The organism is Streptomyces sp. NPDC002868 (assembly GCF_055563295.1).
In genome coordinates this window covers 36,224-93,894 of sequence record NZ_JBVHDR010000016.1, presented here as the reverse complement: position 1 = coordinate 93,894, position 57,671 = coordinate 36,224, and the positions used below count along the sequence as shown (strand labels likewise).

Here is a 57,671-nt window from a genome sequence, read left to right as displayed (position 1 = left end):
CAGCTCTTCCCAGGACATGTCGAAGGCGAAGGAGACGGTGTGCGCGATGCGCAGCCGTCGTCCGCCCGCCGACGCGATCGCCGGGTCGAAAATCTCCCTCTGGTGGTTGAGCTGCATGTTCGTCAGTCCCCGGTAGGGGGTGACGACGCCCTTGGGCCTGCCGGTCGAGCCGGAGGTGTAGATGACGTAGGCGGGGTACTCCAGCCGGTCCGCCACGCTGTGCGCGAAGGCGGGACGCTCGGCGTCCGTGATCTCACCGCCCGGAAGGTCGGCGAGCTCGGCCGCCACGGCCGGGTCGTCCAGCGGGATTTCGGGAGCGAGGGGCCCCGCGCCCCCGCGCAGCGTCGGGGCGACCGGGGTCGTGGACAGCAGGCACAGGGGCCCGGTGTCCTCGACCATCAGGCGCAGCCGGTCGGCCGGGTGGTCGAGGTCGAGCGGCAGGTACGCGGCGCCAGTACGCAGTACGGCGAACAGGGCGACGACCATCTCGATGGAGCGCGGCAGCGCGAGGGCGACGACCTTCTCCGGTCCCGCGCCCCGGGCGAGCAGCAGCCGGGCGAGCCGGTTGATGTGCGCGTCCAGCTCGGCGTACGTCAGGGCGCGCTCGCCGAACACCAGCGCCACCGCGTCCGGGGTACGGGCGACCTGCGCCGCGAGCATGTCGGCGACGGTCTCGTTGGGCACGGTGTCACGGCTGCCCGCCCAGTCGGCGGCGAGGGTCTCGCGCTCGCCGGGCAGCAGCAGGTCCAGGGTGCCGACGCGGGCCGCCAGATCGCCGATCAGGCGTTCCACGAGGGTGCCGAAGCGCTCCAGGGTGGCCGCGGCCTGCTCGTCGTCTATCAGATCCGGGCGGTACTCCAGCTTCACCTGGACGGTCTCGGCCGGGTTGACGATCAGCGTCATCGGATAGTGGGTGGCGTCCACGCTGCCCACCCCGGCGATGCCGTGCCGCTCGGTCAGCTGCCGGAACGCGCCCTCGTCTGCGAAGTTCTGGAGCACGTACAGGGTGTCGAAGAGGGTGGTGTGGCCGCTGGCCCGCTGGAGCTCGGCGAGGCCCAGGTATTCGTGGTCCATCAGGGCGACCCGCTCGGACTGGATCCGGCGCAGCAGCTCCCCGACCGGTTCGGCCGGGTCGAGCGTGATCCGCTGGGGCACGGTGTTGAGGAACATGCCGATCGTCGAGTCGACCCCGGGCACGTCCGCCGGGCGTCCGGCGACCGTGGCACCGAACACCACGTCGTGTCGGCCGACGGTCGCGGACAGGACGAGCGCCCACGCGGCGGACAGCACAGCGTTGATCGTCAGACCGCCCTCGCGGGCGGATGCCCGCAGCCGGTCGCTCACCCCGCGGCCGAGGCTGAGGGCGCGGCGGCGGGGGATCGTCGGCTCGTCGCCCCGGTTGCGTGCCACGAGCGTCGGTTCGTCGAGTCCGGCCAGGGCCTTGCGCCAGGTCTCGCGGGCCGCGTCGAGGTCCTGTCCGTCGAGCCAGCCCAGATAGTCGCGGTAGCTGCCGGGTACGGGCAGTGCGGAGTCGTCGCCCGACGTCGCGTACAGCCCGAGGAGTTCGTCGAGGAACAGGGACTGCGACCAGCCGTCCCAGGCCACCAGGTGGTGACTGAGCATCAGGCGGTCGGTGTTCTCGGTGAGCCGGATCAGTTTGAGCCGGAAGAGCGGGGGCGCGGCCAGGTCGAACCGCTGCCGCCGGTCGGTCTCGGCGATCTCGGCGAGCCGTGCCTGCCGCTGCTGCTCGCTCAGGCCGGTCAGGTCCACTTCGGTCAGCGGCACAGGCAGCTCGGCCGTGTGGCAGACGAATTGCACCGGTTCCGGCAGGCCGTCGCTGGTGATGCCCGCGCACAGGCTCGGGTGCCTGCGCAGCAGCGTCGCACAGGCGGCACGGAGCCGGTCGGCGTCAAGCCGGTGGTCGAAGTCGAACGTGTCCTGTGCGGTGTAGACGTCCAGCGCGGAGGTGTCGTAGCTGGCGTGGAAGTGGATGCCTTCCTGGAGCGGCGACAGCGGCCAGATGTCGGCGACGGGCGCCGGGCTGACGTGCTGGACCAGGTCGACCTCGGTCTGGGTGAGCATGACCAGCGGCACGTCCGACGGGGTGAGCGCGGGCACGGTCCCGGGCCGGTCCGTACGTGTGACGAGGTCGTGCAGCGCGTCGGCCCAGGCGCGGCCGAGTACGTGCACGTCCTCCTCGGTCAGCGCGTCGCCCTCCGGCCAGGTCCAGGTGGCACGCAGCTCGGGTCCGCCCGGGGTGTCCGCGCACACCGCGTTGATCTGAAGCGGGTACGGCATGGCGAGGCCGGCGTCGGGCTCGACGGACAGCGCGTCGGCTTCGACGGCGGGGGCCCAGTCGCGGGTCTGCTCGGCGGGGAGGCGGCCGAAGTAGTTGAACAGGATCTGGGCAGTGGACAGTTGGGCGAAGACGGGTGCGAGCTGCGGGTTGAGGTAGCGCAGCAAGCCGTATCCGGCGCCGGAGTCCGGTGCCGACCGTACGGATTCCTTGACCAGCTTGAGTGCGTCGAGTGCGTCGTCGGCGGCGGGGAGGCGTACGGGGTGGAGGCTGGTGAACCAGCCCACGGTGCGCGCCAGGTCCAGCGCGGTGCCGTCGCGGCCGTGGCGTTCGAGGTCGACCAGCAGGTCGCCGTCCACCGGCAGGTCGCCGTTCCGTTCGGCGCGCCAGCGGGAGACGGCCAGGCGCAGGGCGGCGAGCAGGACCTCGGTGACATCGGCGCCGACCGCGGCGGGCACGGCCGTGAGCAGCGCCCGGGTCTCCTCAGTGGGCAAGGTGACGACGTGTTCCCGGGCCGAACCGGCCGTTCCGGTACGGGTGGCGCCGGCGACGAGCTCCGCTCCGGGTGCCAGGGTCTTGGCCCAGTACGGCAGTTCGGCCTGCCGCTGCGGTGAGGTCGCCTGCTCGGTGACGTCCCGGGCGAACCGCCGCAGGGATGTGGGCACCGGCTCCAGGACGGGCCGCTCGCCGCGCGATACGGCGTCCCAGGCGGTGGCGAGGTCCCCGAGGAGCACGCGCCAGGACACGCCGTCGATGACCAGGTGGTGAACGACGAGGAGCAGCCGGCCGGGCCGGCCGGCGCCCGCGTCGAACCAGACGGCCTGCACCATGACGCCGTTGTCGGGGTCGAGCCGGGAGGCGGCGGCGTCGGACTCCTCGGCGATCGCCGTACGGAGTCCGGCGTCGTCGAGGCTGCGTACGGCGACCCGCCGCAGCAGCGCGCCCGCGTCCACCGTGCCGACGGCCGTCGTCTGCGCTGACCAGAGCGAGGGGATCGCCGGGCCGAGGTCCATGCGGGAGAGCGTGAGCCGCAGAGCGTCGTGATGGTCCACGATCGCTTGCAGGACCCGCGTCAGCGCGTCGGCGTCCGCACCGGCCGGCGCCTGGAGCAGCATCGACAGGTTGAAGCGGTCGATCGGACCGCCGTCCTCCCGGAGCTGGTGGACGATGGGCAGCAGCGGGACGTCGCCCACACCGTCGGAGTCGGCGACCGCCGCAGTGGCTGTGTCCTCCGTACCGGTGATGGTGGCCGCCAGCGCGGCCGGCGTGCGGTGTTCGAAGACGTCCCGGGGGCTGACCGCCAGGCCGGCCCTGCGGGCGCGGCTGGAGACCGACATGGACAGGATGCTGTCCCCGCCGAGGACGAAGAAGTCCTCGTCCGCGTCGACTTCGTCAATCCCGAGCACGTCGGCGAAGATCGCGCAGAGCTGCCGCTCGTAGCCCTCGCGCGCGGTGCGGCCCTGCCGCCTACGGACCTCAGGGGCGGGAAGAGCCTTGTGGTCGGTCTTCCCGCCTGGGGTCAGCGGCAGCGCGTCGAGCTCCACGAAGTGACTCGGCACCATGGGTGCGGGAAGCGAGCCGTTCAGCGCATCGCGCACGGCCGTGACCTCAAGGCGTGCGCCGGCTGCGGGGACCAGGTAGGCCACCAACTGCTTGACGCCCCGGTCGTCGTCGCGTGCCACGACCACCACATCGCCGACGGCCGGCTCCTCGCGCAGCCTTGCTTCGATTTCACCGAGCTCCACCCGGTTTCCCCTGATCTTGACCTGGTGGTCGGTGCGCCCGAGGTAGGTGAGCACACCGTCTCCACTGAACTGAACCATGTCTCCGGTGCGGTACATCCGCTCCCCCGGACCGCCGAACGGATCGGCGACGAAGCGCTCCGCGGTCAGCGCGGTACGTCCGTGATAGCCGCGGGCCAGCTGTGCGCCCGCGATGTAGAGCTCGCCCGGCTCGCCCTCCGCGACGGGGCGGAGGTACCGGTCGAGTACGTAGAGCCGGGTGTTCCACACCGGGCGGCCGATGGGCACGGTGCCCTCTTCGCCCGGCTCGGCACCGGCCTCCCAGCTGGTGACCTGGATGACGGCCTCGGTCGGCCCGTAGACGTTGAACAGGGGCACTCCGGTGCGCTCTTGCCACCACCGGGCGAGCGGCACCGGCAGCGCCTCGCCGCCGCTGAACGCCCTGCGCAGGCTCGCCCACCACTGCTCCCGACCCGTGTCCTCCTCGGCCAGCAGCGCGCCGTACAGCGAGGGCACCAGGTCGACGTTGGTGACCCGCTCACGGCGGATCAGCTCGACGACATACGCCGGGTCGCGGTGGCCGTCCGGCCGGGCGATCACCACGGTGGCGCCGGTCAGCAGCGGCGCGAAGATCTCCTGCACCGACGGATCGAAGCTGGTCGAGTACTGATGGAGCACCCGCTCGCCCGGGCCGAACCCGAACCGTTCGGCGGTCCAGGACAGCTGGCCGACGACCGCGCGGTGCGGCACCACGACCCCCTTCGGGCGGCCGGTCGAGCCCGAGGTGTACATCAGGTAGGCAGGGCTGTCGGGGTGAACGGTGACGCGTACGGGCGCGGGCGCGGCGGACTCGTCCTCGCCCCGGCCGACCACGACCCGCGTCATGCCCTCCAGTTCGGGCAGGCGAGTCAAGGACTCCTCGGTCGCCACGACCGTCCGCGCCCCGGAGTCGGCGAGCATGTAGCGGACCCGGTCGGCCGGGTAGTCGACGTCGACCGGCAGGTAGGCCGCACCCGCCTTCATCACGCCGAGCAGGGCGACCAGTGTCTCGGCCGACCGGGGTACGGCGACGGCGACGACGGATTCAGAGGCCACGCCCTGGGCCAGCAGGCGGTGCGCGAGCGCCTCGGCCCGCGCGTCGAGCTGGGCGTAGGTCGTGTGCCCGCCGTCGTGGATCAGCGCGGTGGCGTCGGGGGTCCGGCGGGCCTGCTCGGCGAAGGCTCCGTGCACCGTGCCGTCGGGCAGCGCGTGGTGTGCTCCGCTCAGAAGGCCGAGGGTGGTGCGCAGCTCGTCGGCCTGGAGCGTGGCCAGCTGGGCCACCGGGAGCCGGGGGTCGGTGATCACCTGGTCGAGCAGTGCCCGGAGCCGGGTGGCGAACCGCTGGGCGGCCGTGGCGTCCAACCGAGTTGGGTCGTGGTCGAGGCGCAGCTGGAGCCGTTCACCCGGCAGCACGGTGAACGCCAGCGGGTAGTGCACGGCGTCCCGGATGTGCGAGCCGACGATGCGGACCTGGCCCGCCGGGTCGGCGGGCTCCCCCGCGTCGGGCAGGTTCTCGACCACGACCAGTGCGTCGAACAGGTCGCCCCGGCCCACGGCACGCTGGATGTCGGCGAGCCCCAGGTGCTGGTGGTCCAGCAGGTCGGCCTGCTCGTCCTGGAAGCCTGCCAGCACCTCGGCGAGCGGCTGCTCCGGGCGCCACCGCAACCGCGCGGGCACGGTGTTGATCAGCAGGCCGACCAGCGCCTCGACACCCTCGACGGCAGCCTGTCGGCCGGAGACCGTGGTCCCGAAGACCAGGTCGTGGGAACCGACCACATCGCCGAGCACCAGACCGAACCCGCCCTGTACGACGCTGCTCAGGGTCAGCCCGAGCTGACGGGCCCGCGCCGTGAGCGCGGCCGTGTCCTCGACGGACAGCTCAAGGGTGACCTTGCCGGCTTCCCCAGGGCCCCCGGGGCGGACAGGCAGCCTGGCCGGGGCGTCGAGGCCCGCCATCGCGTCGCGCCACGCACGTCGCGCCAGCTCCCGGTCGCGGCCGACGAGCCAGCCTGCGTACGCCCGGTAGATATCGACCGGTACGGGCCGTTCGGCCTGGGCTCCGAGCCGGTAGCCGCCCAGCAGCTCGCGCATGACGAGCGAGACCGACCAGCCGTCCACGACGATGTGGTGCATGGTCAGGACCAGGAGGGACCGCTGCGCGCCGAGCTGGATCAGTGCGGCCCGCATCAGCGGCGGGACCCCGAGGTCGAATCCCTCGGCCCGCTCCTCCGCCGTGATCTCGTCGACGGCGATGGACTGCTGTGCCGCGTCGAGTTCCGCCAGGTCGGCGAAGCGCCACGGCAGTTCGACACGCTCTCCGACGAGCTGCACGATCCGGCCGTCCGGAAGCTGCCGGAAGGCGGCGCGCAGCAGGGGGTGCCGGTCGAGCAGACGCTGCGTCGCCGCCCGCAGGGCCTCGGCGTCCACGTCACCGGCGAGTTCGAGGGTGTCCTGTACGGCGTAGCCGTCGGCCCCGCCCTCGTCGACGGAGGCGTGGAAGAAGAACCCCTCCTGAAGCGGGGTCGCCGGTACGACGTCGAGGAGGCCGGGCACAGCGGAGGCGCACTCGGCACGCTCGGCATCGGTCAGAGCGACGAGGGAGAACGGGGCAGGCAGGGCATCGCTCTCGCGCTGCGGCGCATCCGCGGCGTCGGCGACGCGGGCGAGCGCCGCCACCGTACGGCTGCGGAAAACATCGCGCGGCGTGATCGCCAGCCCCGCCCCGCGGGCGCGGTTGACCAGCTGGATCGCGACGATGCTGTCTCCGCCCAGTTCGAAGAAGCTGTCGTGGACCCCCACCGAGGGAAGGCCCAGGACATCGGCGAACAGCGCGGCGAGAGCGGTCTCTGCAGGTGTCGTCGGTGCGTCCTCGCCGCCCATGGCGGTCCACTGCGGCGCGGGCAGGGCCCGGCTGTTGAGCTTCCCGTTGGGCGTCAGAGGAAGCGGGCCGTCCATGAGGACGACGGCCGACGGCACCATGTAGTCCGGCAGCGATTCCGCGACCTGTCCCCGCGCCGCCGCCACGGAGGCGTCGGCGTCCGCACCGCTGCCCCCGACGAGGTAGGCGACGAGGCGCTTGGCGCCCCGGTGGTCCTCCCGCACCAGGACGGCGGCCTGGGCGATGCCGGGGCAGGCCATGAACGCGCTCTCGATCTCGCCCGGTTCGATCCGGTGTCCGCGGATCTTGAGCTGACCGTCCGCGCGGCCGAGGAACTCCAGGTTGCCGTCGGTGCTCCAGCGGACGCGGTCGCCGGTGCGGTACATCCGCGTGCCAGCAGGGCCGAACGGGTCGGCGACGAACCGCTCCGAGGTCAGCCCATGCCTGCCCAGGTAGCCGCGGGCCAGGCCGCGCCCGGCGACATACAGCTCGCCCTCGACGCCCACGGGGACCGGGCGCAGCGCCGAATCCAGCACATAGGCACGGGTATTGGGGTCGGGTCGGCCGATCGGCGCGGGCCCCTGCCAGTCAGGCTGGGCGAGCCACAGCGTCGAGTTGACCGTCGCCTCGGTCAAGCCGTAGGCGACAACGACCTGGAGCCGCTCGGACCAGCGGGCGATCAGCTCGCTCGGCACCGCCTCGGTACCGACGACGAGCACCGCGCCCTCGGGCAGCTCACAGTCCTGCGGCAGCGCCGAGACGAGGGACGGCGGCAGGATCATGTGGGTGGCCAGGTGCTCCTCGATGTAGTCCGTCAGTGCAGGCCCGGACACCCGCCGCTCGGCGGGGACAATGATGATCCTGCCGCCGACGCACAGCGACATGATCAGGTCCCAGACCGTCACATCAAAGCCGGCCGAGGCGAACTGCACGACGCGGCTGTCCGCGTCGATACCGATCCGATCGGTGGCGGTGGCGATCAAGCTGCCGACCCCGTCGTGCGAGACCACGACGCCCTTGGGGCGGCCGGTGGAGCCCGAGGTGTAGATGACGTACGCGGCGTGGTCCAGGGCGATCGGCAGGCCGGGGTCCGAGGCGTCCAGTGCGGCGGACTCCGCGACCGCGGCCGGGTCGTCGAGCAGGACGTGTACGACCCCGGCTGCCTGCGGCAGTTCGCCGGCCAACTCGCGGGTGGTGACGACGGTCTGCGCACCGGCGTCGGACAGCATGTAGGCGATCCGGTCCTGGGGGTGGTCGGCGTCCAGCGGCAGGTAGGCCGCCCCCGCCTTCATCACCGCCAGCAGGGAGACCACCAGCTCGGGCGAGCGCGGGACCGCCACGGCGACGACATCTTCGCCCCGAACATCGCGCGCGATCAGGAGGCGGGCCAGCCGGTTCGCGGCGGCGTTGAGCTCCGCGTACGACAGCTCCCGGTCCTCGCACACGAGCGCGACGGCGTCCGGCGTGCGGCGTACCTGCTCCTCGAACGCCGCGGGCCACGACAGCTCGGGAACATCACGCGGTGCGACCCCCAACGCGTCGAGCAGCTGGGCCCGCTCGGCACCGGAGGTCAGCTCGATGTGACCGAGGGGGCGGTCCAGGCTCTCGGCCAGGGTGTCGAGCAGCATGAGGAAACGGCGCTCGTGGTCGTCCAGCGTCCGCTGGTCACACACCTCCGCGTCCGCGTCGAGGTCGATACGAATGCCCCGGCCCGCCCGGGACTCGGTGACGGTGACCGCCAGGTCGCTGACCGGGCCGAGCCACAGGGGCCGGAGGTCGGCCTCATGGTCACCGAATCGTATTCCTTCGCCGCCGGGCAGGACGTTGACCGTGGGGCCGACCAGCTCGGGTACGCCGTCGACGAGCCCCAGGTCCCTCGCCAGGTCCTCGGCACGGTAGCGCCCGTGTTCGACCGTCTCGGCGATCGCGCGCCGCACCGCGTGCACGAGCTCGGAGCCGGTCATGTCGGCGCGGACGGCGACGTGCAGCGGAAGCACGTTGGACACCATGCCGGGAACGTCCCTCGACTCGGCGTCCGACCGGGCGGTGACCGGCAGGCCGAGGACGAGGTCCTGCTCGCCGGTCACTCGGTGGACGTAGGCGGCCACGGCCGCCACCAGCAGACGGGACAGACGAACGCCCGCGCCCGCCGCGGCGACGCGCAGCCGTGCGGTGTTCTCCGGCGACAGCTCCGCCGTACGCCGGACCCGCCGCGTCATCTGCGTCGGCGCGCGCTCGACGAGGCGCACGGGCTCCGGACGGTCGGCCATCCGGTTCAGCCAGTACGCGCGGTCCGCCTGGTACTGCTCGGACTCGCGGTAGGCCCGGTCGGAGTCCACCAGCCGGGACAGCTCCCAGTCGGCGTCACCGACCGGCTCACTGGCGGTGTAGATCTCACCGGCCCGGTGGGTGATCAGTGCGATGCCCGTGCCGTCGACGACGAAGTGGTGGTAGCGCTGGTACCACAGGACGTGGTCGTCCGCGAGCCTGAGCAGCGCGTGGGCGAAGAGCGAGGCACGAGCGAGGTCGGCGGGCCGGTCGCGGTCGGCTTCCATCCAGTCGGCGGCGGCGCTGTCGGGATCGGGCTCGTCCCGCAGGTCGATCGTGGGAACGTCGACGGGGAACCGCATGGGTGTCTGCCGCGGCTTCCCGTCCTCGGGGCTGACGCGCACATGTAGGCTCTCGGCTTCCTCGACGGCCCGCCGTACGGCGGCGGTCAGCCGGTCGAGGTCGATGTCACCGCGCAGATCCAGGACGAACGAGACGTTGTAGGCCGAGCTGTCCGGCTCGATCTGCTGGGCAAGCCAGATGCCGGATTGCCCACCGGTGACGGGGATCCCGGCAGCGGATGTCCGGTCCGACTCGGCGTCAAACATCGTTCGGTTGGCCTTTCCCTGGTGGTGTGTCAGTGATGGGTGGTTCGTTGCCCCGGAGACGGCGGCCGACAGCGGTCTTCCACGGGGAGTGCGCAGTGCGCCCACGCCTGCCCGGCGGGGACGGCCGCCGGGCAGGCGCGCTGCGGGACGTGGCTGAGGAGGGAGCCGACGCCTCGGTTACTTGATGGCCTCCAGCATCGGCACGACCTCGTCGATGGCGTACGGGATGCTCAGCACGGTGTTGAAGGACAGCGCGGCGCCGATGTCCGGGCTGTCGTACGGCAGGAACAGATCCCGCTTCTCCTGGTGGACCTTGGTCTTCTTGTAGAGCGGGTCGGCCTTCATGGCCTTCTCCGTCTCAGGAGTGCCCAGCCACACCGTACGGTCGGCCTCCATGACATCAAGACGCTCCGAGCTGAGGTCGGCGATGTTCTCCTTGCCCAGCGCCTTGCGGTACGTCTCGGAGGTGGCGAAGCCCATCTCGGTCAGGAAGATGACCTTCGGGTCCTTGGGCGAGAACGCGGAGAACTTGCCCGGCTCGTACGGCTCGCCGACGGTGACCGTCTTGCCCTTCCACTCGGGGTGCTTGTCGCGGACGGCCTTGAAGCGCGCGTCGATGCCGGCGATCAGCTTCTCGGTCTCGGCGTCCTTGCCCAGAGCCTTCCCGATCTGCTTCGTCATGACCTGCCACGGTGCCTGGTAGTCCTCGTGGCCCTTGGGCTGGGCGACCACCTTGGCGATCTTGGAGAGCGTGTCGTACTGCTCCTTCTTCATGCCCGAGTACTGAGCGATGATCAGATCCGGCTTGAGCGCCGCGATCTTCTCCATGTTGTACTCGTCACGCTCACCCACGATCTGCGGCGGCGTGGACCCCCACAACTCCTTGGCCCACGGCCACTTGCCGTACGGCTGCTCCTTGAACCAGTCCACCGAACCGACCGGCTTGACACCGAGCGCCAGCACCGCGTCTTGGTCCGACAGACCGAGGGTGACGACCTTCTTCGGCTCGGCCTCGATCTTCGTGCTGCCGTACTTGTGATCGACGGTGACCGGGAAAGCCGCGGACTTCGCGCTCGCCTCCCCGGACGGCTTGGACTCGGCCTTCTCAGTGCCGCCCCCACAGGCGGTCAGGGCGAATGCGGCTACGGCGGCGACGGCCACGCGGGGGATGTTTCTGACGATCCTCGTCAGCGCGGGGCGTGTACCAGCGGACACAGGGTGTTTCCTTTCACGGGGGTTTCACGGGTGCATGCCTCGCCTGCCCGGTACAACGGCGCTACCAGGCAGGGCAGGGCGGTGTGGGGGGGTGGACCAGAGGTTGCCCCTAGGCGGGCGTGCCGATCCCGTCGGCGACCTGCCGGGCTTCGTCGTCGACAGACTTCAGGCTCCTGCCGAGGACCGACTCCAGGATTTCGCCGACCCTGATCGCGGTGTTCGACAGCAGGGACGACGTGATTCCGTGCGTGTGCTCGGTACCACCCTGCAGGTAGATGCCGCACCGCAGTGCGGGGTCGGTCGCGACGCGGTAGTCGCGCTCGACACGGACCCGGCCCTCGTCGTCACGGTGGCAGTAGCCTTCGACCTCGCCGAGAAGCCCGAGTGCGTCTGCGGGCCGGTAGCCCGTGGCGTACACCACGACGTCTGCGTCCAGCGGAGTTTTCTCTCCGGTGACCAGCGACTCGACCGTTGCCCGGACCTTGTCCGGGGTCTCGACCACGTCGGTGAGCCGGGAGACGTTGAGGAACCGCAGCCGCTCGGTGCCGAGGACCTTCTCCTGGTACGACTGGCGGTACAGGTCATCGATCAAATCGATGTCCACCACCGAGTAGTTGGTGTTGCCGTGATAGCCGATCAGCTTGCGCTTGATCTCGTCCGGGGCCGTGAAGTACTCGTCCACCGCCGCAGGGTCGAAGATGCGGTTGGCGAAGCTGCTGTCGTCGGCCGGGCTGTAGCCGTAGCGGGAGAAGACGGCGCAGACCTCGGCCTCGGGGAAGCGCCGGTGCAGGTAGGCCACGTTCTCGGCCGCGCTCTGGCCGGCGCCGACCACGATGAAGCGGGACGGCCGGGCGCCTTCCAGTCCGTCAACCCGCTTCAGCAGGTCGGAGTTGTGCCAGACGCGGTCCGTTCGCTCGACGCCCTCCGGCATGTACGGACGCAGGCCCGTGCTGATCACGAGGTTGCGGGCCCGGTGGACCACCAGCTCCGACCCCGAACGGGCCGTCACGTCCACGTACTCCACCACTCCGTCGCACACGACGGGACGCACGGCGACCACCTCGTGCCCGTAGGACACCATGTCGTCGACCTTCGCCGCGGCCCACTCGAAGTAGTCGTGGAACTCCACCCGCAGGGGGAACAGGTTCTTGTGATTGAGGAAGTCGATGAGCCGTCCCTGGCTCTGCAAGTAGCACAGGAAGCTGAACTCGCTGGCAGGGTTGCGCAGCGTCACCAGGTCCTTCAGGAAGGACACCTGCATGGTCGCGTCGTCGAACAGCATGCCCCGGTGCCAGCCGAAGCGCGGCTGCTGCTCGAAGAAGTGAGCAGTGACCGCCTCCTCCCTGCCGACGCGTGCGTTGTGCTCGCTGAGCGCTATCGCCATGGCCACATTGGACGGCCCGAAGCCGATGCCTATGAGGTCGTGGATCACCGGTGCGTCACCAGGAAGAGCCTGTGACATGTCACTCCCATCGTGCGGGACAGCCGCCTGTCAGGCGTCGAAGAAGAATCGGAAGCAGGGCACACCGACGAGCGGCGGCCGAGCGGAACTTAGGTAAAGCTAACCTGATCTAGCCAGCCTGTCGACCGGGCAAAACGAACAAATCATAGATCATGACGGCAAACAATGCCTAGAATCAGGGCAGTTGCGCCCTTAGGTAAGGCTTGCTTTACTTGGCGCTGGTCAATCGCTCTTCAGAGGAGGAACCCCATGCGGGTCGTCATGTTCGGTTATCAGACCTGGGGCCACCGCACCCTGCAAGCGCTCCTGGACTCCGAGCACGACGTGGTGATGGTCGTCACCCATCCCAAGAGCGAGCACGCCTACGAGAAGATCTGGAGCGACTCGGTCGCCGACCTCGCCGAAGAGCACGGCGTTCCCGTGCTAATCCGCAACCGCCCCGATGACGAGGAGCTGTTCGAGCAGCTCAAGGAGGCCGACCCGGACATCATCGTGGCCAACAACTGGCGGACGTGGATACCTCCGCGCATCTTCAACCTCCCCCGCCACGGCACGCTCAACGTTCACGACTCGCTGCTGCCCGCGTACGCCGGCTTCTCCCCGCTCATCTGGGCCCTGATCAACGGCGAGCGTGAAGTGGGCGTCACCGCGCACCTGATGGATGACGAGCTCGACGCCGGCGACATCGTGCTCCAGCGGGCAGTGACGGTCGAGCCGACAGACACGGCCACCGATCTGTTCCACAAGACCGTCGACCTCATCGCCCCGGTCACGACCGGCGCGCTCGGCCTCATCGCCTCCGGACGCACCGACTTCACCAAGCAGGACCGGTCGAAGGCGAGCTTCTTCCACAAGCGGTCCGAAGAGGACATTCGCGTCGACTGGAACTGGCCCGCCGAGGACCTGGAGCGCCTGGTCCGGGCCCAGTCCGCGCCGTATCCGGGCGCGTTCACCTTCCACAAGGGCAAGCGCCTGGAGGTACTGGCCGCGGTCGTGTCCGAGGGCCGTTACGGCGGTACTCCCGGCCGTATCTTCTACCGCGAGGGCGACGGGGTGGTGATCGTCGCCGGAGCCGACGCCCGCACGGGCCGCAACCACGGCCTGGCCGTCACGCGCGTACGGACCGAGGACGGCCGGGAAATGCCCGCGACCGAGTACTTCACCTCCATGGGTGGCTACCTCACCAGCCGTCCTTGACGATCAGGGGATCGGCACTCATGCGCACAGCACGGCCGCGGCACTATCTCATGTGCCGGCCCACCTACTTCGACGTGGTCTACTCCATCAACCCGTGGATGGACCCGAAGAAGCCCGTCGACACCCAACTGGCCATCACCCAGTGGGAAGAGTTGCGCGAGGTCTACCTGAGCCTCGGCCACACCGTCGAGACGATCGACCCCCTGCCCGGCCTGCCCGACATGGTCTTCGCCGCCAACGGCGCCACGGTCGTCGACGGACGCGCCCTCGTGGCGCGCTTCCACAACGCCGAGCGCGCCGACGAGGCTGCGGCCCACCACGACTGGCTGCGCGACCGCGGCTTCAGGTACCTGCGCAGAGCAGGGTTCGTCAATGAGGGCGAGGGAGACTACCTCGTCACCGATGACTGGCTGCTCGCGGGATCCGGCTTCCGCAGCGACCCGCAGTCGCACGCCGAGGCACAGGAGTTCCTCGAGCGGCCGGTGATCAGCCTGCGCCTCGTCGATCCGAACTACTACCACCTGGACACCGCACTCACCGTCCTCGACGGAAACACCATCGCCTACTACCCGGCGGCCTTCTCCCCGGGCAGCCGCGCCGTCCTCCAGCGGCTGTACCCGGACGTGATCACCGCCACCGACGCCGACGCCGCGGTCTTCGGCCTCAACGCGGTTTCCGACGGCTACAACGTCGTGCTGCCGCACAACGCGACCGGCCTCGCCGCGGTGCTGCGCAACCGGGGCTTCAACCCGATCGGCGTCGACCTGTCGGAACTGCTCAAGGCCGGCGGAAGTGTGAAGTGCTGCACGATGGAGCTGCGTTCGGCCGACTAGCCTGCCGGCCCCGTTACGGTCCCGGGGGCCGGCCGGACATCGCCGCCTCGCGGATCACTCGTTCCGTGCGGCGGCGATGCTCTCGTGGCGAGTGCGGCATCGCCAGCGGGTCGCACTCGCCGCTGCCCTCCGCGTGCCCGTCCAGGCGGAAGCATCGATGTAGTTGGCTTCTGCGTTGCGGAACGGTCGCCCGTCCTGTGCGGCCGGGTCGCCTCGTGGGTCGGGGCCGCAGCGGTCCAGACGCTGGGCCTCCCGGGCCTGAGCGTCCGAAGCGGCCTGACGAGCTTGGACTTGGCGCATGCATTGCCCTGAGGCGCCGCCTGCCGCAGGGCGCTTCGGTCTCGTCAAGGCGCACCACGCACCACGTACGACGGGGAAGCGAGCGAGCAGATGCAACGCCCCCGCGGGGCGACTTCCGACGGAGTCGCCCCGCGGCGGGTCACGCAGTCTGTTGTGGCGGGCAGTTCAACGGGGCGCGGCCAGTGCCCGGGGGCGCCGGCAGACTTACCGACCGCATCCAGGCCTTGAATTCGCGGTGCCGAGCTTCCGGGGTATGGATCGGGCGTTTGGGAAGCGAGATCAACGGAACGCAGACGGAGCGCACGCGAACCGCGCCGATGGGGACCTCCGCCCCGCCTGACGAGTTCCGCTTACGCTCTCGATTGGGACGGGTATGGGGCGATTTTCCGGGTGAACTGCGGGCGAACGCGCCGGCCGGACGCGGACTACTAGGCGGAGGTGTCGTCCGCGCCCGCGAGCGTGCGCAACTCGAGCGCGGAGTGCGTGGCTGGGTCCGGCCTGTCCCTCCCCAGCACCGATCCGAGCCATCCCAGGAGGAGGCCCAGGGGGGCAGAGACGATGGTCGGGTACTGCAACGGGAACAGGCTGAAGTCCATGTCGGGGAACAGCGCGGTCGGACCTCCCGAAACCGCCGGGGACAGCACGGCCAGCACCACCGAGGAAACCAGGCCGCCGTAGATGCTCCACAGCGCCCCGGTGGTGGTGAAGCCCCGCCAGTACAGGCCGTACAGCAGCGCGGGAAGAATCGCCGAAGCCGCGATGCAGAACGCCAGCCCGGCGGCGAAGGAGACATTGAGGCGCTCGGCGAGCAGGGACAGGCCCACCGCCGCGCAACCGATCAGCACGACCGCCCAGCGGGCGACCAGCAGTTCCTTCTCCTCGGTCGCGCGTCCCCGCTTGAGCACCGCTCCGTAGATGTCGTGCGCCACGGACGTCGCGGCGGCGAGGGCGATGCCCGCCACCACGGCCAGGATCGTGGCGAACGCCACGCAGGCCATGACGGTGAGCATCCACGACCCGCCGAGGGAGTGGGCGAGCAGCAGGGTGGCCGTGTTCCCCGAGGGGCTCCCGGCGAGGATGGTCTCCGGGCCGAGCACCGCCGCGGCGCCGAATCCCAAAACCCCCGCGGTCACGCAGAACACGCACGTCAGAACCGCCGTCCACTGCACCGAACGCCGGGCAGCGCGCGCGGAGGGCACCACACACATGCGCATCAGGAGGTGCGGGAGTCCAGCGGCTCCGAACAGGGCTCCGAGCTGGAGGCTCAGTCTGTCCAGCGTTTCCATACCGGTCCCCTGTGCGCGGGCGCCGGGGGCGAGGAAGTTCTCCCCGACGCCGCTGCGGCGGGCCGCGGTTCCCAGCAGGTCACTGGGGTTCCAACCGAACTTCGCCAGCACCAGCACCGCCAGGAAGATGCTCGCGACCAGCAGGACGGCCGCCTTGAGCAGCTGTACGAGCGTCGCGCCGTGCATACCGCTGATGGCCACATAGATGATCATCAGGACGCCGAGGAAGACCATCAGGCAGTTCTGGGCCGCCTCGCCGGATATGCCCAGCAGAGGTGCCGCGAGCGCACCGGCACCCACAAGTTGGGCGGTGAGGTAGAACAGCGAGATCACCAGCGTGGCGAGGCCCATGGCCAGATGGACGGGCCGCGGCCGCAGCCGGCGCGCCAGCGCGGCGCCCACCGTATAACTGCCGGTGTTGTGGAACGGCTCTGCGACCACCAGCAGAATGACGGCCCAGACCACGACGGGCCCCACCAGATACGGGATGCCGTCGAAACCGGCCAGCGCGATGAGCCCCGGAGTGCCGAGAAGCGTCGCCGCGGAGATGAAGTCGCCGAACAGGGCGATTCCGTTGCGCGCGGAGGACAGTTCGCGGCCGCTGACGAAGAAGCGGCGGGGGGTGTCGCTGTCCGCCGCACCCCACAAGGCGATGAGGACGACGCAGACGACGAAGACCGCGAAGACGATCAGGGTTGCTCCGTTGTGCGCGATCTGGGTGGGAATCTGAGAGGCGCTCACCGACGGCTCCCCCTCGGTTCGAGCCCTGCCCGCACCCTCTCGGTCAGCGGATCCAGGGTGGTGCGGGCGTAACGCGCGTACCAGCGGCACACCAGGAGCGTGGTGGCGCACTGCAGGAGCGCGAGGGCGAGCCCGATGTTCAGGTGGCCGACCAGCCTCACAGCCATCAGTTCGCCGGCCACGTTGGCCAGAAGGGCGTTGAGCAGATAGAAGCCGACCACGGCGGCGACAACGGGAAAGACCCTGGAACGGCGCTCCGTGTGCAACCGTTCGATGTCCGTCGGGACGCCCGGCTCCGCGTTGGGGGTGTGCGCGTAGGGGCTACGGACGTACGACGGTGGTCGTTGGAACGGCTCAAAGGGACTGGTCATGACGACATCAACTCCTCTTGGCTGCATGCCGCGGCGAGGGCGAGGCGTCACCGCAGGGGCAGTCGACCGGGTCGGTGTCTGCCAGGGCACGACTCGGTGTCCGAGCCGTGACGCAGTGACGTGCTCAGCCCTTGTGGGTCCTGATCTCCTCGATCAGCGAGGGATGTCGACCACGATCCTCAGGCTCACGGGCGGCCGCCGTGGAACCAGGCGAACAAGCGAAGGACACGCCGCGCGGCACCGACTATGCCGAACGGCGTTCGGTTTGGGAGCTTAGAGGTGCCCAGCATGCAGCACAAGACGTCGTCGGCGAGTCACCCTCCGCGTCCGCCTGAGGTCCGCTGCCGCGGTCTGCGCGGCGATCAGGAACCGGCCGGCTTCTCGATCAGGAACCGGCCGGCTTCTGTGGTGCCGTGACGCGGGCGTGCAGGGCGGTGAGGCCGTCGAGGAACATCTCCAGGGCGAGTTCGAAGCTGTCCCGGTCGATCACGCCTGCGCGGCCGCGCAGGCGGTGGGCCCCCGCGAGGTGCGGATAGCGCTCGACGTAGACCTGGACGTCGTCCTCGAACCCCCCGGCGAACGAACTCATCGCGGACCCGACCACCAGGTACTTGGTCGAGGCACCGATCAATGTGGCATAGCGCGGCGGCCAGCCGGCGCCCACGAGACCGCCATGAACGGCGTCGGCGCGCCGCAGGGAGGCTTCACGGCGGGCGGGGCCGTAGGCCAGGAACGGGACGATCTGGGGATGGGCAGCCAGCGCGGCGCGGTAGGACCGGGCCCAGGAGGCCACGCCGTGTCGCCAGTCGCCGGTCTCGAAGCCGGAGACGTCCACGTCCTCCATGATGGTGTTGGCGACTTCGTGGAGGACGTCGTCCTTGGTCTTGACGTGCTCGTAGAGCGAGGAGACCTGAACCCCGAGTTCCCGTGCGAGCCTGCGCATCGACAGTTCGGTGAGCCCGTCCCGGTCCACGATCGCCAGCGCCGTGGCGCAGATGCGCCCGCGGCTGAGAATCGGCTTGGTCGGTCGGCCCACCGATGCACCCCCACACCGTGAAGCGCCGCAGTCAGCAGCGCCCTGCTTCTGGCTTCACCTTACACGCACCCCCGATAACCGAACATCGTTCAGAAAGCCTTTACCCTGCGCGGATCCCCAGCGGTGGCGCTCCGGTCACCCGGGAGGTTTCGACAGGTGCGCCAGGATGCCGCAGACTTCCTCGATGATTTCCTGGGCCTCGGCCATGTCCGCGCAGTCGCTCAGCTCTTGGGCGGCACCCGCGATCACCGTGGTCAGCACGACGCCCCGGACACGGCCGGTGCGCCGCGTCTCATCCACCTCGAGCAGCCTGGCGTTGCGCCGTACCCACGAGCGGTCCCACTGGCGCCGCAGTGCGTCGAAACCAGGAGGGCCGTCCTCCTGCTGCAGCAGCCTGCCGATGCGCCGGCGTACCCAGGCGCCCTCGAGATAGGCCCTCGCCCCCGTGAGGAACAGCGCGACCGGGTCGGTCACGCCCTGGCCGCGCGCCGCGGCGACCCCCGCCGCGGTCCGCTGCTCCTGCTCTTCCTGGAACTCCTCCCACAACGCCAGATACAAGCCCCTCTTGCCCCCGTAGTGGTGGAAGAGGCTGCCGACGGGGATGCCCGAACGCGCCGCGATCTCCGTCACGCTCGCGTTGGTGTAGCCGCGCTCGGTGAACACATCGAGCGCTGCGTCCAGCAACGCGCGTCGCGCCGAGACGTCCGCGGCGGCCGCGGCCTCTGCGGGAGTCCGCACCGTCGCCTCCGCCGCGGCCTGCACCCCCTCCACCACGGTCTTCGCCGACGCTTCCGGTGAGTCGGCCGTCCGCTCCGGATGGGTCTGGCTCACTGCACGTCCTCCGTTCCCCAGGCCGCGTCGCGGATGGCGAGAGCGACCAGCAGTTCCAGCAGATCGGCGATCCGGCGCGGGTTACGCCCGGTGCGTTCCTCGATGCGGCGCAACCGGTAGTACGCCGTGTTGTGGTGTACCTGCAGCCGCTCCGCCGCCAGCCTCAGGTTCAGATCCGCCTCGGCGAACGCCCGTACGGTGGCCGCGAGCGCACCCCCGCGCCGGACGTCGTCATCCAGCAGGGCGCTGATCCGCGGGTCGACCAGCTGGCGGGCGATGGCGTCCGCGCGCAGGGCGAGGTACTGGAACGGAGACAGCCGCGGTAGCGCCGCCACCCCTCCCCCGCTGGGAACGAACTCCAGGGCGGCTCTGGCCTCCTGGTAGGCCCGCGGCAGCTCCGCCGCGCCCCGGGCCACCGTGCTGATCCCCATCGCCAGGACCGTTCCGTCCCTGGCCAGGTGCCGCTGCACCTCTTCGAAGCGCGCGCATATCTCGTCCGGCTCGGTGCCCGTACGCAGCACCGGCACGGCCACGACCTCGCCGTGCCGCACGACCACCAGGACTCTGGCGGCCCGCACGCCGGCGGCGGAGATCGCCGCGCTGGTGATGTATCCGCTCTCGGCGGCCGTGCCCGCACCCCCGTGCCGGGCGCCGTCGACGCAGACCGCCGCGACCACCATCATCGGCACCTGCGCGCCGATGCCGTAGGCCTGTGCCGCGGCCATGAGAGGTCCCCGGGTCGGCATGTGGCCCGCGAGCAGTTGCTCGAGCAGGTCCCTGCGCTCGCGGTCCGCGTCGGCCACGACATGCTGCTGAAACTCCAAGTAGGCCTGTGCTGCCTGGGTGCTGGCGAAGTCCATGTACCGCATCAGCGGGGCGACCAGGGTGAGCACGGCATCCTGCCCGGCGGCCGACGGCCCCGCGCAGTCGCGCAGGGCCTCCCAGAAGACCTGCCGGCCGACCCGGAACGCGCTGATGAAGTCCTCCAGCGCGAACCCGGCGCGGGCCCTGCGCATCGCCCCCGCCCGGCTGAAGGCCAACTCCTCGGAGGCGAAGCTCCGCTCGCCCCCGAGCAGCGCCAGCTGGACCCGGTAGTGCGAGAGCAGTTGGTGGCGCACGTCTTCGAAGAAGTGCTCGTCCTGCACCGCGTAGGCGGGGATCTCGGCGCGCATCACCGCAAGCGCGGACTCCGCCACCTGCTCCACGCGCTCCTTCACGTCGCACAGGATTCGCAGCCGCTCGTGGCGCAGCTGCTCGGTCATGGGAGGCACGCTCGGCACGATCGCGTGATGCATGGCGGGATCGTCGCCCCCGAATCGTGACCAGTCAACAGGGCGGTGACCGGTTGTTCACCTCGGACTGTGCGCGGCGCACAAGGTGACGGCCGCGAAGTTGAGTGCTCGCACCCAATGCCCGCGCAGAGGGGGCCCACCTACTGTGACGCTCGCCCACCCCCCAGGGACCTTGTCGAAAGGGCGGCGCACATGCTCGCGGTCGACGGCATCACCATGCGTTTCGGCGGAATCACGGCTCTGGACGGCGTCGGATTCGCTGTCGAGCAGGGCACCGCCGTGGGCCTCATCGGGCCCAACGGAGCGGGAAAGACCACGCTCTTCAACTGTCTGACCCGGCGGTGCACGCCCGACGAGGGCACGGTGCGCTACGAGGGCCAGGACCTGCTGTCCCTGCCCCCGCACACCGTGGCCGGGCACGGCATCGCCCGCACCTTCCAGAATCTGGGCCTGTTCCAGCACCTCACGGTCCGGGAGAACGTGATGGTCGGCGCTCACCACCGGGGCCGCGCAGGGCATCTCGCCGCCGCGCTGCGGCTGCCGCGTGTGCGGCGTGAGGAAGCGCGGCTGCGCTCCCTTGCGCAGGAACTGCTGCAGCGGCTGGACCTGGCCGACGTCGCGGACCATCCCGCCTCCGGCCTGCCCTTCGGCACGCTCAAACGGGTCGAGTTGGCCAGGGCGCTGGCCGTGGAGCCCCGGCTGCTGCTGCTCGACGAGCCGGTCAACGGCCTCAGCCACGGCGAGGTCGAGGTCTTCGCCGACCTGATCAGGGCGGTGCGCGAGGACTTCGACCTCACCCTGGTCGTGGTCGAGCACCACATGGGGTTCGTGATGGGGCTGTGTGACCGCGTGGTGTGCCTGGACTTCGGACGCACGATCGCAGACGGGCCGCCGGAACAGGTGCAGCGTGACCCGGCCGTCATCGAGGCCTACTTGGGAGCGGCGGCATGAGCGAGCAGATGAAGGACTCTCCCGCCGACGAATCCGCGGCACCGGCCTTCCTCGAGATTTCGGACCTGCACGCCGGCTACGGGCAGGCCCGCGTCCTGCACGGCATCGGATTCTCTGTCAGCCGCGGCGAGGTCTGCGCGATCCTCGGGCCCAACGGCGCGGGCAAGACCACGACCCTGAGGGCGCTGAGCGGCATGGTCACGGGGCGCGGATCGGTGACGCTGGACGGCGCCCGGTTGCTGGGTCGCTCCCCCGAACAGGCCGCCCGGCTCGGTGTGGCACACGTACCCGAGGGCCGGGGCACGTTCAACGACCTCACCGTGGAGGAGAACCTGCGCGTCGGCGCGTATCTGCGCCACCGTCGAGGGCGCCGGGGCAGGAGCGAGCGGGCTGCGGTGGCAGCGGACCTGGAGCGGGTCTACGGCTACTTCCCCAAACTGCAGGAGCGCTCCCGGCAGTCGGCGGGCAGCCTCAGCGGCGGCGAGCAGCAGATGCTCGCGATCGGCAGGGCGCTGATGCTCCGTCCTGCGCTGCTGCTCCTCGACGAACCCTCGCTGGGCCTGGCGCCCCTCGTCACCCGCGAGCTGTTCCGGATCGTCCGTACCGTCAACGAGGAGGAGCACACGACCGTGGTCGTCGTCGAGCAGAACGCCAAGCTCGCGCTGGACATCGCGCATCAGGCGCACGTACTGGAGTCGGGCCGCCTGGTGCTGTCGGGCCCGGCCGATCAGATCCGCCAGGACGGCCAGGTCGCCGAGGTGTACCTCGGCATCTCCGTCCAGGCCGGCAAGGCAGGTGGTGGCTCGTGACCGAGTTCCTCCAGCAGGTCGTGGAAGGACTGGGTGCCGGCTCGGTCTACGCAAGCCTCGCACTGGCCCTGGTCCTGATCCACCGGTTCACCGGCATCGTCAACTTCGCCCAGGGCGAGCTCGCCATGATCTCCACCTACGTGGCGTGGCAGCTGGTCGCCTCGGGGATGCCGTTCTGGCTGGCCCTACCGGTCACTCTCGCGATCTCCTTCGCGGGCGGCATGCTCATCGAGCGCCTGCTCATCCGGCCGGTCGAGGGAGCGCCCGAGCTGACCATCGTCATCGTCACCGTGGGCCTGTTCATTTTCGTCAACGCGGCCGCGGGCCTGATCTGGTCGTTCACCGTGAAGGACTTCCCCCAGCCGTTCCCCGACGGCAGCCTCGCCCTGGCCGGGGTCGGCATCAGCTGGTCGACGCTGGGCGTCATCGGCGTCGTGGCCGTGGTGATGGGGCTGCTGTACCTGCTGTTCCAGCACACCAGGACCGGTCTGGTGATGCGAGCGGTCGCCGACAATCCCGCCTCGGCCAGGCTCTCGGGCATCCGGGTGGGCCGGGTGCTGATGCTGGGCTGGGGGCTGGCCGCGACGGTCGGCGCGCTGTCGGGCGTCCTGGTCGCCCCACTGCTGTTCCTGGAACCCAACATGATGGGCGGCGTCCTCATCTACGCCTTCGCCGCGGCCACCCTCGGCGGCTTCGACAGCCCGGTGGGCGCGGTGGCGGGCGGCCTGGTCGTGGGTGTCGCCGAGACCCTGGCCGGGGCCTACGTCGGATTCGTCGGCGCCGACCTGAAGATCGGCGTACCACTGCTGATCATCCTCGTGGTGCTGCTGGTGCGGCCTCAGGGGCTGTTCGGCCGGGCGGCGGTGGAGCGGGCATGACCACGGCAGAACTGATCACCACTCACGCTTCGCGCACCGCGCGCTGGGCACGTCCGCTCGCGGCGCTGGTCATCGCGGCCGCTCTGCTCGCGACGCCCTACTACTTCGCCCCGTTCCGGGTCTTCCAGCTGACCATGGTGCTGATCTACGCCATCGTACTGGCGGGCCTGAACCTACTGGTGGGCTACGGCGGGCAGATCTCCCTCGGACACGGCGCGTTCTTCGCCGTGGGCGCCTACACGGCGGCCGTCATGCTCGACCGGTTCACCATCGACCACCTGGCCACGCTGCCGATCGCGGCCGCGGGATGCTTCCTCCTCGGTCTGGGCTTCGGGGTACCCGCGCTACGGCTCCGCGGCCTCTACCTGGCTCTGGTCACCTTGGCGTTCGCCGTGTTCCTCCCGCCGCTGCTGAAGCGGTTCGAGCACGTGACCGGCGGCTCCATGGGCCTGACCGTCCCCAAGCCGCAGCCGCCCTCCTGGACCGGCCTGGCCGACGACCAGTGGCTGTATTTCCTCACCCTCACCGTCGCTGCGGTCACGCTGCTGGTCGTCCGCAACCTGGTGCACTCGCGGGTCGGCCGGGCGCTGCTCGCCATCCGGGAGAACGCCACCGCAGCGGAGGTGATGGGGGTGAGGCTCTCCTTCCACAAGACGCTCGCCTTCGCCTGGAGCGCGATGTTCGCAGGTGTCGCCGGGTGCTTGTACACCTGGGTGATCGGCTTCGTGTCTCCTGACTCCTTCAGCATCAACCTGTCCATCACCCTCCTGGCCGGTCTGGTCGTGGGTGGCCTGGCATCGGCGTACGGGCCACTGCTGGGCGCGGCCTTCGTGATGTACGTGCCGAATCTGGCGCAGGACGTCAGCCCGGCCGCGCCAGGAGTCGTCTTCGGCCTTCTGATCATCGCCGTCATGTATCTGGCCCCGACCGGACTGGCCGGCCTGGCGGCCCGTGCCGGACAGGGGGTCCGGGGGCGTGTGGAGCAACGCCTGCGCCACACCCGCCGCCGTCCGGAGCCGGCCTCTCCCGCGGAACCGCCCGGCCCCCCACAGCCCGACCACCAGCCCCTCACCGCACCGCCCACCACCGGAAAGGGATGATCCGGATGCGTCGCACCACTACCCTGCGGGCAGCCGCCGCGGGCATCGCCGCCCTGCTCACCACGACCGCCTGCTCCAGTCAACGGGGACAGGAAGATGCCGCCGCCTCCGACGGCGCCTGCAAGGGCCAGCAGACCACGGGTATCACCGACAAGAGCATCAAGCTCGGCGGTATCTACCCTATGTCCGGACCAGCCTCCGCCTACGGCACCATCAGCAACGGCGTCAGCGCCTACTTCAAGTACGTCAACGCCGAGAAGGGCGGTATCGGCGGCCGCAAGGTCGAGTTCGTGGTCCGTGACGACGGCTACCAGCCGCCGAAGGCCGTGGAGGAAGCCCGACGGCTGGTGGAACGGGAGAAGGTCTTCGCAGTGTTCCAGACATTGGGAACGCCCTCCACCTCAGCCGTGTGGGACTACCTCAACCAGCAGAAGGTGCCACAGCCGTTCGTGGCCACCGGCGCCTCCATGTGGGGGACGGACACCAAGCACCCGTGGACCATGGGCTGGCAGCCCAACTACGTCGCCGAGTCCCGGATGTACGCCGACTACCTCAAGAAGGAGAAGCCGAAGGCCAAGGTGGCCGTGCTCTTCCAGAACGACGATTTCGGCAAGGACCTGCTCGGCGGGTTCAAGCAGGCCGTCAAGGGCAGCGACGTCAAGGTGATCGCGGAGGAGAGCTACGAGGTCACCGACCCGTCCGTCTCGGCCCAGATGACCAGCCTCGCCCGCTCCAAGGCGGATGTGCTGCTGAACATCACCACGCCCAAGTTCGGCAGCCAGACCCTGGCCGCGGATGCGAAGAACACCAAGTGGAACCCGCTGCACATCGTCAACAGCGTCTCGGCGTCGACCAGCGTGCTCAAGCCCGTCGGTTTCAAGAACGTCCAGGGCGTGGTCTCCGCCACCTACTTCAAGGATCCCGCCGACCCCCAGTGGGCTGACGACGCGGAAATGCAGACCTACCGCACGGCGATGAAGAAGTACGCCCCGGACACCGATCCCTCGATCCAGTTCAACGCCTACGGCTGGGCCGTGGCCTCAAGCCTGCACAAGGCACTCGACGCCATGGAATGCCCGACGAGAGAAGGGCTGAGGGACTCCGTCCAGAAGCTCAAGGACGTCAAGGTGGGCATGTTGCTCCCTGGCGTCTCTCTGAACACCGGCCCCAAGGACCGGTTCCCCATCGAGACCATGCAACTGGTGCGCTTCACGGGGGAACGATGGGTCCTGTTCGGGGAACCCGTCGACACCCGCGAGCAGTTCGGCCCCGTCACCGGCTGACGTCCGGCCGACCGGGAGGGACCGGCTTGCGCACACCGGCCGGCCCTCCCGGTCCCACGCGGACCTGCCACGCCCGTCACCACCCACACGCCCACACCACGGAGTGCGCACCCGCTGGTTCGCGTGGGCACCTCATCTTGGAGACTCCATGCCGGAGCGAGACCCTGTACGGCACGGCAACGCCCTCCCCCTCCCGCGACTCGTGGCCCTGCCCGAGGACAGTTGGGATGCGCGGACCCGCGACCTGCTGGCCGCAGCCCCTCGGGACCCAGGGGGCCGGATCCCGAACATCTTCACCACGCTGGTGCGTCATCCCGACCTCTACGAGCGGTTCATGCCCTTCGGAGGCCAGTTGCTCCGCCGGGGCCGGCTATCGGGAAGGCTCCGTGAACTGCTGATCCTGCGCACGTCGTACAACACCGGCGCCCCGTACGAGTGGGGACGCCATGTCCCCCTGGCCAAGGCTGCGGGCGTTACCGATACGGAGATCGACCGCCTCGTCCAGGGCCCGGAGGCCGACGGGTGGACCGACCTCGAAAGGTGCCTCATCCGGGCCGCCGACGAGCTGAACCGCGATGCGCGGCTCTGCGAGGCCACGTGGGACGTCCTGGCCGAGCACTTCGGCGACGCGGAAATGATCGAGATCACCATGCTGGTGGGGCAGTACCACATGGTGGCGTTCTTCCTGAACTCCGTCGGTGTGGCGCTGGACCCGGGCTTCGACAGCCCAGGCCTCGCCGGAAAGGAACGGGAACGATGAGTGAGGCGGAACGGGATCGCGCCGCCCGACGGCTCGCGGGCCGCAAAGTGCTGGTGGTCGGCGCGGGCACGCGTCCCGACGACGCCCCGCAGGCGCCCGTCGGCAACGGCCGGGCGATCGCCGTTCTCGCCGCCCGCGAACTGGCCTGCGCCGACATCCTCGGCCCAGTAGCCGCCGTGACCGCCGACCTGGTCACCGCCGAAGGTGCCCTGGGTGTTCCCGTGGTCGCTGATGCCACGGACGCGGAGCAGTCGGCCGCCATGGTCGCCGAGGCGGTCCGCGGGCTGGGCGGGCTGGACGCGCTGGTGGTCAATGTAGGGGTGGGCCTCGGCTCCGGACTGGCGGACTCGTCGCCCGAGGAATGGGACGAGGTTCTCCGCCTGAATCTGCGTGCGCCTTTCCTCGCCGCCAAACACGGCCTTCCTTCGATGGCTGACGAAGGCGCCGTCGTCTTCATCGGCTCGGTCGCCGGACTGCGTGCCGCGACCGGCTCTCCCGCCTACGACAGCTCCAAGGCCGGCCTCTTCGGGCTGACTCGCCATGTGGCGAGGGAGGGAGCGGCACGAGGCATCCGCGCCAACATGGTCGTCCCCGGCCTGATCGACACGCCGATGGGCCGCCATGCATCGGCGAACCGGACTTCCCGGGCGGCCTCATTCGCCCGCATTCCGCTCGGCCGTCAGGGCACCGCCTGGGAAGTGGCAGAGGCAGTCACCTTCCTTCTCTCCGATCGGGCCTCCTACATCACCGGCCAGAGCCTGGTGGTGGACGGTGGTCTCACCGCGGTGTGACAGCGGGTCGCGCGGGACAACGCCCTGGGCGTGGGCCGGACAGCGGCGGCCGGGTGGGCGGACGGCCGCGGCTGCCCCGTTCGACCACCCGGAACAGGGATCATGGAACCGGCATGCGGATCGTCTCGGTCGTCGGATCTGAATCCAAGGCTCAAGAGAGGGAGTCGACCAGGCGGTGCCTTCCGGCCCGAGCGGGCCGCGACCGTTCGCCGACCGGATGAACGCCATCCCGGAGTACGCCGTGTCCGAGATGCCGGGTGACAACGAGCTGACGTGGAACGCACGCAGCCGGCGCCCGCAACCGGGAGCTGCGCGAGACCGACGGCGGCGACCTGTTGGTCATGGGGAGTCCACGCTCGTGCCTGCCCCTGCACGCGGCCTGGTCGAAGATCCGGCTCGTGATCACGCCGCTGCTCCTCGGCGCGGGGCAAGGCGCTCTTCGCGGAGGACCGTGCCCTGCGCACGCCCGAACTGGTCCCCCACGGTCACCAGCGGTACGGGTGCACACGTGTGCATCTACCGACCGGTGACCGAGGGGTGGACCGGGTGTGCCAGGGGCTCCACGCGCGCCCCGTGCCAGGGCTTACGGTCCGCACAGGCGCTTCAGAAGCACTGGCTGCCACTCAGGACTGGCTGTTGAGGAACCCGATCCCCACAGCCCCCCACCATCCCACCTGGGAAACCACGGCGGACATCGCTCCACGCACCAGCAGCCGTCTCTCCACCTGCCCTCCCGCCTGCTCCGCGAGGGAGCGGTGCAGAGCGTGCGCGTGCACGCCGTTGAGAGCGACCAGGAGAACCAGTCCCAGCTTCACCCGGGTGGCTGCCAGTGCCAGGTCTGGGCCGAGGACGGCACCACTGATCACCATGCCTGTCAGACCGGACCAGACGAGCACATGCAACGGCCTGGTGAAGTCCAGCACTTGACGCAGGCTGCGCCGCCCCAGCAACCAGAGCAGCCCATAGTAGTCAATGGTCTGCACGGTGCCGAGCCCCAGGATCAGCGCTGCCAGGTGCACGAAGAGTGCCGCGGTGCGCAGCGCAGGGCCGACTTCGAGTTGCAGCGCCACCCACACGCCGGCCGCCCACACCAGACAGACCAGGGCGTCGGCCACACCGATCATCCAGCCGGGCGCCGGTCCCCGGAACCGATCCGCCCCACGACCATGCGGCACTGATCAGTCCTCAGCCACCCAGCCGGCCATGATGCCCATGACGCCGCCGTGCGAGTGTCCTGCGCTCTCGTACCTGCTGGTGATCTGCAGGACTTCCCCCCGCTTGATGGTGCCGAGCGGATCGCCGCTGCACGGCGGCATGTCCGAGATCTCCGTGTTGCCGTGGAGGTCGATGAATTCGGGGCTTCCGCCCTCCTCCGCCACGATGTTGCACAGCAGCTTTCCCGTGGTGAGGTTCTCCGTACGCACAGAACGGCCCGCGTGGTGCAGGTGGCCGCGCATGTGGACGAGCCTTCCGGAAATGGTGGAGCGCCACCGCCTGACCTTTTCGCTGGCGCCCTCCGGAGCGTCGTACGCACTGCCGAGACAGCCGCCCGCATCCATCCAGATCGGTGTCACAGGCTGGAGCCTCGAGCCCGCGGCGGGTTCATGGGTGAAGGTGAAGGTGATGTACACGGTCTTTCTCTGGGGCGCATGGTTCATGAGGTCGTAGAGCATGTTCCAGCGCTCACCCCGGCGCACTTTAATGCCGTATCCGGAGGGCAGGACACTTTCCACTCGCTCGTTCCCGGAGGCGAATTTCCGCTGGGGGCCGCGGCAGACGACGTCGCTTTTCGAGTGGGTGCCCAGCACCGCGTGGTGGAGCATCGGACCGGTGTTGACGTTCGCGTTCGACCCGTCCGGATATACGAGGTTTGGCTTGAAGCCCGTGATGAAGCAGTCGTCGCACGGCTTCTGGACGTTCAGCGCAAGGCGGTTGCCGGTTTCACCGTGGTCGTGCCCTGACGCGGCGGGAAGGGTGAACGGCCCGTAGCGCACGGTCGTTGTCGTCCTGGCCTCAGGGGCTCGGTGCACTGCAGACGTGGACGCCTGCTCCGCGGCGGGGACCGGGGTGGCTGCGGTGACGACCAGTGCCGCAGTGGTCCCCAATGCGGTAACGATCAGTGGGGCAGTGAGGGGCAGACTTCGCCGGGACATGTCTCTCTCCTTTTCGGATCAGGAGTTGGTGCCAGACAGGCAAGGACCTGATGCGGAAATCGGTGCGGGATTCCTGGGCTGCCGAACCGATTTTCTCTCGATCGCATTCCAAAGAGGCGATCAGCTTTGCCGAAAGGAGAAATACCGGCCCAGGAATCGGGCGTCCGGTTCACGTGTGTACGGCCTTGCCGAGGCTCACCGGTAGAGTGACGTGCGCCTTTTGCGGTGTCAACACAGGCGGGACGCAGGTAAAATCAGGTGACGCACTCGTGATGCACTGACCAGCATTCTTCCTGCATTTTTGGCCGCACTGAGCGGGGCAAGACCGGTGACTTCACTGATTCGTGGCCGTATCCCGCCGGTGATTGAGGTCGCCCTCACCGATCACCGCGGCGCCGCGGAAGGCCTCTCCCCAGGTTCATTCGGCAGCGCCCAGCCCGGCGAACAGAACGTGCATCAGCGAGGTCCAGGCACCATGGTCCGGGCTGTCCGCCTTTATTGCGGCGAGTACGTCCACTCCCAGGGACACGCACAACACAAGGCGGGCGCAGGCCGCTGCATCGATCAGCGGGCCGAACGTGCCGTTCCGCTGGGCGAGTTCAACCAGGTCCCTCAACTCGCTCTCCACCCGACTCAACGCGGCGTGGACCCTGCGGGCGACCTCGGCGTCCCGCCTGGCGGCTGTGAGCGCTTCGCTGACCAGCGGCGCCCAGGTCTGCTGACGTGGATCGGAGAGATCCGTGACGATCAGCGCGAGGACATCGGCGGGTCCGGCACCGCTGCTCAGGGCCTGGGCGAGCTTGTGCGATGCCGCCGCCAGGCCGTAGTCGACCGCCTCGGCGAGAAGTTCGGCCTTGTTGCGGAAGTTGCCGTAGATCGCCCCGGTGGAGAGGCCGGCTCGGCGGGCTATGTCCTGCACCCTCGCGCGGTCGTAGCCCTGCTCACCGAACTCCTGGACAGCAGCCTCGACCAGGCGTTCACGGATCACCGGCCTGGACGGCCTCGCGAAAGAATCAGGCTCTGCCACGCGCCCAGCCTAGCCGCGTCATGCGGCCGGTCCCCTCGGGTCACGGCGGTCTCCCGCCGCTCGCTCTCCGCCTCGGCCACGGTGCGGGCCCAGGGTCCTCTCTTGCACTCCCGGCCGCGAATAATCATTATTCTTGACCCAGGGTCAGTCCATCCAGGAGGCGTACGTCATGACGTACGGCACCGAGCACACCATGGTCGGCAGACGGGCCGAACGCCGGCAACTCGTCGCGTGGATCGAGGCCTGCCGCAGTGCGAGGAAGGGTGGTGCACTGCTGCTGACGGGGGATCAGGGCCTCGGCAAGACCATGCTGATCCGGCACGCTACGCACCTCGCGCAGGGGTTCCACACCGTCCGCGCTGACGGAGTACAGGCGGAGCAGAACCTGGACTACGCAGCGGTACAGCGAATGGTCCGCCCCTTGGCCGTCGGCATACGCCGCCTCCCGCCACACTTGGCCGAGTTGCTGGAGAGGGTACTTCTCGGCCTCGTGCCGCCGCCCCGGGAACGGTCGCTGATCTCCGTAGCGGTGCTGGCTCTGCTGTCGCGGAGCTCCGTCAGGCGACCGGTGCTGGTCACCGTCGATGACCTGCAATGGGTCGACGCCGAGTCACAGCACGTCCTCGGTCTTGTGGCCCGTCGGATCAGCACCGAACGGGTCCTGGTCCTGGCTGGTGCAGACGGTGAGGAACCCATGCTGATGCCGGGTGTGCCGGTACTGCATCTGACGGGCATGAGCGACCGCGACTGCCTGCGGTTGATCGCACAGCACCACCCGTCAGCGGTGGCGCCCGCCGTATGCGAGGTACTCGTCCATGCCGCCAACGGCAATCCACTGGTCCTTCTCGAGCTCCTGCGGACGCTGAACCCCGGTCAGCTGGCGGAGCTGCCACGGCTGCCTGATCCACTCCCGCTGGGGCCGCGACTGACCCAACTCAGGCTCGCGCCGTTGGGCAAGCTCTCCGACGACTGCCGCCGGCTGCTCACACTGCTGGCCACGGAACCGCGCCTGGATCCCCTGACGCTGTACCGAGTGGCCCAACTGGCGGCGATCGACCCCGCGGCCTTGAAGAGCGCCGAGGTGGCGGGACTCATCACTGTGTCGAGGACGACCCTGTCCTTTCGCGACGCCGCCCTCGCCCGGGCCATCCGCCAGAGTCTGGATCTGACCGAACGGCACTGGGCGCACGAACTCCTGGCGCATGCGTTCGCCGCCGGTCACGACGACCGTCGCGGCTGGCACGAGGCCGCCCTGTCCACGGAAGCGGACGCAGGACTGGCCGACGAGCTGGAGCGCCAGGCTGCCCGGGCGCGTCGGCACGGCGAACCGTGCCACGCTGCTGTACTGATGGAACGCTCGGCGGAGCTGACCGGTGAGGACGGTCCGCGGGCCGGCCGCCTCGTCGCCGCTGCCACTTGCAGCAGCATGGCCGGGCGTCTGCGGCGTGCCGCCCGGTTGCTGGAGCAAGCGGAGATGCTGGCCGGTACGCAACACCCGTCCCTGCAAGGGGACATCGCTCTTCTGCAGGGCGTGCTCTCGCTCCACCAGGGCACACCGGACGACGCCTACGACGCACTGCTGACCGCCGCGGACGTACTGGCGGACGGCAACACCCGTCTCGCGGCCAAGGCACTGGCCGCGGCAGGAGAGGCCGGCCTCTACGCGGGGAGCGAGGACTTGCCGGTACGGGCGGCCCGGCGGGCGCGGGCGCTGCTCGGTGGATCCGAGGTCCCGGACGAGCCCGACGCCCGGCTCGCCGCCCACTGCCTCCTCGGAGTCGCCGAGTCGTTACGGGGGCTGCCGACCGCCGGCATCCGGTTACGCAAGAGCGTCGCAGATGCCGCGCAGGCGGAGGACCCGCTTCTGCTCGCCTGGGCGGCCCATGGAGCACTGTTCACCGCCGACGACGCCCACGCCCGTTCACTGGCAGCACGTGCGGTGGCACTGGCGCGCAGGGCAGGTGACATCCCAACGGTTGCGCACGCCATGCAGTACCTCGCCTACTCCGAGTGCTGGCTGAGCGGACCGGACTCTGCGCGGCTCATCGCGACCGAGGCGCTGCGGCTGGCCCGCGGAACAGGCCAGGTCACCTGTGTACGCAACCTGATGGGGATGCTGATGCTCGCCGCCGGGCTCGCCGGTGACACCGAGACCTGCGAGCGGTACGCGGACCGGGTGGTCGGCGAGGCGACGGAACACGGAAACGGGCTCGCCTGCGCCCTCGGTCTGTGGGGCCTGGCGCATGTAGATCTCGCCTCGGGACGCTGGGAGGAGGCGGCTGCGAAGCTGCGTCGGATCACCCGCATGAAGCCGGGGCACCCTGGTGTCGCGCTCCAGGCGGTGCCCGCCTATGTGGAGGCCACCGTCCGCGCCGGGCTCCGGCCCCGGGCGGAACGGGCCACCGCAGCGTTCGCGCGGTGGGCGGAGGGGGTCGGCCGTGGCTGGCCGACCGCGCTGGTGGCCCAGTGCCGGGCGGTCCTGGCAAGCGGAGACCCCGAGGAGTACTTCCGGCTCGCTCTACGCCTGCATGCGCCCGGTGACCGTGAACTGGAGCTGGCGCGCACCGCCCTCCTCTACGGCGAGTACCTCAAGCGCGAACGCCGGCGGGCGGAGTCCCGTGTCCAGCTCCGGGAGGCCGCGGAGATCTTCCGCAGGCATCGGGCCCGGCTGTGGCTCGACCGGGTCTGTGCGGAGTTGCGCGCCAGCGGCGGCAACGCGACTGCCGAAGCCGAGGACAGTACCCACGCGGCTCACCCGGCAGGGACGGAGAGCCTGACCGCCCGTCAACGCGAGATCATCCGGCTGGTCGCGACGGGCGCGACCAACAAGGAAGTGGCAGCGCGGCTCTGCCTGAGCCCGCGCACGGTCGACTACCACCTTCGCCGTGTCTTCCAGCAGTTGCACATCACGTCGCGCGCCGAACTCATCCGGTGGTTCGGCGCCGAGTCCGTCCGGAGCCGGTGACTCAGCTCGGCCCGCCGGACACTTCCGGAGCGAGCAGGGTTGCATCGGAAAAGCCGTTCGCCGCGGCAAGGTATGCCGCGTACGCCTCGCGCTGATGCTGCCTTCGCACAGCACCGACGGGGCCGTGCATGGCACCTCTTGCGCGCGCTCCGCACTGTAGGCGGCTGCGGCGGCCATGACGGTGGCAGGGGTCGCTATGAGGGCGGCGGTGACAGACGGGTCCATGGACCGTCATGCTGCGGGACGCCTTCGCCATCTGGACGAACCGGTCGGGGCGGCACCCGTGTTGCAGTGGTCACCCCGGACGCCCCGCACCGCCCCGACGAACCGGATTCGGTCCGGCACAGGGTGCCGGCGGGCAGGGGCCCGGCCCATCCGGTCGTGATCAGAGGGAGAGGATCATGAGCAGCCGGTCCTCATCCGGTCCGAAGTAGTCCCTGCGCCGGCCTTCGGCGGCGGGGGTGAAAGCCAGTGACCTGTAGAGATCGATGGCCGGTTGATAGTCCGGATCCACGGTGAGTCGCACCTCGCGCACGCCTTCGCACCGCAACCGGTGGAGGATCTCCACGAGCAGTCGGCGGCCCATCCCCTTCCCGCGCAGGTGCGGGGAGACGCCGAGGCCCAGAATCCAACTGCGCGTGTTGCGGGGCGCCGAGGCGAGGACATACCCGTGGAGGGACACGCCGTCGTCCAGGACGAGCAGATGGTCTCCGTACATGTCGAAGAACTGGCGCAGCACGAAGAGAGGGTACGGGGTGTTCTCGAAGACCTCGTTGTCGAGCTGGTGGATCTCCGGCAGATCCTCCTCGCAGGAAGGACGTATCACCAGGGGCGGGCGGAGAGCTGACATTCGACCAGAATTGCTCGTTCGGGCAGGGCAGTTCAAGTCCCGGGATGAAGAGCCTGCGGCCGGTTGCTGCCATGCGCCCCCCATGCATCCGTCGTGGTACAGAGGCAGGTGAGAGTGGGCCCGCGGGAGGGACCCCGTTGATACCTTGGGGCATGCATCTGGGATCACCGGGAAGCCCGTCGCAGTTGAACGCGGACGCACCCTGGGACGCATTCGACCCACTGGCCTACGTCAGTCGCAACTACAGAAGTGTGCACCCGGCCGACGCGGAGATCATTTCGCTCGTCCGCACCCATTTCAGTGATCACTTCCGCAGGAATCCGGACCGCCCGGTCCGGGGGATCGACGTCGGGGCCGGAGCCAATCTCTACCCGGCCTTCGCGATGCTGCCCTGGTGCGACCAGATCACGCTGCTCGATCGTTCGGTGCCCAATACGCGCTATCTCCGGAAACAGCAGCTCTCCTACGACCGCAGCTGGGACGCGTTCTGGGAGATGCTGTGCCATGACGAGGCGTACGCCAAGCTCCTGGGCGACCCGCGGGAGCGGTTCGCCCAGGTCACCCGGGTCGAGCAGGGAAACCTCTTCGACCTGGACGACAGGCCGGAACACTGGTCGCTCGGAACCATGTTCTTCGTCGCGGAATCCCTTTCGACGTCCCACGACCAGTTCCAGCAGGCCACGGGATGCTTCATGCGTTCCCTCACACCCGGTGCGCCTTTCGCGGCCGCGTTCATGGAGCATTCCGAGGGATACGAAGTCGGCGAGACGCACTTTCCCGCATGTGACGTCAGCGAATTGGAGATCCACGCGTCCATCGAGGACCATGCCGAAGGGCTCATGATCTTCCGAGTCGGCCAGCCCGGCCAGCTGGTGCGCCCAGGCTATACGTCCATGATCGTGGCTTGCGGATTCCGCGGCAGGGGTAATTCTTAAGGGTTCTTCGACAGGGCAACGCGATCTGTGAGAGGGCACCGGGATGCGGATCAAGCCACGTCAGCACCTGCTGGACATCTGGCAGGCGATCGCCCGCCATTCCTTCGACGACGGTGCCTGGTCGTGGGGGGAATGGGGCGGGCTCAGCAGTGTCGCGGACGCCGAGCGCCTGCTCTGTCTCATGTACCCGGCCACCGAGATCCCGGGATTCCGCCTCGACAACCCGGACACCACGGAGCACGACGTGCAGCGGGCCCTCGCGAGGGTCGGCGGACGCACCGAGATCCCCGCGCGGCTCGTGGCCGCCGTCCACGAGTTCATGGGCGTGCACACGGGCAAGGACAAGGAACCCACGTTCGCGGGAGGCTCCTCCTTCACCGTTCAGGACAGCGGCCGCAGCCTCACCCGAGAGCAGCGGGAACTCGGAGTGGTCGACTCCTACTCGATGTCGGTCACCCTGTGCCTCGCGACCCTCGGCTTCCTCAGGACGTACCAGAACATGACGTACCGCGCGGACGTCCGGGCGCGGATCGAGGAACTCAGGGAGGCCAGCAGCATCCGGCTCACCGCCGCCATGATCAGCCTGCTGCGCTCGTTCACCGTCAACGTCTTCGACGCCGAGTCCCCCCGGGGCCGTACGCTCTGCGAACTCCTCGGCCAGGGACGGCTGCCCGCGCGGCTCGTCCAGGAGAGGTTCCGGCGGCGCCTCGGGGCGCTGCGTGCCACCATCCGCGAGAGCCTCTTCCTCGGTGTCGACGTCGAGGAGGACCTGGGCGATCCGGGGCGGCTCTTCGAATGCGGCTGGGCCTGGGGCCTGGTGAGGGACGCGCCCGAGGTGGACACGTCCGAACAGGTCGGGCCGCAGCCGCACGGGGTCGCCGACCCCCTGCCGTACCTCTACTTCACCGTCGTCGCCCTGGACGGCATCCAGGACCTGTTCTCCGACCGCACCCTCACCCTCGGACTGCTCAACCCCGAACAGCAGCGGCTCGCCGAGGCGTTACGCCTGCGCTGGGAGATCACCCAGCAGTACTGGTCCGGCATCGCACGGTTCGACGCCGAGCGCTGGCCGCTGGAGGACATCCCCTGGCGTGTCACCGGACAGCGCCTGGAGTCCGAGTACTTCTCGCTCTCCGTCGCCTCGATCCTCGTCCACGACCTGCAACGCCGCCGTGCCACCGACGACGACCTCACCCGCACCGTCGACGTGATGGTGCGTCTGGCCGAGCGCGGCCGGATCACCAGCCGGATGACCCGCGACGACCCGGCCACCGGCCTCCACCACCCGGGTGTAGCCCTGCCCCTGCTGGGCAGCGAGGCCCTGGGGCCGCCGATGCGGTGGACCATGACCGACTTCTCCGCCCAGCTGCTCAAGCGGACCATCCAGCTGTGCACCCTGTCCCGGAACATCGCCGCGCACGGCCGCCTGCTGCGCCTCGCGGAGGAGATCTCCGACCATCTGTGGGCCCGGCGCATCCAGCAGGGGGAGGGCGCGGGCCTGTGGGACGCCGTCCGTTCCGTCTATCCGGACCTCCCGGACAGGAGCGGCGAACCGGTGTCCTGGAGCATCACCGAGCGCGTCACCGAATGCATGGTCGCCGCGCGCCGGTTGTACGAGCAGCCGCCGATTCCCAGTGCCGGACTCACCTCCCTGGCCCAGGCGTTGCTCGGGGAGTCGACCCATCTGCTGGGCCTCGAACAGCTCCACTACACCCCGGCCGTCGACGGTGAGCAGGCGCGAGCGCTGAGGCGCGTCGAGGACCAGCTGCTGCGCGCCCGCACGATCGTGAAGGAACGGCCGGGCACCGCCTGCGCCCTGGCACTGTCGGTGCTCGGCGACCTCGACGTTCTGGTCCGTGCCCGGTCCAACGCTGAGAGGGAGTGACCCGTGCTCGTCTTCGCCGCCTCCGACAAGGGAGGCACCGGCCGCTCGGTCACCGGAGGGAACCTCGCCTACCAGCGGGCGCTCGAGGGTGACGACGTGTGCTACGTCGACTTCGACTTCGGCTCGCCCACGGCCACCACCGTGTTCGACGTGCTGCCCCGCGGCGTCGAACACGACGGTCTGCACTCCTACCTGGAGGGGGAGATCAGCGACCCCTCCCGCCTCGATATCTGGCGGGAGACCCAGCATCCGGTACTCCGCCACAAACCCAACGGCGCCGGCCGGCTCGTCCTGCTGCCGGGGGACGTCAACGGCGGCGAGTTCGCCGTGGACGACGAGCAACTGCACCGCTGCGTCGACCTGTTGCTCCGCCTCAACAACGAGTTCGACCTCGTCCTCGTGGACCTGAGCGCCGGACGCAGCTACGCGGTGGACATGGTGCTGGCGGCCACCGCCCGGCCCGAGATGCGGGAGGTCACGGCACGCTGGCTGGTCTTCCACCGCTGGACCCGGCAGCACGTGGTCGCGGTCGCCGGACTCGTCTTCGGCCCGAACGGCATCCTGGACGCGGGCGTGGCCCGCGGGCACGACGGCGACGCGCTGCGGGAGGCCATCCGCTTCGTACGGGCCGCGGTGCCCGACCCCGAATCCCCCCTGTGGGCCCATGTGTCGCCGGCCCAGTCCGCCTGGATGCAGCGCGTCGACACCGACCTGCGGCGACTCGCCTCCGCCCACGGCATCGGTGACACCAGGGTGCTCGGCACGGTGCCGCTGGAGCCGGTCCTCCAGTGGCGCGAGCAGCTCATCACCGACGCGGACGTGCTCGACAGCCACATCGCCAACAAGGAGACCTGGGACGCGCTGGCCGAGCTCGCCCGCAGGCTCACCGACGACTCCTTGTGGGGGCAGCCGTGACGGACGCCGTCTTCCAGGAGACCACCGCGCAGTCCCGCACCCAGTCCATCCCGCTCGCCCATCTCTCCCTGGAACTGGGCCACTTGTATATGGAGGACTTCGAGGAGGGGCCCGAACGGCTGCGCCGGCACTTCGCGCAGCTACGGCCCTGGGCGGACGCCGCCCGCGCCACCGCCCGCACCGGCGGCCGCCGCCCGCGGATCAGCACCTGCTTCCTGATCGACGACTACTTCACCCGCTTCTCCTCCCCGGCCGAACTCGTGCCGACGCTCCTCGCGGAGGCGGACCGGGCGGGGCTGACCATCGACTACCTGGCCAGGGAGTCCGGCTGCGCCGTCGCGGACGAGATCCCGCTCGCACAGGCCGTCGCCGGCCGGCTGGTCGAGTCCCCGCCGGCCGGCAGCAACGGCCGGCGCCCGCCCGTCAGCAGCACCGGCTGGCTCGCCAACGGCGAACGGACGCCCGGCCGCTCCCCGCAGGCGATGCAGGCGGCCACCGCCTGGCAGCCGCCGCACGAGACGGCGGCCCGCCGCCACAATGTCTACGCGGACGTCGAACTGTGGGACGACACCGACGGAGTCCGCACCTGGTCCTGCCCCTTCCTCGCGGCGGTCTGGCAGCTGGCCCGCCTCGGCCTCCTGCGCCACGAAGGGATGCCGGTCCTCACCCCGCGCCCCCAAATCGCCCCGGAGTTCCCGGCCGAGTGGGACGAACTGCCGCCCCTGGTACGGCTCAACGACTCCGCGGCCCCCTTCAGCGCGTACCGCACCTGCTCCCTGCTGCCCGCCCGGTTCCTGCCGGTCGAGCACGCGGTGCGCGTCATCCTCGACCAGACCGACGTGGACGCCGAGGCGCTCGGGCAGGTCGCCGAGCGCTCGGCCGCCGAAGGCACCCCGGTGCCCGACGCCATCGCCGACCGTGTCTCGTACATCTTCCGGGCGGAGCTCTGACATGGCGACCCGAAGCGACACCACGCGCCCCGCGCTGATCTGCGGCGAGGTGCGCACCTGCCTCCTGCCGTCCTTCCAGGCGCTGGACCGCCTGTCCGCCGCCCACTTCCTGAAGCTGCGCGCCGACGAACGCGTCCTGGTCTCCGAACGCCCGAACGCCTACACCCGCTCATCCGACACGCTCACGGGGGTCGACTGCCGGCTGCCCGCGGCCAACGGTGCCAATGTGCGCGCGATCGGTACGGTGGTCACCCGCGCGGCGCTCACCGAGGGCCGAGTCCTCCAGTCCAGCGCCTCCTTCCGGGCCCCGGCCCGGGGCCCCGACCTGCGGCAGCCGTGGGGTCACTACCTGGTACGGCCAGGAGTGCTGGAGCCGGTCGGCAAGCTGCCCGAACAGGCCGTCGCGCAAGGGATCCTGACGGGTGGCAGGCGAGCGGATCTGGACCTCGGAGGGATCGCCGAGAACCTGCTCGCCAGGCTCCTGCGCCACCCCCTGCTCGATCAGAAGACCCCCTTCAAGTCCCGCCGTACCAGGCTGCGTTGGGTCGCGCTGCGGCCCCCGGACGGAGAGGACGCCTCGATCGTCCGGCTCACGCTCGCCGAGGAGGGCGACCGCTTCCTGGAACTGCGCGTTCCGCAGACTGTGGAGCCTTCCGCCGTCGTCGGCCTGTGCGAGGACCTCGCCCTCCACGACTGGCTGCTGACGACCGTCGTACGGATGCTGGACAGCAGTCGGCTCGGATCCGCGACGGGGCAGGCCGCCGTGGTGGCGCTGCGCCCCGCCGTCGACCATCTGCTCCATCTGTGGCTGCCGGGGGCACGGGTGGACCGCAGGCTGGCCGGGATCTGGGACGTACTCGAACAGGAACCGGGATTCAGCCGGCAGTGGCGGATCCTGGTCCAACGAATCCGGGACCAACTGGCCCTCCAGTCAATCCCGTTGCTGCGCGAGGCGCTGACCTCGAGCTGACCGCGCGGCCCACGAAGAATCCGGCGGGGAGAGGCAGGAATGGACGGAGAGCCGGGAATACCGGGTCCGACGGCGGGCGGTCTGCGCATCTCGCCGGTCGTGCTGAAGACCCTGGTCACCATCGTCGTGGCCACCATCGCATACGTGATCACCAACTTGATCAACCAATCCCAGGACGAACTGTGGAAACTTGCCGTGTCCATCGTCATCGGCGGTGCGGCGCTGATCGTCCAATACATGGTCGACTTCGAGCAGCGCCTGGCCTCGGTGGAGACCGGTCACCACGAGCACCGGCGTGACCTGCGGCAGGACCTGGCCACGCAGCACCGGGAGGTGACCGACCTGGTCGACCGGGGCTTCCAGCGCGTCGGCGAGGTGACCGGGCTCTTCAATGGGCTGGACCGGTCGGGGATGGACGCCGGGGACGTGACGCGGCTGGTCAGGAGCGCCACTCAGGTGGGATCACAGGGCCCCGAGATCGTGCAGGCGTTCGCGCGGGCCGAGATCGAGCGCCTCGCGTCGGTCATGACGGAGCTGACCTCGAAGACCGCCGACTGGGCGGGCGAGAACAACGACTGGCTGATCGCCCTCACCCGGTGCGCCCGCAGCACCATCGACGCTACCAGCAGCTTCGTGGACCTCGCCTTCTGGAAGACCGAGCCCGCGAAGCACTACCTGCGGGTACAGCGCGCCGCGATCGAGCGCGGGGTGAGAGTGCGGCGCCTGTTCATCGTGAAGGATCCCGTAGAACTCAACGCCGACCTGGACGTCATCTGCGACACCCAGAGGCGGGTCGGCATCGACGTCCGTGTGGTGGTCCTGTCCGAGCTTCCGTCCAGCATCGTGGTCGGCGAGACAACCGACGTCGTCATCTTCGACGGAGAGTTGAACTTCGAGATCATCACGGACCTCCAGTACGTCAACCCCAGGACCAGGCTGGACGCGCGCGAGCGGTACGTCAACGACCGGATGGTCCGGTTCGACGAGCTCTGGAACACCGGCCTGAACAGCTCGGCGAGCCTGGGAACACCGGCCGGCGAGCCCTAGTGCTGGATTCCTCAAACGGTGTACACATATCGACCTCGTAGAGGGCGAGTTGGTGGTGCGGGTCTACCCCATACCCAGGGCCGTGCGGGGGTGTTGTGCTGGGCTGTTGCGAGACGGCTGCCCTGGGCGACTTCTGGTGGCCCGGGAAAGGACTGTCGGGCAAGGGCCTGCCGTTCGGCGGCGGGTCCGTGATGAGCGTGCTCTACCAACATGTCCAGGAGCCCGCGCCCGCGCCGTCCGCCGTCAACCCGGCGGTGCCCGCGGCGGTGGACGCGGTGGTCGCGCGGGCGCTGAGCAAGGACCCGGAGCAGCGGCATCCGAGTGCGCGGGGGGTGCTCCGGGCGAGAACGGGGTGCTGCGGATCGCCCGTCCGGCGCGAGGCCGCGACCGGACCCCCGTTCCGGTCGCGGCCTCGCTGGTGTGGTGGCCGGTGTGTATGACTTTGGTCCGGCGTGCTGGATTGCCACTTCAGGCTGGACTACCGGCATGGCTGCGTCGACTCGTTTCGGTTTGGCCCGAAGGAAGGCCACGCAAAGGCCCAGAACCTGGCCCGCACTCACCTGGCTTCAGGCCCCGTCCGCTGCTTGAGCTCGACATCGGGATCCGGCTGCTGCAGGAGAGATCACACCCCATGCACTTCGGTGCCTGGCGGCAACGTGCGGTGGTGTGGGCTGGCTGGTCCGCCGTCATGGCCTGACCAGCGACAATCTGGTCGCAGCCGATGCCGTCACCGCAGATGGCCGACTGGTGCACGCCAGTGCGGACGAGAACCCCCCTCGCCGAAGCACGGCAGGTGATCACAAGGTGGCGCTGTCGAGGCGCTGACGCGCCTGCACCTCACCACTCCGACGCCCGCCAGCGAACTGCACCTGCACCAGCTCGGCGGCGCCTACGGTCGCGTCCCCGCGGACGGGACCGCCTTCAGCAAGCGTGACGCGAGCGTCCTGTGCAACGTGATCGCGCGCTCCACCGAACCGACGGGGTTCGACGGGCACACCGCCTGGGCACGCGAGACACGGGAAGAGATAGCCCGCCACGGCGACGGTGCGATGTACGTCAACTTCACCGGTGACGCGGCTGAGGACAAGGTACGTGCCTCGTATCCGGAGGCAGTCCACGACCGGCTCGTGCAGGTGAAGGACAAGTACGACCCCACCAATCTGTTCCGGCTCAATCAGAACATCCGGTCGTCCCTGGCGAGGTGACTCCCGCCGCACGGGAGACAAGGGCCGGGCGGACCACTTCAGCCGCTGTTCGGCCACCCGCAGGAAGGTCGCGGCGTCCCACCGCCGCGAGTGCGCCGCGGCCATTCTGCAGTTGAGCCAGCGAAGCAGTCGACCGAACAGCCGTAGTCGCCGGTGGCTTCCATGACCGGACAACGCGAAGAACCGCGCGGCCGAGCGGCAGAAGAAGCGGCCTGCCCACCGGACGCGGCTGGGTCCGCTCAAGCCGGTGATCGGCCACTCCACCCCGTTCCGTGACCAGGCATGCGCATAACGTGATCGATATGGCCTGAACCCTCCTTGAGCCGACCGGGGCAGCGGCAAAAGACTGCTCCTGCGCCAGAGACGGACACGCGCCCCGCAGGGGCTCCGCCCACATCAGTCCTGCTCGCAATCTGAGGAGACGGCCAAATGCCCGACGCCGGGCCTCGAGGGACCGCACACCCGATCACGCTGACAGACGGCACTGACACCCGGACCCGGGAGCTGACCGACGCTGACCTCGGCCCCATCCAGGCGCTGCACCGCCGTTGCTCGCCGGGCAGCCGCGCCCTGCGCTATCACGCGGGCAAACCCGAGCTGTCTCGGGCCGGATGGAAGATGCTGTCCGACCCGGAGCGCGGCACCACCTTGGTCACCACCACCGCCCAGCACACGGACCGCATCATCGCCATGACCAACGTCATGCGCACCGATCAGCAAGGGGTCGGCGAACTCGCCGTGCTGATCGAGGACGCCTGGCAGTCCAAGGGCCTGGGCACCGCGCTGGCCTCGCACGCGGCCGATGTGGCCCGCCGGGCCGGCCACCACACCCTGACCGCGTCGGTAGCCGCGGTCAACGTACCAATGCTCCACGTCCTGGAGAGTCTGGATGCGCCGCGCACCCGCACGACAGGGCCCGTCCTCGACATCCACATACCGCTGTAGCAGACCCCGGGCACCGGTTCGAACCAGCCTCCACCCAGGCAGCCTCGGTGGCCGACTCGGCAACAATTCGCCCTACCCGAGGACCTGGGCTGAGCTCCGACTCCGGCTCCCGCCCGCCCGCCTCTGGACACGCCTCCAGGGTGGGATGCCCTAACCGAGGCCGAGCGGGCGCCCGCGCTCTCAACAGCGACGGATACCAGTCGGACTTCACACCGGAGAGCCTGCTGGACATCGAGCAATTCATGGACGAGCACAGGGATCACGGAGTGGCGGTGGCTGACGGGCTCCTCGCAGCAGAGCTGGGTCCACGGCTGCTCGCACTCGGCACCTACGTCGGCGAAATCGTCCGGCGCGCACGCCGAGCGGCGCCGGACGCGCGACGGTGTCCCTCGGACGTTGTTCACCCATCGCTCTCCTGGTCCGGGCCGCCAGTTCACGCCATGCCGGGACATTGGAAGGCCGTAGACCACAGGAGGATGTGCGATGAGACCGTGGCGCCGTGCCGCATCGGCGGCAATTGCCTTGAGTGCGTTGGCCCTGGCTCTTTCGGCCGAGCCTGCGTCCGCCGGCCCCGAGGACCAGCCCTTCACCTTCGCGGTGATCGGTGACATTCCGTACGGCGATGCCCAGGTCACCGAGTTCCCGAAGGTCGTCGCTCAGATCAACGCCGACCCAAACGTTCGGCTCGTCGCACACCTCGGTGACATCAAGAGCGGCTCGTCGGTCTGCAGTGACGAGTACGTCCAGCTCATCAGGTCGGAGTTCGACAAATTCAAGGATCCGTTGGTCTACACCCCCGGCGACAACGAGTGGACCGACTGCCACCGGCCGAGCGCCGGTCCGTACAACCCGCTGGAGCGACTGGCCGCGATCCGGAGGGTGTTCTTCCCTCGACCCGGCTGGACACTCGGTCAGGACAGCGTCCGCGTGGCCTCGGGGGCCGGCACGGGCTACCCCGAGAACGTGACGTACAGGCGAGCCGGCGTAGCGTTCGCCGCCGTGCACATCGTGGGCAGCAACAACGGCATGGCGCCGTGGACCGGCAACACCGCACCCACCCCGGAGCAGGCCGCAGAGGTCAAGGGACGTACTGCCGCGGCCGTGCAGTCGATCCATGACACCTTCGACAAGGCCCGCCGCAACCACAACAAGGCGGTCGCCCTGCTCACTCAGGCCGACATGTTCGACCCGACGGTCACGGATCCCGCGTTCGCCGACTACGACGCCTTCCAGCCGATCGTCCGTACGATCGCCGAGGAGTCGGCCAGGTTCAGTGGACCGGTATACCTGTTCAACGGCGACAGCCACGCCTACAACAGCGACAAGCCGCTGGACACCGGCTCCAAGTGGCTCTCCTTCTACGGCATCAGGACCGCAGCCCCGAACCTCTCCCGCGTCACCGTCGACGGGTCGGGCAACGGCACCAACTACCTGAAGGTGACCGTCCACCCAGGAAGCGAGCAGGTCCTGACCTGGACTCGGGTGCCGTTCGCATTCTGAGGGGTTCTGCCGCAGCCCGGCACGTACGCAGCCGACCGGTCCAAGCCCGCCGGGGGCGAACAGCTGAGCCGCGTCGGCTCGCCGCACTGGCCCACAATCTCCGCGGGCGGGTCCCTGAGAAATGCGAGCGGTGAGCGCTCAGCCAGCCGCTGCCGCATGAGTGACCACCCCGACGACGGCTCTCCGGCCTCCGAGCGGACCGGCCCGCGCCGTCGGCCCGTGCGGATGGACGTCCTTGGGCGTGCGCTTCGGTGGGAGACGTTCGGGCCGGTCTTGTCGGCGTACGCCGTGATGACCGAGCCTCCTTGGCTCGCTCCGTCGCTGAAGCTCGGCACCGTGCACCCTGGCCGCCCTGCTCGCCGCCCGCGCCCGCAGCGAGTGAGCCGAACCGCTTCCCCTGGGACGAACGCCCGAACCGCCGCCCATGAGCACACACCTACCTGCGCGGCTTCTGAGCCGCAGCGAAGTCCACTTCGGACGCGGGCAGCACCCGGATGCTCCGCCCGGGGAAGTCGATGTGCCGGAAGATCTCGTTGTGGTGCGCGATCGACTGCTTCGGCGAGGCGTACTCGCCGGTGTCGGGCCGGTGGGACGTGGTGTGCCCGTCGGCGACCAGCACCAGGTCGTACCGGTGGCTCAGCGCCTGCCGTGCCGTGGTGTCCACGCAGATCTCAGTCGCGAACCCGGTGACGACCACCTCGGTGACTCCCAGCACCTTCAGGGTCTTGTCGAGATCGGTGTCGAGGAAGCTGTCCGCGCTGGTCTTGTGGACGACCGCCTCGTCGGCGCCGGGCGCGAGTTCGGGCACGATCCGCCAGCCCTCGGTCCCCGCCTCCATTCCGTCACCCTGATGCTGGATCGTCACGACCGGTACGCCAGCGGCTTTGGCTCGTTCGCGGAGCCCGGTGATCGCGGCGACAGTCTCGGCGGCCCGGTGCGCGATGGCCACCAGGGCGTTCTGCATGTCGATGACGAGGAGCGCGGAGGCGTGTGGCATGGGCTCACGGTAGCGGCCGCCTTCTGGGCAGCACCCACCCCGATTCCGCTCGTGCCGGTTGCGTCGGAATGCAGGAGCGCCACTCACACGGTCCCTTCCACGGCCCGGCATGCGCGAGGACCGGCCCGGTCCGTGGGCACGCCGCCGCACCCCCCGCCTCGCCTCAGTCGTCGTGCATCCCCAAGAAGTGGAAGCCCGGCCGGGGGTGCATGAGGAAGTCGTGGTGGGAGATGTTCCACGCGTACGCGCCCGCCAGTGCGAACACCACGCGGTCCCCCGCCCGTAGGCCCGCCGCCGGGACCTGACGGGAGAGGACGTCTTTGGGGGTGCACAGCTGACCGGTGAAGGTGACCCGTTCCTGTTGCGCCACGGAGCGCGGCCAGGGGTGGGGCCAGGGCTGCCGCGACGGAAGCACCGCGCAGGGCTGGTCGTGGCCCTTCGTCGCTGGGGTGCGGAGATGGTGGGTACCACCCCGCACCACCGCGAACTCCTCGCCGTGGCTGTGCTTCACGTCCAGCACCTCCGTGGCATACCAGCCGCAATACGCGGTGAGGGCGCGCCCCGGCTCGATGCGGAGCACAAGGCCGGGGTGGGCGTCGGTGAGGCGGCCGAGGCCTGCGCCGTACGTCGCCCAGTCGAAGCGGGAGGCCGGTGCTGCGTAGTCGACCGTCATGCCGCCGCCGACGTTCACCTCGGCGAGAGGGATCCCGTGGCGCTCCGCCAGCGCAAGCGACCAGGTCACGATCGACTCGGCCACCGCGAGCTGTTCCGGGGCGTCCAGGCCGCTGGCCAGGTGGGCGTGGATGCCGCGCAGCTCCAACTGCGGGTACGTACCGTCGGTGAGGAGGCGAACCACGTCGTCCGCCTGGGACGGGTCGAGGCCGAACGGGGTCGGCCGGCCCCCCATCGCCAGGGAACTGCCCTCCAGTGAGCCGGCGGACAGGGGGAGGTTGAAGCGGAGCAGGACGGCAATGCGCGCATCCGGGGCCCCGCGGGCGGCCAGGCCGGCCAGCATATGGAGTTCGTATTCGCTCTCCACATGGAAGCGCTCCACGCCCAGTTCGAGTGCGGCCGCGATTTCGGTCGGCGTCTTGCCCGGGCCGCCGAAGGCCAGCGGGCGGCCGGGCACGGCCTTGCTGACATGGGCCAACTCGCCGCCCGAGGAGACCTCGTAGCCGTCCACATACGGGCCGAGCGCCGTCAGGATCTCCGGCTCCGGGTTGGCCTTGGCGGCGTAGTACAGCTCCACCCGCGGAGGGAGTGCTGCCCGTACGGCGGCCGCGTGGTCGCGCAGTGCAGACAGGTCGTACAGGTACGCGGGCAGCTCGTCCGAGGCGAGGGTGAGGGCGCGGTCGCGCACCAGAGGGGTCATCAGGCGCTCCAGGAGTCGTCGTTGCGGGCGGCTCCGGTCAGCACGTGTTCGGCGAGCGGAAACGGGGAGGGGAGCCGGACGTAGCCGGCCTCGCGGTCGGCCTTCCGCTCCCAGCGGGTGAGCAGGTTCGCCTTGGCGGGCAGCGGTACGCCGGCCAGCAGCGCGCTGAGCCGCGGCGGGCAGCCGTGCTCGTCGGCGTACGCCTGGATCGTGGCCCGGACCTCGCCCCACAGCGCCGCCTCGGTCTGCGGGTACAGGTCGGCGAGGGCGGCGAGCATCTCGGCGACGTGGTTGATCAGCAGGCAGTAGACGACCCGGTCCCAGCCGCGCTGCGCGTCGTATGTCATCGGGCCCGCGACCTCGGCGGGCAGAGCGGCCAGGGTGTCGGCGTGGCACTCGGGGACGAGCTTGGTGCCTTCCAGGTCGCGGAAGAGGACCTGGGCCGGCATGCCGTCGCCGTCGACGCAGACGAGGACGTTCTGAAGGTGCGGCTCCAGCACCAGGCCGTAGTCGAAGTACGCAGCGAGGACGGGCGGGAGGAGCAGCTTCAGGTAGGCCCGCCACCAGTCCAGGGCGGTCTGCGGGCCCGCGCCGACCAGCAGCCGGGAGATGTGGCCGGGGCCGGTGGGGTACTCGTCGGCGACGGCGCCCGCGAGCAGCGGGGTCGTGCCCGGCAGCAGCCGGTGCGACAGGCCCTCGCGGACGATCACGCCGAAACCTTCGAGCAATGCGAGGTCGGGGCGGCCGTCCGGCCCGGGCAGGGCCAGGCTGCGGTAAGCCGGTTCGCGGAGCATGGCGCTGCCGGGGAAACGGGCGGCCATGTCGGTGAGGGCCGGTTCGAGGACGCGAGTGAGGGCGACCGCGCCGGACAGCTCGTAACTGGAGTTTTTCCGCACGCAGTTGGTGATACGGACGTTGAGGCTGAACTTCAGGAAGATGTCGCCGTCGTACAGGGTCCGCACGGAAGCGGTGGCGGCGAAGGGCGCGCAGCCGGTCCCCAGGTCGAGGATGTCGCCGCGCTCCAGGGCGGCACGCAGCTCCGGGTGCTCGTGCAGCAGTTCGTACTGCCAGGGATGCGCGGGCAGCAGCCGGTAGCCCTCGGGAACCGGGTGCAGCCGGTCGAGCGGGGCGGCCGCGCCCGGCTCGGCGCTCTCCTCGGCGATGAGGTGCTCGCGTACGGCCAGGTAGCGCAGCGGGAAGACGGCACCGGCCTCGGGGGCGTACGCGGACCAGGAAGCCGGGTCGCCGCTGCGGGCCTTGGGGGTGGGGTGGAAGCGGTGGCCGAGCAGCAGCGACTGCTCGGATTCGAGGTAGGTGGTGAGGCAGTCGTCGGACGGTTCCGGGGAGGGGGCCCCGGTCCGTGCGGCCAGAGCGGCGGAGACCCCCTGGTGGCTGGAGACGATCTGCTCCAGGAACTCCTCGTTGCTGACGCCCGTACGGAGCGACAGCTCGGCGTGTGTGTATTCGGCGAGGCGCAGCCAGCCCACCTCGGCCCAGTCCCTGCCCCCGTCGCGGTGCTCGGTCACCGGCCCGGTGAACCGGTGTGCGCCGAGCAGGGACGTACGACGCAGCGCCACCCGGAGCAGCACCCCACGGCGCGGCAGGCGCAGCAGCAGGTGGCCGTCGTCGACGGCGGTCTGGTGCTCGGGGCCGGACACCTCGCGGAGGAGACAGTTGAGGAGGGTGTGCGCCACAGCCAGGTCGGCCGTGGGCAGCCCGGCGGGGGCGGAGGAATAGGCAGGGGCAGTGCCGGTGGGCAGTGACATCAACGGCTCCAGCGGATGCGGGGTGAGCGACGGAACAGGGCGGGAAGGGCGACGGCCAGGACGGTCGCCAGGGCGACAGCGGTGCCGGTCAGCACGGGCGAGGCGGGGCCGAAGGAGCGGTCTTGTCACCGAGCTCCGGCAGGATCGCGGTGAGGTACGGGGGCAGGCCCAGGGCGGCGAAGGACGCCACGAAGTAGCAGGCGGCCACGGCGTGCACCTGGCGGCGGCCGAACTCCGGTCTGCTGCCGCCGCTGTTACCCGTCAGCCGGGCCTCGGGAGTTGCGGTGGTCATCGCCGGTCACGCTCCCCCCAGCAGGTAGTTGGGACCGGTGGTGTAGTGCTTGTTGATGTCGGCCGCGCCCGAGCGCTCCTTGGTGAGGAGAGTCCCCGCGGTGACCATTGCCTTCACCGGCAGCCGGTCCGCGTCCAACACGTGCGCCCGCAGTACGGCGCCGGGCTCGCCCGGGCCCGTACCCAGGCGCTCGACGGCCTCGGTGAGCCGGTCCCGTACGAGCCGCAGCAGCCGGTCCAGCGGGGCGCGGCCGTGCCTGGCGAGCCCGAACGCGTACGCGCCCGCGCACAGGTGGACGGTGATGGTGTTGAACAGGTCGGTGACCGGCCGGTCGCTCTCACCGAAGATGCGGGAGTCGTCGAACTCGTCCGGGTCCGGGGCGTCCGCGCCGAGGGTCTCGCGCAGTCGGGCGGCGTTGATGCGCGGCCCGTCGTTGTCCTTCAGCAGCAGCCGGATGCGCGGGTTGCCCGCGTGCCCGTCCAGCACCAGCGAGATGTTCTGCTGGTGGGACTCCAGCGCGATGCCATAGCCGAAGAGCGCGGTCTGCCAGTCGAGGAGCAGAGTCAGGGCGGCGTCGAGGAGAGCGATCGGGTCGCCGCCGTAGAAGCGGTCGGCGAGATGGTCGATCAGCAGTCGGCCACCGGGTGCCCGGCTCAGCAGCGCGGCCATCGGCACGACGTCGGCGTCGTCGAGACCCGCCGGGTAGCGGCGGCAGAGTACGGCGAGGAGTTCGTGTCCGGCGTGCGCGAAGCGGCTCTCGTCGGCGTGCAGCACGGTGCCCCGGAAGCGGGGCTCGCGGGAGATCACTGTCTCCAGCAGGCGTTGGCCGGCCGCGCCGTCGACCAGCGTTCCGGGCTTGATGGTTCGGCGGTTGCGCAGGCCCAGGGTGGCGGTGGCCAGCGGCAGTTTGAGGTGGAGGGCCGGGTCCGAGGCGAGAGCCACGGTCCGCATCGACAGGGTCGGTACGGCATCCAGGTACGGCCGGTCGGCCAGGACCGCGCGGTCCTCGAGGCCGGTGGCACGCAGCGCGTCCCGCAGTAGTGCCCCGAGAGTCAGCGGGTGGACGGGGAAGGCGATGTGGCTGCCGTCGAGTTCCGGCAGCCCGATCACAGCGGGCGAGGGCCACAGGCCGAACAGTTCCGCGTCGTCGTCCGGTCGGTGCATGGTGACCGCTTCCCGAGGCAGGGCGAGCCAGCGCAGCGCGAAGCGCGGGTGGAACTCGGGTGCGTACGAGCGCAGTTGGTCCCCGGTGAGGCCGGAGCGGCCGCGCGCGGTCGGGTAGACCGGGTGGTCGAGGTGGGCTGCGAGGGTGTCGTGCGCCAGGGCGCCGCCGAGACCGGTCCAGTCGGCAGGGTCGGGGCCGTATCTGGCGGTGAGCCGGGCGGTGACCTCGTCGTGCGACTCGCCGTGCAGCCGCATGGTGGCCAGGGTCTGCCTGCATTCCTCGGCGAAGGCGTCGAAGCCGCCGAGGTCGGCGGGGTCGGCGAGGGCGCTCAGCGCGGCCAGAGCCTCGTCCGAGCTGGTCAGTTCGGCCCCGTCGGACTCCCGCTCCAGCAGGGGCAGTCGCGCGGCGGACTCGCACTGGAATCCGTCCTCGCGAACCGGCATCAGCAGCGCATCGCCGTCTCCGGTTTCCAGGCGCAGCCACAGCCCGTCGGGCCGCTCGACCTGTGTGCTGCGGGTGCGCAGGCCCACGACGTCCTCGCGCAGCAGCGCGCTGAGCACGCGCAGCAGCAGGTCGTCCGTCTCGGTGTCGAGGGCTGTGGTCGTCCCCGTCACGGGGCGATCTCCCAGTGCTGCGCGGCAAGGAAGTCGGCCACGACCCGGTCCACCGTCTCCTGGTCAGTGCCGGTGGCCCGGACGATGCCGACGTAGTCGCGGTTCGTGCCGTACAGCTCGTGCCGCTCGCCGACCTCGCGCAGCGGCCGGTATGTCAACGCGACGCCGTCCACCGTCAGATCGGCTGCGCCAGGGGCGACGCTGAGCGTCCCGGCACGCTCGGCGCAGGGGCATTCGAGCAGGGCCCGGCCGTCGGTGCGCGCACCGAGGTCCGCGGGCAGCGGCTCGCCCAGATGCGTACGGAGGATGTGCTCGAAGAGCGGAATGTCCAGCAGCTGCGCCAGCAGCAGATCGCACTGGTCGCCGATGGCCCGGTAGTTCACCTCGATGATGCGGGCACGGCCGTCGTGCACCACGAACTCGGTGTGGCAGGCGCCGAACCCGACTCCGAGCGCGTCGAGCTGCGCCAGCACCTGCTCGACAATCGGCTCCGGATGCGCGGGGACGAAGGTGAGGCGCTCCTCGATGAAGTACGGGGGCGGGCACAGCTCGGTGTGGAACCCGCCCAGCACATGGCGGATCCGGCCGTCACCGAGCGTCTCCAGCGTGTAGAGCTCGCCGACGAGGTATTCCTCGACGACCAGCGCGGTCTGCGGCCGACGCGCCTGGATCTCCTTGCAGCGCACCACGAGGTCCTCGGGGCCGTCGACCAGGACGACGTCCTCACTGGCCACGCCTTCGCGCGGCTTGACGACGCAGGGGTACGGCACGTCGAGGGCGATGAGCGAGGCCGGGTCCTGGCCGGCCGGGAGTTCGGTGGACCATACGGTGTCGGCGCCTGTGGCGGCGAGGTGGCGGCGCATGTGCGCCTTGTCCTTGGCTCGCAGCGCGGCCTGCCAGTTCTTGGCGGGGAGGCCGAAGTAGTCGGCGGCCAGGGCAGCCTGGGTCTGCAGGTGGTCGCTGTTGGTGAAGACCGCGTCGGGGGTGTGGTGGGTCGCGATCCGAGTGATGACGGTGCGGAAGTCGCGTACGTCGCACTCCAGGATTTCGATGTCCGGGTAGACGCGCCGGTGGGCCTCGGGCTGGTCGGTGAGCACGGTGACGTCGAGGCCGAGCCGAGCGGCGGCGGGGAGGAAGCCTTCGGTGACCGAGTCGGTGGGGTTGAGGGCGAGCAAGTAGAGCCGCATGGGCAAAGACCCCTTCCGAGCGAAGAGTTGCGGGGACGGCGAGGAGGGCGGGGGCGGGCCGGGCAGCGGTCCGCCCCCGGCTGCGGATCAGCTCTGGGGAGCAATACGCCGGTGGCCTTGGCCACGTCGGCGAGCATGTTCCCGGCGGCCTGGACGCCGATACCGGACATCCAGGTCTCGTCCGGCACGGTGAAGACCTTGTTGTCCTTGACGGCCTTCAGGTCCTTCCAGACCGGGTTGGACGTGACGCGCTTCTGCAGGGTCTTCTCCGGGGAGTCGGCGACGGTGACGAAGATCAGGTCGGCCTCGGCCTTGTCGATCTGCTCCGGGCTGACGTCCAGCATGGTCGTCTTGGGGTCGGCGGAGTTCTGCGACGCGGGGCGTACGGGGCCGTCGAGGGTGCGTCCGGCCAGCGAACCGGCCGGCCAGAAGCGGGCCTCGTCCAGTGTGCGCCGACCGGCGAGCATGACGGCCGAGATCCAGGACATGAGAACGAGCTGGAGCACGGTGCCGCCGAGCGCGAGCCGTACCGGGTCCAGGTCACCGGAGCGCCGGGCGAGTGCCTGGGCGAACAGCGCCGCGGCCGCGGCTCCCGCGAACGCGAACGCGAACCACAAGTATTCGACGGGGCGGGTGAGATGGAGCACATAGATCGCGACGACTACGGCGAAGCCCGCGCCCGCGTTGATGCCGAGAGTGGTCGCCGAGGCGAGCGGATTGCGGGTGATGCCCTGGGCGACTGCCCCGGCGACTCCGAGCGCGGCGCCGACCGCCAGACCGACGACGGTACGCGGCAGCCGGAGCCCGGTGACCACGATGGCGTCCCGGCCGTGCCCGTCGCTGAAGAGGGCGTCGACCACGGTGGACAGCGGTACCGATCGGGCACCCAGGGCAAGGCTCAGAGCGGCGCACAGCGTCAACGCGCCGAGACCGGCGAGGAGTAGCGGGATCCGCCGTGCGGATGGGCCACTTGGGAGGGTGACCGACTCGTTTTTGGACATGATCGACAAGCTTAAGTTAGGCATGCCTAACCTTGTCAACCTGGCGCCGCGCCACGGGGTCCGCTTGATTGCAGACGTGATCCGTATAGGTAAGGTGAGCCTTGCCTTGCCGTACCCCTGTCCGATGTGGTTGAGGAGTGTCGATGACTCTGACCCCGGCTTTTCCGGTGGTCGGACCCGCCGTGAGCGCCTCCGCTCTGCTCGCCGCGACCTACCGGCGCCTCTTCGTGCACTGCGAGTCGCTGCACGTAGAGGTGGCCGCCCCCGGATCGGGGGTGGCCCAAGGCTGGGTCGACGGCGCGGAGCTGGCGGACTGTGCAGAACTGCTCGACGCCTTCATCGACGCCGAGGCCGCGCGCGTCCAGGACCGGTACGAGCACACCGCCCGTCCGGACGTCGCCGCATCCCGCGCGCTGCACGACTACCTCTGGTCCATCTGCCTGCTGATGAGCGGCGCCTGGTATCTGGAGCGGCGCGTGCCGCGAATTCGCCCTCGGGATGTACGGATCGACCTGGTGACCGGAGAGTTCGAGGTCGTCCCCGGCAGCTTCGCCTGCCTCCCCGACGACCCGGCGGCCCGGCTCCCCGGGGTGCGGGTGCTGATGCACGAGGAGGCGCTGCGCGCCGAGCTGCGCGCCGCGGTCGCCGACCACATACGGCCGCTACTGGCCGCGATCGGCCCGCAACTGCGGCGCGGCCCCCGGGCGTTGTGGGGCATGGTCGGCGACGACCTGATCTCCGGCATCTGGTACCTCGGCCGCATGCTCGGGCAGGAGGAACAGGCGATGCGGTCAGCCGGGGAGCTGCTGCCCGGCCCCATCCCGCCGTTCCCCGGTGGCACCGACTTCCGGCGGCTGACGGGCCGCGACGGACAGCCGTACCCGACCCGTACCCGACTCGGCTGCTGCCTCTACTACACGATCCGGCCTGCCGAGGCGTGCATCACCTGCCCTCGGACCTGCGATGCCGAGCGGCTGCGCCGCCTGGAGGGCGACACGCCCGCCTAGCGCGTGTTTTAGAAGCCCTCCCCCAGAGCTTCGCCTGCGATGTGCCCCCAGCCCCGCGACGCCTGGCACGCACCCCCCAGCTACCGCTGGGAGGTGCCCCCACGCGATGTTGTCGCAGTCGCCCAAGTACGCCCAGTACGAGGGCGATCTCCCCCAGACTTCGTCCGGGGTGCCCCCACCGCCTTGCGATTGCACGCACCAGACGCCGCAGGGCCCGCCCTGCGGGCGGACGGCGCTACTTCTAAGACAGCCCTAGCCGTCGGCTCATGGCCGCAAACAGTGTGGTGTCGTTGCAGGGCAACGTGACCCGCGTTCAGTCATCTTCCGCGAGGAATTGGACCAGCCGGCCTCCGCACATGGGGATCGGCTCCGGTTCATTCACGTCTACAGCCGATCAGAGGCAGGTGACGCGAAACTCCGTGGACGCCTCACCAAGGACCTCTCCCGCCTTCTGGCCGCGCAGTATTTCTCTCGTCGGCACCGCCCCCGGCCCGGCGCTTCGGGGCAGCGTGACCTGGCCCAGAGGGGCGGACGGTCGGCCTCAAGATCAGGCGGCATATGCATAGTTGGTGATTCTGAAAAGAGATCCCCGAAGCGCGTTCGAATTCACTGTTTGTTCACGGGTGTTAATGCGGGGCCTTCGGTGGAGCTGTCCGTTCTCACAGGGAAGACAGGTGTTGAGAGAGGGGTAATGCACCCTCGATTAACTGACGCGTAGTGCCGGGGAATCGTCGCACCGCTCCACTCCTTCGCATCGCTACTCATGTGACCACGACAGGAGTGCCCATGCCCTTCATTCCCAGGGCGTCATGGCCGGCGGATCGCCGTGACGAGGTCGTTGCGGGGGTGCTTGTCGCGGCGGTGGTCGTTGTCCTTGGATACGCCTCCGGCATCGGCGCTCCTGGGGCCGGCGCCGTGAACAGTGCTTCACCGCCGACTACTCACCCGTCGGCGCCGCCGCCCGCCGCAGGGTCCCCCGAAGCGGATACCCCCGAAACAGATGCACCCGTCACCGGTAGTGGGGTGCAAGGCGCGGGCGCAGATGGGATGTTGCCGGTGACGGATGCGCCCGGCGGAGGATCCGCGCACGATCACAGCTCTGAACCTGGGGGCCACGCAGGCCATCCGACTGGTCCCGGCGCGCCGGCGTCGCCCAGTCCCTCGCCGTCCGAGTCGCAGGCGTGCCGGGACGGCGAGGTGCACCTCGTGCAGCCCCTGCTCAACGGTGTCGTCGGGCCCGTGAAGGGGTTGCTGAACAGCCTCCTTGTTCCCGGCACTCCCTCGCCCTCGCCCTCGCCCTCGCCTTCATCCGCAGCGGCGGCCTCGGCTCCGCCCGTGTGCACCGGCCTCATGTCCGGTGTCGTGTCCCCTGTCGTGCCGAGCGCCGGCGCGGAGGCGACGCTATGACAGTCCGCCGAGCGAGCGCCGTCCTTCTCGCCCTCATCGCTGTGCTGCTGTGTGCGCCCGAGGCCTCCGCCCACACCGAACTCACCTCCTCCAACCCCAAGGACGGCGCCCGGCTCGACCACTCCCCGAGCGCCGTGCGGCTCACCTTCAGTGAGCCCGTCGATCCGGTGGAAGTGCGGGTGACGGCAGATGGCAAGAAGCTGGCAGTCACCCGGCCCGATGCCCGCCGCCCTCAAGCAGTCGCAGTCGCCGTCCCGGATTCCGTGGGCGCCGCGGGCAAGCGGCTGACCCTGGTGTGGCGGGTGGCCGACGAGCACGACGGCCACGCCACTGCAGGAAAGGTCTCCTTCCAGGTAGGCGCCGCTGCCCCCGCGGATCGTGGCCGCGAGGATGCTGTCCCGACGTCCTCCTCCGCACTGCGGGACTCCGTCACCGCCGCACGCTGGGTCGAATACCTCGCCCTCGCGCTGTTCGTCGGCAGCCTCGGATTCCTTACGTTGCTATGGCCGCAGGGCAGCGAGGTCCGCCGGGCCCGCACCGTCCTCACCCTGGCCTGGGTGTGCGGGCTCGCCACAACGGTGGCCGGCACCGGGCTGCAGGCTGCGTACGCCGCCATGGGATCGTTCGGTGACGCCCTCGAGCCGGCGACGTACGCCGACGCGCTGGCCGGCGAGGCCGGGATCGTAAGGGCCGCGCGGGCACTGCTCTGGCTGCTGGCCGCTGTCGTACTGGCCGCCGTGCTGCAGGGCGGCGAGCGGACCGCACGCTCGCCCGGCTGGCGGGTGGGCGCGGCCGTCGTCTGCCTGGGCCTGCTGCGCACGGTCGGTATGTCCGGGCACGCAACAGAGGGCAACCACCCCGGCTGGGGTGCGGTCGCCGATCTGGTGCACCTGCTGGGCATATCGCTGTGGATCGGCGGTCTCGTAGTGCTGCTGGTCGGCGTACTGCCGCGGCGCCGACCGGACGAGCTGGCCGAGGTCGTACACCGCTACTCCACGCTCGCAGGGGTGTCGGTGGCGGCCGTCGCGGCAGCCGGAGTCGTGCTGTCCTGGCAGGTCCTCGGGTCCTTCGGGGCGCTGTTCGACACGTCGTACGGGCGGCTGCTGCTGGTCAAGGTCGCGCTGCTGGCCACCGTGCTGCTCGTCGCGCAGCGCAGCCGGAGCTGGGTGCGCACCCGGCTCGACATCGCCGTACTGCTGCGGGGCGACAGCGCCACCGTACGGCCCTTCGTCTACTCGGTTGCTGCGGAGACGGGCCTCGTCCTGGCCGTCCTCGGCGCGGCGAGTCTGCTCGTCACGGCCGCCCCCGGTCGCTGACAGTCCCAACTGTCCCCCTTTGCAAGGAGTTCGTGCTCTCATGCAGGATGAAGAAACCCGGCGCCGCAGGGCGCCATCCCGGCGCGGCAATCGCGCGCTATTGATCGGTGGACTGGCCGCCGCGGTCACCGCCGTGGCATGTCTGGCGCTGCTCCAGTCGGCAAGCGGGGCCCCGGCGGGAGACACCGCCGCCCCCGCCGCGGCACAGGAGGCACACCCCGCGGCCGCGTCGGACAAGGCAGCCGATCACACCATCGTGATCAAGAACATGGCCTATGCACAACCAAAGTTGACGGTCTCCGTCGGCGAGACCGTGAAGTGGGTCAACGAGGACTCCGCGCCGCACACGGTCACGACCACCAGCGGCCCGGAGAAGTTCGACTCCGGCAACCTGGAGAAGGGCGAGAGCTGGTCATTCACCTTCACCAAGCCCGGCACGTACTCGTACTACTGCGCCGTGCACCCGGACATGAAGGCGCAGATCACCGTCGTGGACGACAACTCCGGCGGCAGTTCGGGCGGATCGGGCGCAGGTGGCTCCGGATCCGGGGGTTCGACCTCCGGCGGCGGGTCGACCGGCGGGAGCAGTACGGGCGGTTCATCCGGTGGCCACACCGGTGGCACGTCGGGCGGCTCCCACTCCGGCGGCGCGAACTCGGGAGGTGCGACGGGTGGCGGTGGCTCGACGGGTGGCGGTGGTGGTTCCGACGACCAGTGCCACAGCGTCCAGCAGGTCCTGCTGCCGATCCTTCAACACCTCAAGTCCGCTCACCTGGAGGAGTCGCCGGGCGAGCAGATCCAGGACGCGCTGAATCTCGACAGCTACATCAAGATGCACACGGTCTGGCTCGAATCGATCCTCACGCCCGCGGTCGACGGCGGTGGCGCCACCGCCGACGGGACGCTGAGCGTGCTGCTGCAGCACGTCAAGTCCGCCCACCTGGAGGAGTCGCCCGGCCAGCAGATCCAGGACATCCTCAACCCCGACGCGTACGTGAAGACGCACACCGTATGGGCCGTGCATCTGCTCGGTCCCACCGAGAAGTACCTCACGGAGTCCTGCTGAGGGTCACCGACCCCCGCTGAGGACCACCGGGTCCTGCCGAAGACCACGTAGGTATGACGAGTGGCGGGGCCGCCCCGGGACACGTGCGCCGCCCCCCCCCCCCCCCCCAAGGCCCCCCCCCCCCCCCCCCGGGGCCCCCCATCGACACCAACCCAACCCCCCCCCCC

39 protein-coding genes and 3 pseudogenes (1 of these 42 cut by a window edge) are annotated in these 57,671 nt (G+C 70.0%); 23 read left to right on the top strand and 19 right to left on the bottom strand.

The window, feature by feature from the left end; all coding sequences use genetic code 11:
- The 3 genes from ACZ3H8_RS34140 to ACZ3H8_RS34130 form a co-directional block, all read right to left on the bottom strand.
- A protein-coding gene (locus ACZ3H8_RS34140) for a non-ribosomal peptide synthetase (RefSeq protein ID WP_467408366.1) crosses the window boundary here: on the bottom strand, positions 1–9,831 show its 5' portion. Its footprint begins 5,748 nt before the window's first position; only the first 9,831 of its 15,579 coding nucleotides appear in the window; its start codon is at positions 9,829–9,831; its stop codon lies off the left edge, out of view.
- 177 nt (positions 9,832–10,008) lie between these two features.
- A complete protein-coding gene (locus ACZ3H8_RS34135) occupies positions 10,009–11,046 on the bottom strand; it encodes an iron-siderophore ABC transporter substrate-binding protein (protein ID WP_467408365.1) in 1,038 nt (345 codons plus the stop codon).
- Between the two features lie 109 nt (positions 11,047–11,155).
- Complete coding sequence (locus ACZ3H8_RS34130) at positions 11,156–12,508, bottom strand: lysine N(6)-hydroxylase/L-ornithine N(5)-oxygenase family protein (RefSeq protein WP_467408362.1); 1,353 nt, start codon at positions 12,506–12,508, stop codon at positions 11,156–11,158.
- 249 nt (positions 12,509–12,757) lie between these two features.
- On the opposite strand from ACZ3H8_RS34130, the gene ACZ3H8_RS34125 reads away from it, so the two are divergent.
- Together ACZ3H8_RS34125 and ddaH are read left to right on the top strand one after the other, a co-directional pair.
- On the top strand, positions 12,758–13,705 hold the full coding sequence (locus ACZ3H8_RS34125; RefSeq protein ID WP_467408361.1) for a methionyl-tRNA formyltransferase: 948 nt from the start codon (positions 12,758–12,760) through the stop codon (positions 13,703–13,705).
- Positions 13,706–13,725: 20 nt separating this feature from the next.
- Positions 13,726–14,538, top strand: coding sequence for a dimethylargininase (gene ddaH / locus ACZ3H8_RS34120; RefSeq protein WP_467408358.1), 813 nt, complete (start codon positions 13,726–13,728; stop codon positions 14,536–14,538).
- A 728-nt stretch (positions 14,539–15,266) separates the two neighbouring features.
- Here ddaH and ACZ3H8_RS34115 read toward each other — a convergent pair.
- From ACZ3H8_RS34115 to ACZ3H8_RS34095, 5 genes are all read right to left on the bottom strand, one after another.
- A complete protein-coding gene (locus ACZ3H8_RS34115; RefSeq protein WP_467408356.1) occupies positions 15,267–16,865 on the bottom strand; it encodes a solute symporter family protein in 1,599 nt (532 codons plus the stop codon).
- Positions 16,862–17,236 (bottom strand): DUF485 domain-containing protein, encoded by a 375-nt coding sequence (locus tag ACZ3H8_RS34110; protein WP_467408353.1) that lies wholly within the window; start codon positions 17,234–17,236, stop codon positions 16,862–16,864. The genes ACZ3H8_RS34115 and ACZ3H8_RS34110 overlap by 4 nt, the downstream gene beginning before the upstream one ends.
- A gap of 385 nt (positions 17,237–17,621) precedes the next feature.
- The gene (locus ACZ3H8_RS34105) at positions 17,622–18,272 is read right to left on the bottom strand and encodes a TetR/AcrR family transcriptional regulator (RefSeq protein WP_467408352.1); all 651 of its coding nucleotides are present in this window, start codon (positions 18,270–18,272) and stop codon (positions 17,622–17,624) included.
- Between the two features lie 135 nt (positions 18,273–18,407).
- Positions 18,408–19,103, bottom strand: coding sequence for a TetR/AcrR family transcriptional regulator (locus ACZ3H8_RS34100; RefSeq protein WP_467408349.1), 696 nt, complete (start codon positions 19,101–19,103; stop codon positions 18,408–18,410).
- Positions 19,100–20,365, bottom strand: a complete 1,266-nt coding sequence (locus ACZ3H8_RS34095) for a PucR family transcriptional regulator (protein ID WP_467408347.1) — start codon at positions 20,363–20,365, stop codon at positions 19,100–19,102. Before ACZ3H8_RS34095 ends, ACZ3H8_RS34100 begins: the two co-directional genes overlap by 4 nt.
- A gap of 222 nt (positions 20,366–20,587) precedes the next feature.
- Here ACZ3H8_RS34095 and ACZ3H8_RS34090 point away from each other — a divergent pair, with 222 nt between their 5' ends.
- The 7 genes from ACZ3H8_RS34090 (at position 20,588) to ACZ3H8_RS34060 (ending at position 26,967) form a co-directional block, all read left to right on the top strand.
- A complete protein-coding gene (locus tag ACZ3H8_RS34090; RefSeq protein WP_467408345.1) occupies positions 20,588–21,346 on the top strand; it encodes an ABC transporter ATP-binding protein in 759 nt (252 codons plus the stop codon).
- Positions 21,343–22,155, top strand: coding sequence for an ABC transporter ATP-binding protein (locus ACZ3H8_RS34085; protein WP_467408343.1), 813 nt, complete (start codon positions 21,343–21,345; stop codon positions 22,153–22,155). The genes ACZ3H8_RS34090 and ACZ3H8_RS34085 overlap by 4 nt, the downstream gene beginning before the upstream one ends.
- On the top strand, positions 22,152–23,033 hold the full coding sequence (locus ACZ3H8_RS34080) for a branched-chain amino acid ABC transporter permease (RefSeq protein WP_467408342.1): 882 nt from the start codon (positions 22,152–22,154) through the stop codon (positions 23,031–23,033). Before ACZ3H8_RS34085 ends, ACZ3H8_RS34080 begins: the two co-directional genes overlap by 4 nt.
- Positions 23,030–24,133 (top strand): branched-chain amino acid ABC transporter permease, encoded by a 1,104-nt coding sequence (locus ACZ3H8_RS34075; protein WP_467408339.1) that lies wholly within the window; start codon positions 23,030–23,032, stop codon positions 24,131–24,133. Before ACZ3H8_RS34080 ends, ACZ3H8_RS34075 begins: the two co-directional genes overlap by 4 nt.
- Before the next feature lie 5 nt (positions 24,134–24,138).
- Positions 24,139–25,416, top strand: coding sequence for an ABC transporter substrate-binding protein (locus ACZ3H8_RS34070; protein ID WP_467408337.1), 1,278 nt, complete (start codon positions 24,139–24,141; stop codon positions 25,414–25,416).
- A 148-nt stretch (positions 25,417–25,564) separates the two neighbouring features.
- Positions 25,565–26,176 carry a carboxymuconolactone decarboxylase family protein gene (locus ACZ3H8_RS34065; RefSeq protein ID WP_467408336.1) on the top strand — a complete coding sequence of 204 codons (612 nt, stop codon included), beginning with the start codon at positions 25,565–25,567 and terminating at the stop codon, positions 26,174–26,176.
- Positions 26,173–26,967: an SDR family NAD(P)-dependent oxidoreductase gene (locus ACZ3H8_RS34060; RefSeq protein WP_467408333.1), complete on the top strand. Its 795-nt coding sequence runs from the start codon at positions 26,173–26,175 to the stop codon at positions 26,965–26,967. Before ACZ3H8_RS34065 ends, ACZ3H8_RS34060 begins: the two co-directional genes overlap by 4 nt.
- A 623-nt stretch (positions 26,968–27,590) precedes the next feature.
- Here the strand turns inward: ACZ3H8_RS34060 and ACZ3H8_RS34055 are convergent.
- From ACZ3H8_RS34055 to ACZ3H8_RS34045, 3 genes are all read right to left on the bottom strand, one after another.
- Positions 27,591–28,082, bottom strand: coding sequence for a hypothetical protein (locus ACZ3H8_RS34055; RefSeq protein ID WP_467408331.1), 492 nt, complete (start codon positions 28,080–28,082; stop codon positions 27,591–27,593).
- Positions 28,083–28,145: 63 nt separating this feature from the next.
- Positions 28,146–29,120 (bottom strand): hypothetical protein, encoded by a 975-nt coding sequence (locus tag ACZ3H8_RS34050; RefSeq protein ID WP_467408329.1) that lies wholly within the window; start codon positions 29,118–29,120, stop codon positions 28,146–28,148.
- A 418-nt stretch (positions 29,121–29,538) separates the two neighbouring features.
- Complete coding sequence (locus ACZ3H8_RS34045; RefSeq protein WP_467408328.1) at positions 29,539–30,147, bottom strand: TetR/AcrR family transcriptional regulator; 609 nt, start codon at positions 30,145–30,147, stop codon at positions 29,539–29,541.
- A 133-nt stretch (positions 30,148–30,280) separates the two neighbouring features.
- Here ACZ3H8_RS34045 and ACZ3H8_RS34040 point away from each other — a divergent pair, with 133 nt between their 5' ends.
- A complete protein-coding gene (locus ACZ3H8_RS34040) occupies positions 30,281–33,112 on the top strand; it encodes a helix-turn-helix transcriptional regulator (RefSeq protein ID WP_467408325.1) in 2,832 nt (943 codons plus the stop codon).
- Between the two features lie 385 nt (positions 33,113–33,497).
- Here ACZ3H8_RS34040 and ACZ3H8_RS34035 read toward each other — a convergent pair whose 3' ends face one another.
- The gene (locus ACZ3H8_RS34035; protein ID WP_467408323.1) at positions 33,498–33,962 is read right to left on the bottom strand and encodes a GNAT family N-acetyltransferase; all 465 of its coding nucleotides are present in this window, start codon (positions 33,960–33,962) and stop codon (positions 33,498–33,500) included.
- A 152-nt stretch (positions 33,963–34,114) separates the two neighbouring features.
- Between ACZ3H8_RS34035 and ACZ3H8_RS34030 the strand changes: the two genes are divergently transcribed.
- The 9 genes from ACZ3H8_RS34030 (at position 34,115) to ACZ3H8_RS33990 (ending at position 44,314) form a co-directional block, all read left to right on the top strand.
- Positions 34,115–34,897, top strand: coding sequence for an SCO2525 family SAM-dependent methyltransferase (locus ACZ3H8_RS34030; protein WP_467408321.1), 783 nt, complete (start codon positions 34,115–34,117; stop codon positions 34,895–34,897).
- A gap of 43 nt (positions 34,898–34,940) precedes the next feature.
- Complete coding sequence (locus ACZ3H8_RS34025; protein WP_467408319.1) at positions 34,941–36,782, top strand: SCO2524 family protein; 1,842 nt, start codon at positions 34,941–34,943, stop codon at positions 36,780–36,782.
- 3 nt (positions 36,783–36,785) lie between these two features.
- Complete coding sequence (locus ACZ3H8_RS34020; RefSeq protein WP_467408317.1) at positions 36,786–37,697, top strand: SCO2523 family variant P-loop protein; 912 nt, start codon at positions 36,786–36,788, stop codon at positions 37,695–37,697.
- The gene (locus ACZ3H8_RS34015) at positions 37,694–38,647 is read left to right on the top strand and encodes an SCO2522 family protein (protein ID WP_467408316.1); all 954 of its coding nucleotides are present in this window, start codon (positions 37,694–37,696) and stop codon (positions 38,645–38,647) included. The genes ACZ3H8_RS34020 and ACZ3H8_RS34015 overlap by 4 nt, the downstream gene beginning before the upstream one ends.
- Before the next feature lies 1 nt (position 38,648).
- On the top strand, positions 38,649–39,617 hold the full coding sequence (locus tag ACZ3H8_RS34010; RefSeq protein ID WP_467408315.1) for an SCO2521 family protein: 969 nt from the start codon (positions 38,649–38,651) through the stop codon (positions 39,615–39,617).
- 39 nt (positions 39,618–39,656) lie between these two features.
- The gene (locus ACZ3H8_RS34005; protein ID WP_467408313.1) at positions 39,657–40,664 is read left to right on the top strand and encodes a DUF6879 family protein; all 1,008 of its coding nucleotides are present in this window, start codon (positions 39,657–39,659) and stop codon (positions 40,662–40,664) included.
- A 953-nt stretch (positions 40,665–41,617) separates the two neighbouring features.
- Positions 41,618–41,869, top strand: coding sequence for a BBE domain-containing protein (locus ACZ3H8_RS34000; protein WP_467408311.1), 252 nt, complete (start codon positions 41,618–41,620; stop codon positions 41,867–41,869).
- A 429-nt stretch (positions 41,870–42,298) separates the two neighbouring features.
- Positions 42,299–42,814, top strand: a complete 516-nt coding sequence (locus ACZ3H8_RS33995) for a GNAT family N-acetyltransferase (protein WP_467408308.1) — start codon at positions 42,299–42,301, stop codon at positions 42,812–42,814.
- A gap of 483 nt (positions 42,815–43,297) precedes the next feature.
- Positions 43,298–44,314, top strand: coding sequence for a metallophosphoesterase (locus ACZ3H8_RS33990; RefSeq protein ID WP_467408307.1), 1,017 nt, complete (start codon positions 43,298–43,300; stop codon positions 44,312–44,314).
- A 436-nt stretch (positions 44,315–44,750) separates the two neighbouring features.
- Here ACZ3H8_RS33990 and ACZ3H8_RS33985 read toward each other — a convergent pair whose 3' ends face one another.
- The 7 genes and pseudogenes from ACZ3H8_RS33985 to ACZ3H8_RS33955 all read right to left on the bottom strand — a co-directional run.
- The gene (locus ACZ3H8_RS33985) at positions 44,751–45,311 is read right to left on the bottom strand and encodes an isochorismatase family protein (protein WP_467408306.1); all 561 of its coding nucleotides are present in this window, start codon (positions 45,309–45,311) and stop codon (positions 44,751–44,753) included.
- 163 nt (positions 45,312–45,474) lie between these two features.
- Complete coding sequence (locus ACZ3H8_RS33980; protein ID WP_467408303.1) at positions 45,475–46,683, bottom strand: type III PLP-dependent enzyme; 1,209 nt, start codon at positions 46,681–46,683, stop codon at positions 45,475–45,477.
- Positions 46,683–48,449, bottom strand: coding sequence for an IucA/IucC family protein (locus tag ACZ3H8_RS33975; protein ID WP_467408302.1), 1,767 nt, complete (start codon positions 48,447–48,449; stop codon positions 46,683–46,685). Before ACZ3H8_RS33975 ends, ACZ3H8_RS33980 begins: the two co-directional genes overlap by 1 nt.
- A gap of 115 nt (positions 48,450–48,564) precedes the next feature.
- Positions 48,565–48,741, bottom strand: a pseudogene (locus ACZ3H8_RS33970) (MFS transporter); the annotation flags it as partial.
- 6 nt (positions 48,742–48,747) lie between these two features.
- Positions 48,748–50,520: an IucA/IucC family protein gene (locus ACZ3H8_RS33965; protein ID WP_467408301.1), complete on the bottom strand. Its 1,773-nt coding sequence runs from the start codon at positions 50,518–50,520 to the stop codon at positions 48,748–48,750.
- Complete coding sequence (locus ACZ3H8_RS33960; RefSeq protein ID WP_467408298.1) at positions 50,517–51,707, bottom strand: ATP-grasp domain-containing protein; 1,191 nt, start codon at positions 51,705–51,707, stop codon at positions 50,517–50,519. Before ACZ3H8_RS33960 ends, ACZ3H8_RS33965 begins: the two co-directional genes overlap by 4 nt.
- Before the next feature lie 92 nt (positions 51,708–51,799).
- A pseudogene (locus tag ACZ3H8_RS33955) lies at positions 51,800–52,708 on the bottom strand (iron chelate uptake ABC transporter family permease subunit); the annotation flags it as partial.
- Positions 52,709–52,851: 143 nt separating this feature from the next.
- Here ACZ3H8_RS33955 and ACZ3H8_RS33950 point away from each other — a divergent pair.
- From ACZ3H8_RS33950 to ACZ3H8_RS33935, 4 genes and pseudogenes are all read left to right on the top strand, one after another.
- On the top strand, positions 52,852–53,715 hold the full coding sequence (locus ACZ3H8_RS33950; RefSeq protein ID WP_467408295.1) for a (2Fe-2S)-binding protein: 864 nt from the start codon (positions 52,852–52,854) through the stop codon (positions 53,713–53,715).
- 283 nt (positions 53,716–53,998) lie between these two features.
- A pseudogene (locus ACZ3H8_RS33945) lies at positions 53,999–54,433 on the top strand (hypothetical protein); the annotation flags it as partial.
- 685 nt (positions 54,434–55,118) lie between these two features.
- The gene (locus tag ACZ3H8_RS33940; protein WP_467408293.1) at positions 55,119–56,438 is read left to right on the top strand and encodes a copper resistance CopC/CopD family protein; all 1,320 of its coding nucleotides are present in this window, start codon (positions 55,119–55,121) and stop codon (positions 56,436–56,438) included.
- Between the two features lie 40 nt (positions 56,439–56,478).
- Positions 56,479–57,504 (top strand): cupredoxin domain-containing protein, encoded by a 1,026-nt coding sequence (locus tag ACZ3H8_RS33935; RefSeq protein WP_467408291.1) that lies wholly within the window; start codon positions 56,479–56,481, stop codon positions 57,502–57,504.
- The last annotated feature ends 167 nt before the right edge of the window (positions 57,505–57,671 follow it).

Coding starts and splice junctions, on each gene's coding strand:
- ACZ3H8_RS34130 (WP_467408362.1), bottom strand. CDS start 12,508: ATGTCACAGGCTCTTCCTGGTGACGCACCGGTGATCCACGACCTCATA.
- ACZ3H8_RS34125 (WP_467408361.1), top strand. CDS start 12,758: ATGCGGGTCGTCATGTTCGGTTATCAGACCTGGGGCCACCGCACCCTG.
- ddaH (WP_467408358.1), top strand. CDS start 13,726: ATGCGCACAGCACGGCCGCGGCACTATCTCATGTGCCGGCCCACCTAC.
- ACZ3H8_RS34110 (WP_467408353.1), bottom strand. CDS start 17,236: ATGACCAGTCCCTTTGAGCCGTTCCAACGACCACCGTCGTACGTCCGT.
- ACZ3H8_RS34095 (WP_467408347.1), bottom strand. CDS start 20,365: ATGACCGAGCAGCTGCGCCACGAGCGGCTGCGAATCCTGTGCGACGTG.
- ACZ3H8_RS34090 (WP_467408345.1), top strand. CDS start 20,588: ATGCTCGCGGTCGACGGCATCACCATGCGTTTCGGCGGAATCACGGCT.
- ACZ3H8_RS34085 (WP_467408343.1), top strand. CDS start 21,343: ATGAGCGAGCAGATGAAGGACTCTCCCGCCGACGAATCCGCGGCACCG.
- ACZ3H8_RS34075 (WP_467408339.1), top strand. CDS start 23,030: ATGACCACGGCAGAACTGATCACCACTCACGCTTCGCGCACCGCGCGC.
- ACZ3H8_RS34070 (WP_467408337.1), top strand. CDS start 24,139: ATGCGTCGCACCACTACCCTGCGGGCAGCCGCCGCGGGCATCGCCGCC.
- ACZ3H8_RS34065 (WP_467408336.1), top strand. CDS start 25,565: ATGCCGGAGCGAGACCCTGTACGGCACGGCAACGCCCTCCCCCTCCCG.
- ACZ3H8_RS34060 (WP_467408333.1), top strand. CDS start 26,173: ATGAGTGAGGCGGAACGGGATCGCGCCGCCCGACGGCTCGCGGGCCGC.
- ACZ3H8_RS34050 (WP_467408329.1), bottom strand. CDS start 29,120: ATGTCCCGGCGAAGTCTGCCCCTCACTGCCCCACTGATCGTTACCGCA.
- ACZ3H8_RS34035 (WP_467408323.1), bottom strand. CDS start 33,962: ATGTCAGCTCTCCGCCCGCCCCTGGTGATACGTCCTTCCTGCGAGGAG.
- ACZ3H8_RS34030 (WP_467408321.1), top strand. CDS start 34,115: ATGCATCTGGGATCACCGGGAAGCCCGTCGCAGTTGAACGCGGACGCA.
- ACZ3H8_RS34025 (WP_467408319.1), top strand. CDS start 34,941: ATGCGGATCAAGCCACGTCAGCACCTGCTGGACATCTGGCAGGCGATC.
- ACZ3H8_RS34010 (WP_467408315.1), top strand. CDS start 38,649: ATGGCGACCCGAAGCGACACCACGCGCCCCGCGCTGATCTGCGGCGAG.
- ACZ3H8_RS34005 (WP_467408313.1), top strand. CDS start 39,657: ATGGACGGAGAGCCGGGAATACCGGGTCCGACGGCGGGCGGTCTGCGC.
- ACZ3H8_RS33995 (WP_467408308.1), top strand. CDS start 42,299: ATGCCCGACGCCGGGCCTCGAGGGACCGCACACCCGATCACGCTGACA.
- ACZ3H8_RS33990 (WP_467408307.1), top strand. CDS start 43,298: ATGAGACCGTGGCGCCGTGCCGCATCGGCGGCAATTGCCTTGAGTGCG.
- ACZ3H8_RS33985 (WP_467408306.1), bottom strand. CDS start 45,311: ATGCCACACGCCTCCGCGCTCCTCGTCATCGACATGCAGAACGCCCTG.
- ACZ3H8_RS33980 (WP_467408303.1), bottom strand. CDS start 46,683: ATGACCCCTCTGGTGCGCGACCGCGCCCTCACCCTCGCCTCGGACGAG.
- ACZ3H8_RS33975 (WP_467408302.1), bottom strand. CDS start 48,449: ATGTCACTGCCCACCGGCACTGCCCCTGCCTATTCCTCCGCCCCCGCC.
- ACZ3H8_RS33960 (WP_467408298.1), bottom strand. CDS start 51,707: ATGCGGCTCTACTTGCTCGCCCTCAACCCCACCGACTCGGTCACCGAA.
- ACZ3H8_RS33950 (WP_467408295.1), top strand. CDS start 52,852: ATGACTCTGACCCCGGCTTTTCCGGTGGTCGGACCCGCCGTGAGCGCC.
- ACZ3H8_RS33940 (WP_467408293.1), top strand. CDS start 55,119: ATGACAGTCCGCCGAGCGAGCGCCGTCCTTCTCGCCCTCATCGCTGTG.
- ACZ3H8_RS33935 (WP_467408291.1), top strand. CDS start 56,479: ATGCAGGATGAAGAAACCCGGCGCCGCAGGGCGCCATCCCGGCGCGGC.